The organism is Allobosea sp. P4_E12 (assembly GCF_056401655.1).
This window is the reverse complement of the sequence record NZ_JBFUIY010000029.1, coordinates 1-57054: the sequence shown is the minus strand read 5'-3', so window position 1 is coordinate 57054 and position 57054 is coordinate 1. Positions and strand designations below refer to the sequence as shown.

52 protein-coding genes and 2 pseudogenes are annotated in these 57054 nt (G+C 64.2%); 33 read left to right on the top strand and 21 right to left on the bottom strand.

Going from position 1 to position 57054, the window contains the following annotated elements; translation table 11 throughout:
- The first annotated feature begins 259 nt into the window (after positions 1 to 259).
- Entirely contained in the window at positions 260 to 646 is a 387-nt protein-coding gene (locus AC1DW9_RS27885; RefSeq protein WP_441507168.1) for a DUF6157 family protein, read from the top strand.
- 169 nt (positions 647 to 815) lie between these two features.
- Here AC1DW9_RS27885 and AC1DW9_RS27880 read toward each other — a convergent pair whose 3' ends face one another.
- The 3 genes from AC1DW9_RS27880 to AC1DW9_RS27870 all read right to left on the bottom strand — a co-directional run bounded on the left by AC1DW9_RS27880 (position 816) and on the right by AC1DW9_RS27870 (position 3029).
- Entirely contained in the window at positions 816 to 1475 is a 660-nt protein-coding gene (locus AC1DW9_RS27880) for a methyltransferase family protein (protein WP_476833035.1), read from the bottom strand.
- A gap of 919 nt (positions 1476 to 2394) precedes the next feature.
- The gene (locus AC1DW9_RS27875) at positions 2395 to 2640 is read right to left on the bottom strand and encodes a hypothetical protein (RefSeq protein WP_441507166.1); all 246 of its coding nucleotides are present in this window, start codon (positions 2638 to 2640) and stop codon (positions 2395 to 2397) included.
- A gap of 179 nt (positions 2641 to 2819) precedes the next feature.
- Positions 2820 to 3029 carry a cold-shock protein gene (locus tag AC1DW9_RS27870; RefSeq protein WP_441507165.1) on the bottom strand — a complete coding sequence of 70 codons (210 nt, stop codon included), beginning with the start codon at positions 3027 to 3029 and terminating at the stop codon, positions 2820 to 2822.
- A 1076-nt stretch (positions 3030 to 4105) separates the two neighbouring features.
- Here AC1DW9_RS27870 and AC1DW9_RS27865 point away from each other — a divergent pair.
- Entirely contained in the window at positions 4106 to 4486 is a 381-nt protein-coding gene (locus tag AC1DW9_RS27865; RefSeq protein WP_476776429.1) for a response regulator, read from the top strand.
- 72 nt (positions 4487 to 4558) lie between these two features.
- Here AC1DW9_RS27865 and trhA read toward each other — a convergent pair whose 3' ends face one another.
- The 3 genes from trhA to AC1DW9_RS27850 all read right to left on the bottom strand — a co-directional run bounded on the left by trhA (position 4559) and on the right by AC1DW9_RS27850 (position 7370).
- Positions 4559 to 5236, bottom strand: coding sequence for a PAQR family membrane homeostasis protein TrhA (gene trhA / locus AC1DW9_RS27860; protein ID WP_476776428.1), 678 nt, complete (start codon positions 5234 to 5236; stop codon positions 4559 to 4561).
- A 208-nt stretch (positions 5237 to 5444) separates the two neighbouring features.
- Positions 5445 to 5657, bottom strand: coding sequence for a hypothetical protein (locus AC1DW9_RS27855; protein WP_476776427.1), 213 nt, complete (start codon positions 5655 to 5657; stop codon positions 5445 to 5447).
- 468 nt (positions 5658 to 6125) lie between these two features.
- The gene (locus AC1DW9_RS27850) at positions 6126 to 7370 is read right to left on the bottom strand and encodes a hypothetical protein (protein ID WP_476855242.1); all 1245 of its coding nucleotides are present in this window, start codon (positions 7368 to 7370) and stop codon (positions 6126 to 6128) included.
- A gap of 353 nt (positions 7371 to 7723) precedes the next feature.
- Here AC1DW9_RS27850 and AC1DW9_RS27845 point away from each other — a divergent pair, with 353 nt between their 5' ends.
- Together AC1DW9_RS27845 and AC1DW9_RS27840 are read left to right on the top strand one after the other, a co-directional pair.
- Positions 7724 to 8362 carry a hypothetical protein gene (locus AC1DW9_RS27845; RefSeq protein WP_476776425.1) on the top strand — a complete coding sequence of 213 codons (639 nt, stop codon included), beginning with the start codon at positions 7724 to 7726 and terminating at the stop codon, positions 8360 to 8362.
- Between the two features lie 135 nt (positions 8363 to 8497).
- Positions 8498 to 9051, top strand: a pseudogene (locus AC1DW9_RS27840) (GNAT family N-acetyltransferase).
- A gap of 328 nt (positions 9052 to 9379) precedes the next feature.
- Here AC1DW9_RS27840 and AC1DW9_RS27835 read toward each other — a convergent pair.
- A complete protein-coding gene (locus tag AC1DW9_RS27835; protein WP_476776424.1) occupies positions 9380 to 10381 on the bottom strand; it encodes a zinc-dependent alcohol dehydrogenase family protein in 1002 nt (333 codons plus the stop codon).
- A gap of 87 nt (positions 10382 to 10468) precedes the next feature.
- Here AC1DW9_RS27835 and AC1DW9_RS27830 point away from each other — a divergent pair, with 87 nt between their 5' ends.
- On the top strand, positions 10469 to 10846 hold the full coding sequence (locus tag AC1DW9_RS27830; RefSeq protein ID WP_441507158.1) for a winged helix-turn-helix transcriptional regulator: 378 nt from the start codon (positions 10469 to 10471) through the stop codon (positions 10844 to 10846).
- A 149-nt stretch (positions 10847 to 10995) separates the two neighbouring features.
- Complete coding sequence (locus tag AC1DW9_RS27825) at positions 10996 to 11391, top strand: GFA family protein (RefSeq protein ID WP_476776423.1); 396 nt, start codon at positions 10996 to 10998, stop codon at positions 11389 to 11391.
- Between the two features lie 175 nt (positions 11392 to 11566).
- On the opposite strand, the gene AC1DW9_RS27820 is transcribed toward AC1DW9_RS27825, so the two are convergent.
- Together AC1DW9_RS27820 and AC1DW9_RS27815 are read right to left on the bottom strand one after the other, a co-directional pair.
- Entirely contained in the window at positions 11567 to 12553 is a 987-nt protein-coding gene (locus AC1DW9_RS27820) for a 3'-5' exonuclease (protein WP_476776463.1), read from the bottom strand.
- A 367-nt stretch (positions 12554 to 12920) separates the two neighbouring features.
- Positions 12921 to 13679, bottom strand: coding sequence for a GntR family transcriptional regulator (locus tag AC1DW9_RS27815; protein WP_476776422.1), 759 nt, complete (start codon positions 13677 to 13679; stop codon positions 12921 to 12923).
- 130 nt (positions 13680 to 13809) lie between these two features.
- Between AC1DW9_RS27815 and AC1DW9_RS27810 the strand changes: the two genes are divergently transcribed.
- The 9 genes from AC1DW9_RS27810 to AC1DW9_RS27770 are packed head-to-tail and all read left to right on the top strand — an operon-like array spanning position 13810 to position 23803.
- The gene (locus AC1DW9_RS27810) at positions 13810 to 15393 is read left to right on the top strand and encodes an ABC transporter substrate-binding protein (RefSeq protein ID WP_476776421.1); all 1584 of its coding nucleotides are present in this window, start codon (positions 13810 to 13812) and stop codon (positions 15391 to 15393) included.
- Between the two features lie 7 nt (positions 15394 to 15400).
- Positions 15401 to 16387: an ABC transporter permease gene (locus AC1DW9_RS27805; RefSeq protein ID WP_476855241.1), complete on the top strand. Its 987-nt coding sequence runs from the start codon at positions 15401 to 15403 to the stop codon at positions 16385 to 16387.
- A complete protein-coding gene (locus AC1DW9_RS27800; protein WP_476776419.1) occupies positions 16384 to 18300 on the top strand; it encodes a dipeptide/oligopeptide/nickel ABC transporter permease/ATP-binding protein in 1917 nt (638 codons plus the stop codon). The genes AC1DW9_RS27805 and AC1DW9_RS27800 overlap by 4 nt, the downstream gene beginning before the upstream one ends.
- Positions 18297 to 19085, top strand: coding sequence for an ATP-binding cassette domain-containing protein (locus AC1DW9_RS27795; protein ID WP_476776418.1), 789 nt, complete (start codon positions 18297 to 18299; stop codon positions 19083 to 19085). The genes AC1DW9_RS27800 and AC1DW9_RS27795 overlap by 4 nt, the downstream gene beginning before the upstream one ends.
- Before the next feature lie 46 nt (positions 19086 to 19131).
- A complete protein-coding gene (locus tag AC1DW9_RS27790) occupies positions 19132 to 20625 on the top strand; it encodes an AMP-binding protein (protein WP_476776417.1) in 1494 nt (497 codons plus the stop codon).
- A gap of 2 nt (positions 20626 to 20627) precedes the next feature.
- A complete protein-coding gene (locus AC1DW9_RS27785) occupies positions 20628 to 21779 on the top strand; it encodes an acetyl-CoA acetyltransferase (RefSeq protein WP_476776462.1) in 1152 nt (383 codons plus the stop codon).
- The gene (locus AC1DW9_RS27780; RefSeq protein ID WP_476776416.1) at positions 21772 to 22164 is read left to right on the top strand and encodes a Zn-ribbon domain-containing OB-fold protein; all 393 of its coding nucleotides are present in this window, start codon (positions 21772 to 21774) and stop codon (positions 22162 to 22164) included. Before AC1DW9_RS27785 ends, AC1DW9_RS27780 begins: the two co-directional genes overlap by 8 nt.
- Complete coding sequence (locus AC1DW9_RS27775) at positions 22161 to 23060, top strand: SDR family NAD(P)-dependent oxidoreductase (protein ID WP_476776415.1); 900 nt, start codon at positions 22161 to 22163, stop codon at positions 23058 to 23060. The genes AC1DW9_RS27780 and AC1DW9_RS27775 overlap by 4 nt, the downstream gene beginning before the upstream one ends.
- Positions 23057 to 23803: a 3-hydroxyacyl-CoA dehydrogenase family protein gene (locus AC1DW9_RS27770; protein WP_476776414.1), complete on the top strand. Its 747-nt coding sequence runs from the start codon at positions 23057 to 23059 to the stop codon at positions 23801 to 23803. The genes AC1DW9_RS27775 and AC1DW9_RS27770 overlap by 4 nt, the downstream gene beginning before the upstream one ends.
- Before the next feature lie 126 nt (positions 23804 to 23929).
- On the opposite strand, the gene AC1DW9_RS27765 is transcribed toward AC1DW9_RS27770, so the two are convergent.
- The 3 genes from AC1DW9_RS27765 to AC1DW9_RS27755 form a co-directional block, all read right to left on the bottom strand.
- Positions 23930 to 25573 (bottom strand): MFS transporter, encoded by a 1644-nt coding sequence (locus tag AC1DW9_RS27765; protein WP_476776413.1) that lies wholly within the window; start codon positions 25571 to 25573, stop codon positions 23930 to 23932.
- 212 nt (positions 25574 to 25785) lie between these two features.
- Positions 25786 to 26034: a hypothetical protein gene (locus AC1DW9_RS27760; protein WP_476776412.1), complete on the bottom strand. Its 249-nt coding sequence runs from the start codon at positions 26032 to 26034 to the stop codon at positions 25786 to 25788.
- Positions 26035 to 26197: 163 nt separating this feature from the next.
- A complete protein-coding gene (locus tag AC1DW9_RS27755; RefSeq protein WP_476776411.1) occupies positions 26198 to 26887 on the bottom strand; it encodes an AprI/Inh family metalloprotease inhibitor in 690 nt (229 codons plus the stop codon).
- 330 nt (positions 26888 to 27217) lie between these two features.
- Here AC1DW9_RS27755 and AC1DW9_RS27750 point away from each other — a divergent pair, with 330 nt between their 5' ends.
- A complete protein-coding gene (locus AC1DW9_RS27750; RefSeq protein WP_476776410.1) occupies positions 27218 to 27820 on the top strand; it encodes a hypothetical protein in 603 nt (200 codons plus the stop codon).
- A 331-nt stretch (positions 27821 to 28151) separates the two neighbouring features.
- Here the strand turns inward: AC1DW9_RS27750 and AC1DW9_RS27745 are convergent, their stop codons facing one another.
- Positions 28152 to 28319: a hypothetical protein gene (locus AC1DW9_RS27745; protein ID WP_476776468.1), complete on the bottom strand. Its 168-nt coding sequence runs from the start codon at positions 28317 to 28319 to the stop codon at positions 28152 to 28154.
- A gap of 104 nt (positions 28320 to 28423) precedes the next feature.
- Between AC1DW9_RS27745 and AC1DW9_RS27740 the strand changes: the two genes are divergently transcribed.
- Positions 28424 to 29458 carry an IS110 family RNA-guided transposase gene (locus AC1DW9_RS27740; RefSeq protein WP_476776409.1) on the top strand — a complete coding sequence of 345 codons (1035 nt, stop codon included), beginning with the start codon at positions 28424 to 28426 and terminating at the stop codon, positions 29456 to 29458.
- Positions 29459 to 29729: 271 nt separating this feature from the next.
- Here the strand turns inward: AC1DW9_RS27740 and AC1DW9_RS27735 are convergent.
- Both AC1DW9_RS27735 and AC1DW9_RS27730 read right to left on the bottom strand, forming a co-directional pair.
- Positions 29730 to 30011: pseudogene (locus AC1DW9_RS27735) on the bottom strand (transposase); the annotation flags it as partial.
- 91 nt (positions 30012 to 30102) lie between these two features.
- The gene (locus AC1DW9_RS27730; protein WP_476776408.1) at positions 30103 to 30861 is read right to left on the bottom strand and encodes an HXXEE domain-containing protein; all 759 of its coding nucleotides are present in this window, start codon (positions 30859 to 30861) and stop codon (positions 30103 to 30105) included.
- Between the two features lie 34 nt (positions 30862 to 30895).
- Between AC1DW9_RS27730 and AC1DW9_RS27725 the strand changes: the two genes are divergently transcribed.
- Entirely contained in the window at positions 30896 to 31618 is a 723-nt protein-coding gene (locus AC1DW9_RS27725; protein ID WP_476776407.1) for an HXXEE domain-containing protein, read from the top strand.
- A gap of 231 nt (positions 31619 to 31849) precedes the next feature.
- On the opposite strand, the gene AC1DW9_RS27720 is transcribed toward AC1DW9_RS27725, so the two are convergent.
- A complete protein-coding gene (locus AC1DW9_RS27720) occupies positions 31850 to 32497 on the bottom strand; it encodes a response regulator transcription factor (protein ID WP_476776406.1) in 648 nt (215 codons plus the stop codon).
- Positions 32498 to 32717: 220 nt separating this feature from the next.
- Here AC1DW9_RS27720 and AC1DW9_RS27715 point away from each other — a divergent pair, with 220 nt between their 5' ends.
- Complete coding sequence (locus AC1DW9_RS27715; protein WP_476776405.1) at positions 32718 to 35294, top strand: diguanylate cyclase; 2577 nt, start codon at positions 32718 to 32720, stop codon at positions 35292 to 35294.
- A 169-nt stretch (positions 35295 to 35463) separates the two neighbouring features.
- Here AC1DW9_RS27715 and AC1DW9_RS27710 read toward each other — a convergent pair whose 3' ends face one another.
- The gene (locus AC1DW9_RS27710; protein ID WP_476776404.1) at positions 35464 to 37836 is read right to left on the bottom strand and encodes a Tex family protein; all 2373 of its coding nucleotides are present in this window, start codon (positions 37834 to 37836) and stop codon (positions 35464 to 35466) included.
- A gap of 816 nt (positions 37837 to 38652) precedes the next feature.
- On the opposite strand from AC1DW9_RS27710, the gene AC1DW9_RS27705 reads away from it, so the two are divergent.
- The 10 genes from AC1DW9_RS27705 (at position 38653) to AC1DW9_RS27660 (ending at position 46998) form a co-directional block, all read left to right on the top strand.
- Positions 38653 to 38955: a tautomerase family protein gene (locus tag AC1DW9_RS27705; protein ID WP_476776403.1), complete on the top strand. Its 303-nt coding sequence runs from the start codon at positions 38653 to 38655 to the stop codon at positions 38953 to 38955.
- A 44-nt stretch (positions 38956 to 38999) separates the two neighbouring features.
- Complete coding sequence (locus tag AC1DW9_RS27700; protein WP_476776402.1) at positions 39000 to 39830, top strand: MBL fold metallo-hydrolase; 831 nt, start codon at positions 39000 to 39002, stop codon at positions 39828 to 39830.
- Between the two features lie 142 nt (positions 39831 to 39972).
- Positions 39973 to 40737, top strand: a complete 765-nt coding sequence (locus AC1DW9_RS27695; RefSeq protein WP_476776401.1) for an ABC transporter substrate-binding protein — start codon at positions 39973 to 39975, stop codon at positions 40735 to 40737.
- A 27-nt stretch (positions 40738 to 40764) separates the two neighbouring features.
- A complete protein-coding gene (locus AC1DW9_RS27690; protein ID WP_476776400.1) occupies positions 40765 to 41748 on the top strand; it encodes a Bug family tripartite tricarboxylate transporter substrate binding protein in 984 nt (327 codons plus the stop codon).
- 103 nt (positions 41749 to 41851) lie between these two features.
- Positions 41852 to 42049: a hypothetical protein gene (locus tag AC1DW9_RS27685; protein ID WP_476776399.1), complete on the top strand. Its 198-nt coding sequence runs from the start codon at positions 41852 to 41854 to the stop codon at positions 42047 to 42049.
- The gene (locus AC1DW9_RS27680; RefSeq protein WP_476776398.1) at positions 42049 to 43431 is read left to right on the top strand and encodes an amidase; all 1383 of its coding nucleotides are present in this window, start codon (positions 42049 to 42051) and stop codon (positions 43429 to 43431) included. Before AC1DW9_RS27685 ends, AC1DW9_RS27680 begins: the two co-directional genes overlap by 1 nt.
- Before the next feature lie 120 nt (positions 43432 to 43551).
- Positions 43552 to 44451: a LysR substrate-binding domain-containing protein gene (locus AC1DW9_RS27675; RefSeq protein ID WP_476776397.1), complete on the top strand. Its 900-nt coding sequence runs from the start codon at positions 43552 to 43554 to the stop codon at positions 44449 to 44451.
- A 205-nt stretch (positions 44452 to 44656) separates the two neighbouring features.
- Positions 44657 to 45274: a nitroreductase family protein gene (locus AC1DW9_RS27670; RefSeq protein WP_476776396.1), complete on the top strand. Its 618-nt coding sequence runs from the start codon at positions 44657 to 44659 to the stop codon at positions 45272 to 45274.
- On the top strand, positions 45271 to 46152 hold the full coding sequence (locus AC1DW9_RS27665; protein ID WP_476776395.1) for an EamA family transporter: 882 nt from the start codon (positions 45271 to 45273) through the stop codon (positions 46150 to 46152). The genes AC1DW9_RS27670 and AC1DW9_RS27665 overlap by 4 nt, the downstream gene beginning before the upstream one ends.
- 3 nt (positions 46153 to 46155) lie before the next feature.
- Positions 46156 to 46998 carry a dienelactone hydrolase family protein gene (locus AC1DW9_RS27660; RefSeq protein WP_476776394.1) on the top strand — a complete coding sequence of 281 codons (843 nt, stop codon included), beginning with the start codon at positions 46156 to 46158 and terminating at the stop codon, positions 46996 to 46998.
- Between the two features lie 177 nt (positions 46999 to 47175).
- Here AC1DW9_RS27660 and AC1DW9_RS27655 read toward each other — a convergent pair whose 3' ends face one another.
- The 3 genes from AC1DW9_RS27655 to AC1DW9_RS27645 form a co-directional block, all read right to left on the bottom strand.
- The gene (locus AC1DW9_RS27655) at positions 47176 to 48705 is read right to left on the bottom strand and encodes a M81 family metallopeptidase (RefSeq protein WP_476776461.1); all 1530 of its coding nucleotides are present in this window, start codon (positions 48703 to 48705) and stop codon (positions 47176 to 47178) included.
- 11 nt (positions 48706 to 48716) lie between these two features.
- Positions 48717 to 50297, bottom strand: coding sequence for an ABC transporter substrate-binding protein (locus AC1DW9_RS27650; protein WP_476776393.1), 1581 nt, complete (start codon positions 50295 to 50297; stop codon positions 48717 to 48719).
- A gap of 506 nt (positions 50298 to 50803) precedes the next feature.
- Entirely contained in the window at positions 50804 to 51115 is a 312-nt protein-coding gene (locus AC1DW9_RS27645) for a hypothetical protein (RefSeq protein ID WP_476770934.1), read from the bottom strand.
- Positions 51116 to 51354: 239 nt separating this feature from the next.
- On the opposite strand from AC1DW9_RS27645, the gene AC1DW9_RS27640 reads away from it, so the two are divergent.
- From AC1DW9_RS27640 to AC1DW9_RS27630, 3 genes are all read left to right on the top strand, one after another.
- On the top strand, positions 51355 to 51780 hold the full coding sequence (locus AC1DW9_RS27640; protein ID WP_476776392.1) for a DUF1236 domain-containing protein: 426 nt from the start codon (positions 51355 to 51357) through the stop codon (positions 51778 to 51780).
- 117 nt (positions 51781 to 51897) lie between these two features.
- Positions 51898 to 52131 carry a hypothetical protein gene (locus AC1DW9_RS27635; protein WP_476855240.1) on the top strand — a complete coding sequence of 78 codons (234 nt, stop codon included), beginning with the start codon at positions 51898 to 51900 and terminating at the stop codon, positions 52129 to 52131.
- A 688-nt stretch (positions 52132 to 52819) separates the two neighbouring features.
- A complete protein-coding gene (locus AC1DW9_RS27630; protein ID WP_476776390.1) occupies positions 52820 to 53221 on the top strand; it encodes a PRC-barrel domain-containing protein in 402 nt (133 codons plus the stop codon).
- A 252-nt stretch (positions 53222 to 53473) separates the two neighbouring features.
- Here AC1DW9_RS27630 and AC1DW9_RS27625 read toward each other — a convergent pair whose 3' ends face one another.
- Positions 53474 to 54472: a sensor histidine kinase gene (locus AC1DW9_RS27625; RefSeq protein ID WP_441507128.1), complete on the bottom strand. Its 999-nt coding sequence runs from the start codon at positions 54470 to 54472 to the stop codon at positions 53474 to 53476.
- Between the two features lie 397 nt (positions 54473 to 54869).
- On the opposite strand from AC1DW9_RS27625, the gene AC1DW9_RS27620 reads away from it, so the two are divergent.
- On the top strand, positions 54870 to 57054 hold a 2185-nt coding region (locus AC1DW9_RS27620), incomplete at its 3' end, for a beta strand repeat-containing protein (protein ID WP_476855239.1).

The following is a 57054-nucleotide window of genomic DNA, read 5'->3' as shown; positions in this document are numbered from 1 at the left end:
CTATGCGTGCCTGAGATGAATGATCGTAAGGGTCGGGTTGCTGAGCCGCCTCTCTGCGCATCCTCCTGAGAGGCTGGTGTGGTGGCAGGCTACCCATTAGCAGACGTTCCGAAGGTCGAGGGCGGATGGCCGAAAGGGGACTGAACGGCGACAGGCGGACCAAAGCAGCTACGACAGCGCTATGCCGATCTGCCCCATGACGGGAAAGCGTGACTGTGAAACAGTCTGCACAGACGTTGCGCCTGCCCAGAGAGCTTTGATGAGCCATTCCACCAACTACCGCACCACGCTGATCACCGTGGCGGCGGATTGCGCGGCCCTGCTGAGCGCGCCTCCGGCAAAGCCAGGCACAGTCGCTGGGATGCAGTACGAGATGCTGGCAGCGCGGCCCTATCAACTGACTTCAGACGAACTTCTGCGGGCGGTCGAGCAAGCGCGCAAAGGAGCGGATGCTGCGGCGCGGCTATTCGACAAGCCGCAAGCCTGTTTGCGCGCCTCGCCACTGGTGAAGCAATACGGTTTCGGTCTGCATCATGATGCCGAGGCGCGCGTGGCGCTCGTGCCGGTGGAAAGCGATGAATACGCACGCCTGTTGGCCGATCCTGAGGTTAAAAAGCGGCCGGGAATGCGGTCATCTCGCAATTAGCGGACCGTTCCCGCTGTTCCCGATCATCGCAATCCAAATACCGGACAATGTGCATGGCTATGCCGCTCATCATCGTCGGTTTCAGCTTCCCTGCCTGCGCCCGGGGCTGGGAAGAGGACGTGGCTCATCTCGGTTCCGATAGTGCTGAGCTGCCGGGTGAGGAGCACGCTCACCAAATGCCCGGAACGAGCCGCCATCGGACCCGCGCGGCGTAGTCCGAATAGCCTGCAAGCTCGGCCTGGAGAATGCGATCCTCCGTAATGGCGCGATAGAGCAGGAATGGCAGGCTGAAGATCACGATGAGCGCAGCCGCGAGCCACGATCCCAGTGCGGGTCCGCTTGCCACCATGATCAGAATCCCGGCGCTGTATCCGGGATGGCGGAGGAAGGCGTAGGGTCCCGTGGTGACGACGTGGTGACCACGCTCGGTCTGGATGCGAATGACCGAGGAGAAGAACCGGTTCACGCGCATGGCCCAGAGTGCCAGGGCGTAGCCGGCGCCGACCGTGAACAGGCACATGCCCTGCAGCCAGCCGGGCACGTTGTCGCTCCAATGGAAACGACCACGGTCGAGCCCGGCAACGATCCAATGCAGGAACAGGATGAGCGAGAACGCTCTCAACGCGGGCGGCGGCTTGTTGCCGCCCGGCCGCATGCGTTCGCGCAGCAGGTCCGGATCGAGCACTGCGAACGAAACGATCATGACGATGGCGAGGATTGCCAGATACGTCCAAAAGCCGGGGATGGCGACCGTGCCGGCGCTTGCGAACAACGCGGTGGCCGCAGCCACCACGAACAGGCCTGCCTGCAGGTAAGCCGAGATTGGCATCGGCCATTTTACCATTTCAGAGGGCGCGAAGTGAACGCATGGCCCGACAGCCACCAAGCCCCCTCCTCCCGCCGGACCGCCCCCGCCGTCCCGGTGCGTCTCTTCGTGCTGCGCAAAATACTCCTTCGCGCAGCGCACCGACGAGGTGTCGGCTTCGGGTCTCAGCCGACCTTCCGAGCCGGCGGAATGGCTCATGTCCCGTCAATCCCGCCGCTGGGCAAGATCGCCGGCGCCGAAACTCTGCCGTGTTCTGGGTTGGGTTCTGCCCGGCATTATTGTCTACGCGACCCTTTCGGGCATCGAGCACCGCCGGGCTCTCCCCGGGGCTGCTGTGTCTGCTTAAGCAATTGCTCGTTCGCGTCGCCGCGACGACCGCATAGAGAGACTGATGGTTTCGTCGATCTATTCGGCTCCCGGAGGGTGTAGGTGCTCGTCGCAGATCGCCTCGGTCTCCCGCTCGAACCGCGCTTTCCTCACCGGAACAGCCATCGCTTCCGCCGCCCATAGCGGTCGACATGGTCGGGCACTTCGTGGACAAGCGGTGACCCGCGGCCCGACGACGGGATCAGGATTATCGGCGGCCAGCGCTCGCGAACCGCGTGGATCAGCTTCAAGCTATCCATCGATCCGGGCATCTCTATATCGCAGAAGACGATGCGGATGTCGGGGCGGGCTTTGCCCGGCTCTGCGCGAGGATGGCGCAACCTCTGGCTAGATCGCGGAACATGCCTGTCTGCTCAACGTTCGCAGCGGCGCGGCTACAACAAGTCCGCCTGGCCGAGGGCTTTTCGGTGGCTGCTCGAAGGCATCGCCGACGGGTGAAACGCTTGAAGCTCTAAGGGCATAAAAGGAAGAAAAGCCGTCGGCCCAAAAGCTTCTCAGTGCGATTCCACCGTGCGACACGAGCCAACTTGCCGCGCTAGTGGACGGTGAGCGGTACGGCAACCAGATTTGCCAAACCGACGTGCTCCGCATGCTCGATGAATTCGGCCATGGCTTCGGTATCAGTCGCAAATGACCTCAACCAAATTGTGGAGGTGCCGCCTTCCAGCTCCAGCGTCCAACCGTCATTCTCGATCCTATAGATGGCGACCTCGACCGTAAGATCACCGACCTGGACGCTGCAAGAAAGGGGGGAGCGGGTAATCCTGCGGTGCTCGTTCATGGCCGTGATTGCTTCCTCTGGCGATAGCAAGCGGCGGGAGTTTCGGGGGCGACGTCGGCTCTCGAATATAATCTAAAGCTGGCAGAAATGAAAAAGGCCAAGCATGAGCTTGGCCTTCCTCGAAGGACTGCTGCGACAATGCCAGTACATCCGTGGTCATCGTCGACGAGGCAGTCTGATTAGGCGGCTTGGAGCTGCTCCGCAGCCATTTTGCCGGACTTGTTGTCCCGGGCGACTTCGAAGCCGAGCTTCTGGCCTTCCGCAAGGTCGCGCATTCCAGCGCGCTCGACGGCGGAGATATGGACGAAGACGTCCTGGCTGCCGTCGTCAGGCTGGATGAAGCCGAAACCCTTGGTGGAGTTGAACCATTTCACTGTGCCGGTGGTCATAAGAAACCCTCCTTTTGGCAAGACCTGTCGCTCGCCAAGCGAGTGCCCGGCGAGTTCAGAACGATTTCGAAAGGGGGAACTTACCAGAAACGCGCTGAGCGCGAAAATAACAACGACCGTCCAAGCAATATCGACAAAAATCAAATTATAGAAAACAACCGATAAGGTCAATCTTTTTGTTAAATTATTTCTCTAGACGCAACATGTGAACTCGGTAATTCGTTTCAAAATATATGCTTTATTTCACATATCGGGGCGAAATTACAAAAAATATCCTTGCGCTTGCCCCATTGCGAGGGGACGCGCGCCGTGGATCCGCCCTCTACCGCTTACGCAAATTCTTGGGATCCGTGACGCCCGCTCCTAACCTACAAGGCGGACGATCGTCTCCGCATTTATGGGCAGCACCATACAAAAGGTCTTCTATCCCGATTTTATGCGGGCTAGGCCCGACCGCATTGTGCTTTGCGACGTAGGTCCGCTTGCGGGCAAGAAGTCGGAGTCGGCTCTTGGCGCGCTCCGTCAGGATTATCGCGTCTTGAGGCTTGAAGGGTCGCCAGAGAGCCAAATGACGTCTTGGTCCGGAAAGAGTCATACCTCGCTGCGCGATGTGCCATGACAGGCCTTTTCGGCTGTCGACAGCTCTCGGAGCGAAAGCGGGTCCACGGATCTTTCCATGGCTATAGCAAAGCCCGACCGGGCTCACATGCTCCTCTTAAGTGACTGATAGCACGTGCCTCGACGTCATTGGAACTATTCGCCCCCCCAAGGGACCAAGCGGCCGGCTTAAGAACGGGCGTAGGCTGCCGGCAGCCTGCGACAGCCGGCTCGGGGCTGGCTTTGCCGAAGAGAAAGCCTTGATCTCGAACCAGGCTGCGGCCGCGGGCTGGCGGGAGGGGGCGCCAAGTCCGGCAAGCCGGCGTCAGTGGCGAAATGCCCTCGCGGCGAACCCTCATGAATGGATAAGGGTATGGCACCCTAACGAATTTCTAATTGTAACATGAACAATTCTTTTCAATTATACGCAACAACCATGGCTGGCGCCAGTTAAGTCGGTTCACAGCCGAAAGCTCTCCATGACAAAGACCGTCGTTCTTGTCGTAGACGAGCCCATTATCCGCATGAATGCGGTCGCACTGATCGAAGACGCGGGCTACGACGCCATCGAAGCGGCCAACGCTGACGATGCCATCCTTCTTCTGGAGACGCGGCCCGACATCCGTGTCGTGTTCTCCGATATAGAGATGCCCGGGTCGATGGACGGCCTGAAGCTGCTCCATGCTATCCGCGAGCGATGGCCTCCGGTCGTTCTCATCCTTGCATCGGGCCGCGTATCGCCCTTGGCCGACGAAATGCCCTCCGGCACCGTCTTCTTACGGAAGCCATATGCCGAGACCTCAGTCCTCGATGCCATTCAAAGGGCCGATACCCGGGCGAATCCGACGCAGACGTGTTGAACGGCCTTTGGACGTCGGTCGGCGATGCGATCGGTCTCCACACTGTCGTTTCGGAAGGAGCTGCAGGAAGCTTCAGGCCGATGGAGCCCAACCGTAGGTCGCAAGCACAGCCCCGTAGAAACAGCCGGACGCCGCGAGGACGAAGACGTGCCAGATGGCGTTCTGAAACGGAAGGCTCCGCCAGACGTGGAACAGGACGCCCACCGTGTAGAGAACGCCGCCCGCCAGCATGAGCCACAAGGTGACCGCCGGAAACTGCGCAACGCGCTCCCACACGATCACGCCGCTCCAACCGAGGCAGAGATAAAGAACGATCGAAACGCGATCGAACCGGCCCGGCAGCGCAAGCTTGAGCAGGATGCCGGCGAGCGACGCGATCCATACGGCAACCAATAGGGATTGCGCCACAACGGCTTGGCCGAGCTTCATCAGAAAGGGGGTGTAGGTACCGGCAATCAAGACGTAGATGGCTGAATGATCAAAGCGTCGCAGCAGCCATTTCATGGGCGACGCCGGCCACATGTTGTAGAGGGCGGAAACGCTGAGAACGGCAAGCAGCGCGACGCTGTAGATCCCGACAGGAACCAGATCGGACAGCGAAGCCGTCGCGAGCACTCTCGCGATCAGAATGGCGACCGCACCCATGCCCAAGGCAATGCCAAGCACATGGACGGCGCCGTCAGCCCAAAGCTCGGCGTGGGTGTAATCGAAGCGCCCATGCGTTGGTTGGCGCATGTCAAATTCCTTCAAGCCTTGTCAGGAAATCGGGAGAAATCGGCCTGCTCGCCCACGCCATCGAAGCGGGACATCTCCTATCGCCGGGACAAGCGCCTGACATTCAAGCGCACTTTCGATCGATACGCACGCAGGATTCCGATGGCAGACGCCCCTGCTGCGAGACTCGAAGTGCCGGCCGCGTATCCAAGGCGCGAGCCGCCTGGGAAGGCCTGCGGCTCGCTCAGCCCGTCCCGGCGTCAACATCCTTGCGCGGCTTGGTCGAGGGCAGTGCGCCGGCCCCTGGCGTCGCGTCATGGTTCGTCGAGCCTTCTTTCACATGGGGGCCTGCCGCGGGCATGGTCTTGTCGGGCTTCCCGGCGCCCTTCTTGTCCGTGCCTTCAATCCCTGCACGGGCGCGGTCGAATTCGCTGTCTGGTTTCTTGGCGGAGGTCATCGAACTGTCCTCTTTGATCGCAGACGGATTTCGGCCGGCATCGACCGGGGAAGCGGAGGTAAACGCCGTGCATGCGGCGTTATTCCCTGTGCGATCGTTCGATGTGTTGTCGCGCCGGCAGATCGATCGACACTGCCCTGTCCGGGCCTTGCCCGAGGCGGTGCCAGGCCGGGTTCATCGGGTGTTGCGAGCCGCATCTCATCTTAACCCGGCAGCGGCCCCGGATGTTCCGGGATTCCGTAATCGCAACGCAGCAAGCTGACGTAAGCCTGGGAAGCACGGGAAAGCTCGCTACGCATCGAGCTGGCCCAAGCCCCCTCCTCTGCCGGAGCCGCTGCGTCTCTCCGCGCTGCGCGAATGGACATGACAGCCCGGAGATGGAGACGCAGGCGCGCTGCGATGCCCCTATCCTTCTGTATTCTGGACGGTGCTCGCCTTTGGCCAAGGCGCGCCTTGTGCAGCCGCTCGCTATTTGACGCGCTCGACAGTCCAGCCCGCCTGGCTGATCTCGGCTTGCGCCATCGGCGTGAGCGTGCCGTTGGTCGCCAGCACCGGAGCCTTTCCATCGCCAGGGTTCACAGACGAGACCTTGCCGAACAGGCCGGCGACAGTCTCGGTCCAGGCGATCTCGTCGAGCGGGAACAGGGCCAGCAGACGGCCGTCCTTCAAGCGGTTCAGCGGGAAGCCGCCAACCCCGACGAACGGGCCGATGCCGAGGGCCTTGGCGTTGGACGCGAGCAGCAGGGCGCGGCTGCGCTGGAAATAGGCCTCTTCACGCGTCGTCGCCTCGGCGGCCTTCGCCACGAAGAGCGCGTTTCCGCCGACCTTGAGCGAGGCCAGCGCCTTTGTGATCAGCAGCAGGTCGGTCGGCGTATAGGATCGGTTCTGGACGAAGCGCTCCGCCAGTGCGCGAGAGACCTTCATGCGCGTCAGCATGCCGATCACCTGTTCCACGATCTGGGTCGAGGTGCGTTCCGCCAGAGTGGCCCGAACGCTATCGACGGTCGTCGTGGAACTGATGGCGACACCGGCGCCCCCCGGGATCGCCAGCATCATGCCCCTGACGGAAAGCCCGCCCATCGCGCTGGCTGTGGCAATGTCGTTCAGCTTGGCGGCCAGCGGCGGGAAATCGGTATAAGGATCGACGCCGAGTTGGACCGCCAAGGCCCGCCGGGCTGCATCGACGCCCAGAAGGCTGCCGGCAACGCTGTCGCGGCTGGCGCTGGTGTTGGCGATGCCGGTTCCAATCCGGCTGAACATGTTGGCGACACCTGAGGCGGATCGCTTCAGCGTCTCCGCCGGCGACGTGATGAGGTCGGCGCCGAAGCGCAGGGGAGCAGCGGCTTGCCGCTCGAGCGACTTCACGAAAACATCCGACGCGGACATCTCGTTCAGCTTGCGAARGGCCGACAATTCGCGGATGCGCTCGCGCATCAGTCCTTCGCCGGCTATGTCAAAAGTGCCGAATGCTGTTTTGAGCACGAAGAGTCGCAACAGGCCGTCGCTGTGCACCTCGGGGTCGACACGATAATTCGGACCGGAGGCCTGCGCGCCAAGCACTGAAGCGGCGCTGACCGTTGGCGGGGCTTCGAAGGCAACGGCGGTGCCTGGTCCGAAAATGGTCAGGACAAGCCCGAGGAGAGCGCCAAACGGCCTGGCGCCGCGCTGCAAAGCGGGCCCTTGGGCCAATCCAAAACCAATAGCCAGACGCATGAAAAGCCCCCCGGAGCGATTGCTCGACGGCGACATTACGCACGTCCTGCCCATGCCCGTCGAGACCGTCGGCACCAACGCCGTAGGTGTCGAGGATGGGCCTTGCGGCGGTGGTCCGCGGGCTGAGGGCCCGGCTTGCCGGGAGATTGCAGTCGCCGGGCCAGACCCGGCGCAAGTTCTGGCCAATGCTGGCGACAGCGAAGACGAATAGCGGAGGGGCAGCGGACATACCAAGGAGACGTTTGATCCGTCTGCTCGGCCCTCCTTACGACGCCGCATCAAGGAAAGGTAGATTTACCTCAGTGCGCAATCCGCTACGATCACACGCTAGGAAAATCGCCGGGATACTGGTCTTGCTCTTGCGCTCTGCCGTCGTTTTTCTGCTTTTGTTCCCGCAACCAATCCGGGCGGACGATGAAGCCGAGCAACGGTTGGAAAGGGCAATAGATCGGGCGAACCAAGAAGCGGCAACTCTGATCCAGAATGTCCTCCGCGACCATGTCCCGGATCAGCAGCCCTGTATCTTTGCGAAACAATGGTCCAGTCGCGCTGTCTATGTGACCTTGGCCCAACAGTATCTTGGCTTGAGCTTTTATGCAGACGTCAGCGCGCCTCACACCGGCACCGCGCCTTCTGACATTATCGACCCCGCCGGGCTGACACGGGGCCATTTCTGCTCCGAAGCCGAAGCCAATGAAATGTGGAGCCAACGACTGGATAACCTTAGAAGAGGAGCGCCTCCAGCCGACACTGAACAGCGCTATCAGCAGCCTGCGATCAGCATAAGGCGCGTTGATATCTCAATGCCTGTCTTCGATGCCGGTTACAGCACTGCCATTGTCGTCGTTTCGTCGATGGAGCGATCTGCCAGAGTGCAATTTGATAAAGTCAAGCAGTCAATCCCAGCGGGATTCGGACAATCGTTCGTCTATCGCAAGGAAAGCGGAGAGTGGGCCCTGATCCACTCCACGCTAGATTATACCGCTAACTGAGTCGGCCTTTATCTGTTTCGAACAGTCGCGGACGATCAAGGCGATGTACTAGATGGGTGGGGAGCGAACCTTGCAATTGACGCAGACTGGCCAACTTGGCCTTTGTTAGCTGATCGTTTCGAGAGGCTCGCTCCTATGGCTAAGCGCCCCATACCTCATCCCACGCTCTCAACCGCGCGCCTGCGCTTGCGCCAGTTTCGCGCCGATGATGCGGACGAGATGCACATGTGCTTCGCCGATCCCGAGGCGATGCGCTTCTGGAACCAGCCCGTTTACACAAAGCGGGTCGAAACCGAGCGCTCGGTGCGCAATTTCATCGATTGCACGCCATCCTACTATCGATTTTGGGCGGTGGCCGACGGAGCAAATGATCGATGCCTGGGGCTGGTCAATTACCACGATGGTCACATTCGGAGCAGGCGCGCCAGCATTGGCTATATGATCAACCCACTCGGCATCGGCAGGGTCTGGCCGCAGAGGCAGTTACGGCCATGCTTGACTTCTGTTTTGCCGAACTTGGCCTGCACCGCATTCAAGCCTTTATCCATCCGGACAACAGCGCCTCGATCGGGCTGGTTGAGAAACTGGGCTTCAGCCGCGAAGGGGTGCTGCGAGATAATCTGCGTGTGGGTGATGTTTGGCGCAACGATCTGCTCTACGCCCTCCTTTCTACCGAGTGGCGCAATTGATGACGTGCGTAGGGTGATGCCGAAGATCGGTTGATTGTTCTGGCCTGCTCCATGCTCGAAGTGAGGTCCGCAACGGGGCGCCAGCCGCCGCTGTACGCCCCGCCTGCGAGTGCCCGGTTCCGGGCACGGCGCCAACATCCGCTCCTGCCGCAAGGCCTCGAGGCGGTGGTCCGCTGGCTGAAGGCCCGGCTTGCCGCGAGATTGCAGTCGCCGGGCCAGACCTGGCGCAAAGTCTGGCCAATGCTGGCGACGGCGAAGACGAATAGCGGCGGGGTTGGCGTATCCGCTTCTGCTGTTTCAGAAGCGGATCGTAGCTCTGCGTGACAGTTCAGGCTGATATGGTGATGGCAACCTTTCCGCGATGCTGCCCGCTGCGCAGCCGGTCGAACGCTTCCTGCGCCGCCTCGAAGGCAAAAATCTCGTCGATGAGCGGCTTGACCCCAGTCGCCATCGCTGCTTTCAGATCGGCGACAGAGCCAACGTAAACTCCGCGGAGATCGATAGCCTTCATCAGGATTGCGCCCGTGTTGATCTCGCCCGCGACGCCGGTGAGAACGCCAACGAGCGCAATTTCGCCCCCGGGCCGCGCTGCCCGAAGCGCCTGGTTCAAGGTACCGGAGCCGCCAACCTCGACCACAAAGTCGACGCCCTCTCCGGCGGCCATGCCTGCGGCAACCTCCCCCCAATTCGCTGTGGTGCGGTAGTTGATCGTCGCTTCCGCGCCCAGCTTGCGGGCCCAGGCCAACTTCTCGTCGGAACTGGAGGTGACGATCACACGTGCCCCAGCGGCTCGGGCGAACTGCAGCGCGAAGGTCGACACGCCGCCGGTGCCTTCGATCAGAACGCTATCACCGGGGCGCAAGCCGCGGCCGCCGAACAGGCAGTTCCAGGCCGTAACGCCCGCACAGGGGTAGGCCGCAGCCTCTTCGAAGCTCCAGGCATCAGGGAATGGGACCGCAGCGGCAGCCGGCAGGACGATCTGCTCGGCGAGCACGCCATCAACGAATCCGCCGCCGAGCGCGGTCGCCTGCTTGCGGGCCGAGAACGAGCCGTCCAGCCAGCCAGGCATGAAGCCGAGCACGACGCGCTCGCCAATCCGATCGCGAGACACGCCATCTCCAACCTGGGTCACGATGCCGGCGCCGTCGGAAAGCGGGACGAGATCGTGCTTCTGGTCCCCAGGATAGCGTCCTTCCCTGACGATCAGATCCCGATAGTTGAGCGTGGCCGCCTTGAGGTCGACGAGCACCTCTCCTGGGCCTGGCGTCGGTGCGACGTCCTCGTGCAGCGTCAGCGGGGCGTTCGTTCCGTTCATTCGATAAGCGCGCAATGCCGTCTCCTTGGTCTGTGTTGGCGCGCTAGACCTAGGCAGGTAAGGACATATTCGTAAGTACGATCAAAAGGCACATGTACTATCATGAATGATACTGTCAGGCAGGCCCGCCGCAAGGCGACCCGGACGGGCTGCGCAGTCGAGGCGACCCTCAGCGTCATGGGTGGAATCTGGAAGCCCGTGCTGGTGTTCCACCTTCTCCAGGGACGATTGCGCTTCAATGCGCTGTGCCGCCTGACGCCGAACGCCACGCCCCGGATGGTGACGATCCAACTCCGCGAGCTCGAGGCCGATGGCGTCGTATGCCGCACCGTCTATCCGGAGGTGCCGCCGCGCGTTGAATACGAACTGAGCGAGTTTGGCCGCACGCTGGAACCCGTTCTGATCAGCTTGCGAAACTGGGGCGAAGCCTTGCAGGCCAGGGACCAAACCGAAGCGGCACGGAGCTGCCCTCCGCGGTGAGGGCGCATTCGGTCGAGGTGGCATCGAGCAAAAGTTGAGCGGGAGCTGACATCGCGAATGTCGGAGATGGCCCATAGCGGACGCTCTTGCGAACGTCGCAACCCCGATGCCATGCTTCCCGACCAGACGCCTGCGGGAGTGAACCGAGGATGCACAGCGGCTCATGCCTTTGTGGTGCGGTCACCTTGACAGTGGCTGGCAGCCTGCCAAATCCCAACTTCTGCCATTGTCGCATGTGCCGCAAGCACTCGGGCCACCACTTCGCGTCCACTGATGTGCCTAGGACTGCCTTGACGATTGTCGGCGAGGAGAAGCTGACGTGGTTTCAATCGTCCGAGAACGTCCGACGCGGCTTCTGCTCGGCATGCGGATCGTCTCTCTTCTGGGATCGGTCGGATCGGGGTTGGATCGCCGTGGCAATGGGTGCTTTCGACGGACCGACAGAGACCACTGCAAATCTGCATATCTACGTCACCGACAAGGGGGACTACTACGAGATCGCAGACGGCCTGCCGCAATACGACACCGTTCCACCGCGCGACTGAGGTGTTGAGAGCGAACGTCCGGTTGCTGGCCGATGCTGCCCAACCCGTCTGCGAATGTCCGGTTCCGCGCAAGGCGCCAGCAGCCACTCCTGGCGCGAGGCCGTCTGGAGGCGGCAGCCCTTGCGGGCAGAGATCAGTGGCAAGTCGGCATTGGCGATCGGCTCGAACTCGCCAATCACGCACGAAATCGATCATGCGCCGTCAGGCGCAAGGTCAGCGGCTCGGCGTCTGCCCAGCCATAGATGTCGGTGCGGAGATAACGGAGTTCCTCGTCATGGAGCTCTTCATCGATTTCGATCCACCAGGCTCTGGGCCGTCCATCGCTCCCATCCGACCATCGGTAGCCGCGCCCCTTGAGGTGATCCTTCATGTCGAAGGGAGCATTTTCCGCGTAGATGCGGATTCTGCTGCGCGCGCTCGAGCGCAACAGCTCGGCGAATGGTCGCGTTCCACTGGCTCCCACCGGTCTCGACAGGACCTCCAGGAGGGCGTTGCAGTCATCCGTTGCGCGGTGGCCCTCGTGGAACAGCCCGGACTGACCGACGAGATATCCGAGCTTGTTGCCTTCAAAGCCTAAGTCGGCCCAGCTAACTTCCCTGACGGAGCAGGCCCAGGCTTTTGAGGCGAAGACTGGCGACAGCCGCTCGCAGAACGGGCGATCGAACCCGGCATTATGGGCGATGACGAGATCGGCAGGTTCGATGAAGGCATCGAGCGTCGCGATATCGATGTCATGACCGGCGACCATCTCGTCGGTGATGCCGGTCAGCCGCGTAATCTCCGCGGGGATGGGCACCGATGGCTGGCGTAGGCCGCTATAGATGCCAACGACATCCCCGATCACACCCTCGTCGTCATAGGTGAAAGCAACTGCGCCGATTTCGATGATCTCGTCCCGGGCATGCTGCAGGCCCGTCGTTTCCGTATCGACCAGCACCGCGAGGTTCGGGAAGGCGCTCTGCGCGCGCGGGACGATGGGGCGAGGCACGAGCTTTCGCAGCACCTTGAATCGGCCGGTCTGCTCCAGCCTTCGGGCAGCCTCTTCATCATCGCCGCCGGGCGACAGCGGCACGGTCTCGAGCCTGCGCTTTCGCGGTGCCGGTCGTGGCGTCTGCCGGTATCCCGGCGCGTCATCGAACAGATCAAATTGGGAGGATGCCATCTTCATGCCGCGACTCTAGCCGTCTTCTTCGCCGCCGACTGCCCACCAGTCGTTCAGCAGGATATAAAACCTGGTGACAGCGAGCCATCGGGCCTCGCAAGACCCGGTGCACTGTCCACCGCATTCGCTGATCGAACTGCGGCACTCCATGCGTATCTGGTCCGGCCAATCAACCTCTGGCACCAACCTGACGCGGGGCTGCTCCCGCATCTCCTCTCGCCGCGACGAGAGTGAGGCGAAGGCGTCGATCGCATGCCCGCTGCGATGACCCAGCCTGAGAAGCACGGCGACGCTCGGCGTGCATCGAAACGGCCCAAGTCCCCTCCACTGCCGGGGTCTTCAGACTGCCCGCCCCCTGAACGCTCCGCTACTTCACGCTTCTCGGCCGTCCCGGGCGCTTCGGCCCCTCGCCTGGTAAGGCGCTCGCAATCGGCTTCACATGGGCCAGGTGGCGCGGCGAGTCGTTGCGGTAGTCCAGGATTTCGTCGAAACGGCTCATCAAGATTTCGGATGGCCGCAGGATCTGCTTGATCCGGATGTCACGCGCGGTCTCGGCATCGCGCCGGCGCAGCGCTTCGACAAAGGCGAGCGAGGTTTCCACAGTCGGCGGAAACCCCTCGAACAGCGAGTAGAGACGGACGATCGGTCCGATCTGACGCCAGAGGCTCTGGATGATCGGCAATGTCGCCGGCCGCTGCGCAGCCTCGTAGAGCGTGAAGAAGATCTGCTTGTTCAGCACGAGAAAACGCTCGCTGCGGAAGACCCCGAGCTCGTTCATCTCGTCGATCGCGCGCGCCACGTCCCGGATGTTCTTATCCGTCAGATGCGCAACCGCGGCAGCCGTCACATCCCCTTCGAGCAGCGTGCGGACATGGGTGATCTCTGCGAATTCCGACTTGGTCGGGCGCCAGACGCGGACGCCCTTCTGCGGCTCGACAAGAAGCGCGCGTTCGGCGGCCAGGCGGCGGACGGCGTCGCGCACCGGCATGATGCTGGTCCCGAACTGGGTTGCGAGATCGTTGATATTCAGCGCTTCGCCCGGCCAGAAGGCCCCCGTCATCAGCGCATCGCTCAGCTGGTCATAGACCAGATCCTGAAAGCTTGTCGCCGCCACCGGCTTGAACATGACCATCCCTTTCCGCGGGCCGATGCTGCCCGAGCGCTGCACGCATATCACGAACCGGGCCTGCGTCTTGACACCCCGCTTCGGCTCTAACTAATATCTTAGATATCAATATAACAAGAGGGGAAGGCGCATGAGTTCGTCATTGAGGCATTTCGCGGGGCCAGCCGCGATCGTCGCCGGCATTCTCGCTTCCATCTGCGTCGCACCGGCCAGCTTTGCCGCGGACAAGGCGACCATCCGCATCGGGGCCGACTATGACAGCCTGGACCCGGTCAAGACCGTGACGTCGGACGGCTATCAGCTCGTCAACGTGCTTTATGACCGCCTTGTCGCGCTCGACGACAAGGGTGCGCCCGTGCCGGCGCTCGCCGAATCGTGGAGCGGCGACGCGAGCCGCACCGTCTTCAAGCTGCGCAAGGGCGTCACCTGTTCCGATGGCACCCCGCTGACCGCGACCGCGGCCGCCGCCGCGCTGACCCGCCTCGGCGCGAAGGAAACCAATGCGCCGATGGCCTATCGCACCGTCGGCATCGCCGGCTATTCCGCCACCGGGGACGACGCCGCCGGCACGGTGACGCTGACCATGACCGCCCCCTTCAGCGACCTGCTGATCGGGCTGGCGATGCCCTGGGCCTCGATCGTCTGCCCCTCCGGTCTGCAGGATACCGAAGCGCTGGGTTCGACACCGAGCGGCACCGGGCCCTACACGCTCGACAAGGCGGCCTCGGTCCGCGGTTCGCACTATATGCTGAAGCTTCGCCCGGACCATGCCTGGGATTCAAGCGGAGCGACCGGAAAGGACCCGGGGCGCCCCGCGACGATCCAGGTGCGCGTGATCAACAACAACACGACGGCGGCGAACGAGCTGCAATCCGGCACGATCGACGTCAGCCTGGTCACGGGCCGCGACATCAACCGGCTGAAGGCCGCGAAAGCGCTCGATTTCCTCGATGCCAAGCCATTCGGCATGCAGTTCATGATGTTCCAGCATCGCGATGGCTATCCCACGGCCGACGTGCTGGTCCGCCGCGCCATCGCAACCGCCATCAACCGCGATCTTGCGACCCGCGCCGCGACCGCCGGCAACGGCCTGACGGCCACGAGCTATATCAGCCCCCTGGTCGCCTGCTACGAGCCCAAGACGGCGGATCTCCTGCCGAAGCCGGATGCCGTGGCGGCAAAGGCCCTGCTGACACAGGCAGGCTATGCGCCCGGATCCGACGGGATCTTCGCCAAAGACGGCAAGAAGCTCAGGCTGCGCCTGATCGGCCAACCCGGGCTGCAGGGCTCGGCCCCGGAATATATCCTTGAAGCGCTGCGCGCGATCGGCGTCGAGGTCGAGCTGCGCAACATCACGCTTCAGGAGACTGCCTCGGTAATGAGCGGGCCGGATTGGGAGATCGGCGTCTTCCCCTTCGGCCCGCCGATGCCGAGCGCCAACACCGTCGTTCCTTTCGTGAGCGGCAAGGGCTCGAACCACGGCACGATCGAGAATGCCCGCTTCGCGGCGGCGCAGGCTGCAGCGCTCGCCTCCTCCCCCGACAGCCCCGAACGCTGCGCCCGCTGGAGCGAGGCCCAGCTCTCGCTGCTCGAGAACATGAACATCCTGCCGCTGTTTGGCGGCGTGAACACCTTCTTCTCGCGCAAGGGCGTCCGCTTCACCATCGGCGGACCGTTCGTGATGGATATCCGCTCGATCCGCGTCGGCAAGTGAGCGCAGCATGATGACGCGCGGCCGACCACTCTCCAGGTTCCTGTTCGCCAGGTTACCGTTCGCCAGGTTCCTGCTCGGGAAGGCCGCGCAGATCGCCGCGATCCTCTTTGCCCTCGTGCTCCTGACCTTCCTGATGGTGAAGATGATCCCCGGCGCTGCGGCCAGCCGCATCGCCGGGCCGGACGCCGACGCCGCCTATCTCAGCCAGCTGCGCAGCGAACTCGGGCTGGACCAGCCCTTCGCCGTGCAGCTCTGGAAGTACGTAGCGGGGGTGGCGCGCGGTGATTTCGGGGTCTCGCTCGCCACCCGCCAGCCGGTGATCGAGCTCATCCGCGATCGCCTGCCCTATACCGCCGCGCTTGCCGGGCTCGCGCTCGCCTTCGTCGTGGTGGTCGGCTTCAGCTTCGGGCTGGCGGTCGCCATCGCGACCCGCGACGACCGCCTGCCCTGGCTGGACCACGGCTTCACCATCGTGACGGGTACGCTGGGCGCGATCCCGGAACTGCTGGCCGGCATCTTCCTCGGCTATGTCTTCGCCGTCTCGCTGGGCTGGCTTCCGATCTCGGGTGCCGCCGGCCCCGGCTCGGTCATCCTGCCCGCACTCGCGATCGGCCTGCGGCCGGCTCTGAATCTCGCCCGCGTCGTGCGGGTCGAGGCCCGCCGGACGCTGCGGGCCGATTTCATCCGCACCGCCCGCAGCAAGCGGCTGCCCGCCTGGCGCATCTATCTGCGCCATCTCGCGCCCAATGTGGTGACGGCGGCGCTGACCATTGCCGGCCTGGTCTTTCCGTTCCTGATCGGCGGCGCCGTGATCGTCGAGAACATCTTCGCCTGGCCGGGCCTGGGCACCGCCATCGTGCGGGCGGTCGTGACCGCCGATTACCCGGTCGTCCAGGCGATCGTCGTGCTGCTCGGCCTGCTCGTCCTCTTCACCAACATGATCGTCGACGTGCTTCTCGCCATCGCCGACCCGCGCAGCACGGTCCGCACATGACCGGACGGCTCAATCTCGCATCCCTGCTGGCCGGCATCGGGGCCATCCTCCTGCTCGGGACCGCGCTCGTCGCGCCGACGCTGTTTGCCGACGTCGTCAGCCGGATGGATGTCGCGGCCGCCGGAACGGGTCCTTCCGCGGAGCACTGGTTCGGCACCGACGATCTCGGGCGCGACGTTTTTGCCCGCACGCTCGCGGCAACGCAGCTCTCGCTCGGCCTGGCGCTGGCGGCCACGGCCATCCGCGTCGTGCTGGGCGTCGCGATCGGCATGTGGCTGTCGCTATCGGGCAGCCTCGCCCGGGCGATGGGCACGCGGATCATCGACACCGCCCTGTCCTTCCCTGCGATCCTGATTGCGATCGTGATCACCACGATCGTCGGCCCGAGCATCGAGGGCGCCGTGCTCGGGGTCGGCCTCGCCGGCGTGCCGACCTATGCGCGGCTCGGCTACACCATGTCCTCGGCCATCGTCGGGCGGGACTATGTCGCCGCCGCAAAACCACTCGGCCTCGGCCGTATCGCGATCCTCTGGCGCCATGTCCTGCCGAATATCGCAGACACGCTCGCCGTCAGCACCGCGACCTCGCTCGGGCTGGCGATCGTCGAGATCGCGTCGCTGAGCTTCCTCGGCCTCGGCGTCAACCCGCCGGCCTTCGACTGGGGCCGCATGCTGATCGAGGGCGCCGAAGCCATCTATGTCAACCCTGCCGCCGCGCTCGGACCGGCGGCGGCGATCGCCCTGTCCGGCCTGATCTTCAGCTTTCTCGGCGAGGCGATCGCGCTTTGGATCCAGCCCATGCGCAGCCGCTCCCTGGTGTCCGGTGGCGGCATCGACGGCGCGGCGAGCCCGATCGCACCGCTGCGGCTCGATGGCGGGGCGGATACTGTCCTGCTGGCCGAGAATCTGAGCGTCGCCTTTCCGACCGAGGATTCCCAGACGATCGCGGCGGTTCGGAACGTCGGGTTGAGCATCGGGCGTGGCGAGACGGTCGGGCTCGTCGGGGAATCCGGCAGCGGCAAGACGCTGACCGCCATGGCGCTCGCCGGGCTCACCGGCCATCCGGCCCGGGTCTCCTCCGACCGGATGCTCTTCACCGGCGAGGATCTGACGGCGATGAGCGGGGCTCTGCGCGAGCGTCTGCTCGGCACCGGGCTCGCCGTCGTCTTCCAGGATCCGAGCACCTCGCTGAACCCGGCTTTGCGCATTCGCGAGCAGATGACGGAAGCCGTGCGCCATCATCGCCGTCTGTCTGATGAGGAGGCCAGTGCGCTCGCGCTGGAACAGTTCGAACTCGTCGGCATCACCGAGCCCGGCCGGCGGCTCGACCAATATCCGCACGAATTCTCCGGCGGCATGCGCCAGCGGGCGATGATCGCCATGGGGCTGATGATGCGCCCGTCCCTGATCGTGGCGGACGAACCCACGACCGCGCTCGACGTCACGGTCCAGGCCCAGATCCTCGCGCTGCTGAGCGAGGCCAATGGCCGCGACGGCACGGCGATCCTGATGATCTCGCATGATCTGGCGGTGATCTCGCAGGTCTGCGACCGCGTGCTGGTGATGTATGGCGGCCGCATCGTCGAGAGCGGCCCGGTCGAGCAGGTCATCGGCGATCCCGCACACCCCTATACGCGGGCCCTGATCGGCGCGATTCCCGATCTCGACACGCCGCGCGGACAGCGCCTGGTCGAAATCCCCGGTCAGCCGCCGATGATCGGCGCCTTCCCGCGCGGCTGCTCCTTCCAGGAGCGCTGCCCCGCCCGCCACAGCGCCTGCGCCGGCTCGGAACCGCCCCAGACGGAGATCGGATCAGGCCGCATCGTCGCCTGCTGGCTGCATGCCGCGCCTGATGGCGAGCCCGATCTCGAGCCCAAGACCAAGTCCAATACCAAGTCGGAGGCTGCAGCATGACCGGCCTGTCCGCCACCGATATCCGCGTGCGCTTCGGTGCGATGCTGGCGCTCGACGGCGTCAGCATCGCGATCCCGCCCGGCGGCACGCTCGGGCTCGTCGGCGAGTCCGGCTCCGGCAAGTCGACGCTGGGGCGCGCGCTCCTGCGCCTCCACGACCTCACTGGGGGCCGGATCATGCTGGACGGCGAAGACGTGACGCGCGCGGCAGGGGCTCGCCTGAAGAATTACCGCCGTCAGGTCCAAATCGTCTTCCAGGACCCCTCCGCCTCGCTCGATCCGCGCATGACCGTCGCTCGCGCGGTCGAACAGGGCATGCGGCTGCGCGGCGAGCGCGACCCTGGCGCATTGGTGCGCCTGCTCGACACGGTCGGCCTCTCCCGCACCGTCGCCTCGCGCCTGCCCCATGAATTGTCCGGCGGCCAGCGCCAGCGCGTCGCGATCGCCCGGGCGCTTGCGGTCCGCCCATCGATCATCGTGCTCGACGAGGTCACCTCCGCGCTCGACGTCTCGGTCCAGGCGCTCGTGCTCAATCTGCTGCGCGATCTGCAGGCGGAACTGCGCCTGTCCTATCTGTTCATCTCGCACAACATGGCGGCCGTCAGGGCCATGAGCGACGAGGTCGCCGTGATGTATCGCGGCAAGCTCGTCGAGCAGGGCCATGCCGACAGCTTCTTCGCCGCGCCGTCGCACCCCTATTCGCGCAGCCTGCTCGAGGCCGTGCCCCGTCTGCGACACATGCGCGAGCCCTCCGCCTCCGCCCCCGGCCCTTTCGGCCCGGGCTGACCATTTTTGCGCGTCCGCGTCTCCAGGCTTCCCGAGGATACCGATCATGTCTGCCGAAATCAGCTTTCCCGCCCGCCTCGCAGAGCTTGCAGCCGAGGCACCGGACATCGTGGCGATCACCTTCGTCGATCGTGACGGGCAGGAGACGGACGTGACCCGGCGCGACCTGCATCTGCGCGCCGCGCGCCTCGCCCGCGTGCTGGCGCAGCGCGGGGTCGGCCCGGAAACCATGGTCGTGACCGGCATCCCCAACAGCATCGAGCACATCGCCATCGCGATCGCCGCCTGGCGCTGCGGCGCCTGCACGGTGGCCCAGAGCGCCCGTGCGCCCGAGCGCGAATTCGCCGAGACGCTGAAGCTTCTCGACGCAAGGTTCGTGATCGCCGACCGCGCCGGGGCCGATATGAGCCATGCCGAGATCCGCGCCGTCAGCCTGGACGACGGCCGCGACGCGGAGCCGGTGCCGGACCGGGTCGCTCATCCCGGCAAGGCGACCGCCTCGGGCGGTTCGACCGGCCGCCCAAAAATCATCGTCTATCCCCATCCTTGGGTCCGCGTGCCCGGCGAGATCGGCGATATCAGCCATATCGGCTTCCGCTCCGGGCAGATCCAGCTGGTCTGCGGCCCGCTCTACCACAACGCACCCTTCACCTGGGCCCATTTCGGCCTGTTCGAAGGCCATCGGCTGATCCTGATGGAGCGCTTCGATGCCGCGCGCGTGGTCGATCTGATCGAGCACCATCGCTGCAGCTTCATGTTCTTCGCGCCGACGATGATGCAGCGCATCATCCGGCTGCCGGAGATCCAGTCGCGCGATCTCTCCAGCATCGGCTCGATCTTCATCACCGCGGCCATCTGCCCGGTCTGGCTCAAGCAGGCCTGGGTCGACCTGATCGGCGCTGAGAAACTGCAGGAATCCTACGGCAGCAGCGAAGCCGTCGGTTACGCGCATATTTCCGGGCCGGAATGGCTTAGCCATCGCGGCAGCGTCGGGCGGGCCGGCGACGGCGACCTCAAGATCCTGGACGCCGAATTCAACGAGGTCCCGACCGGAGAGATCGGCGAGATCTTCTTCCGCCCGACCCATTATCCCCGGCCGACCTATGCCTATATCGGTTCGCCACCGGCCAAGACGACGCCGGACGGCTATACCAGCGTCGGCGACATGGGCCATGTCGACGCCGAGGGCTTCCTCTACATCGCCGACCGGCGCACCGACCTGATCATCAGCGGCGGCGTCAATGTCTATCCCGCCGAGGTCGAGGCCGTGCTGACCGAGCATGCCGCCGTCGGCGACGCCGCCGTGGTCGGCCTGCCCGATGCGGACTGGGGCCGGCGTGTCCACGCGATCGTGGAACCGGTCGACCCTTCCGGCACGATCGCGCTCGACGAACTCTACGCCTGGATGCGCGAGCGCCTCTCCGCCGCGAAGATTCCCAAGACGATCGAGATCACCTCCGCCCTGCCGCGCGACCAGTCCGGCAAGATCCGCCGCAGTGCCCTGATCGCGGCCCGTACCCCTGAAGGATTGAGCCAGTGACGATGCGTCCCGTCTACATCGCCGGCGCAGCGGAGACGCCGTTGGGCGAGGTCCACGACCATAACGAACTCTCGATGATCGCACTGGCCGCGGCCGAGGCCCTGGCAGAGGCCGGAATGTCGATCCGCGACGTCGACGGCCTCTTCGTCAACTATATGGGCGAGGAAGGCTCGGTCCAGGTCGGGGAATATCTCGGCATCCAGCCGCGCTACGCCGATTCCACCGATTTCGGCGGCGCGGCCTTCGAAGCCCACGTTCACAAGGCGATCGCGGCCATCAATGCCGGGTTCTGCGAGGTGGCCCTGATCACCTATGCCTCGCGCCAGCGCAGCCGGCGCGCCCGCCATCGCGAGCCGCCTTCCGGTGGCATGGGCGTGCCGATGCTGCAGCAGCTCGAGGTTCCGACCGGGCTGCCGGCACCGATCGGGCGCTACGCACTCTATGCGGCAAGGCACATGCACCTGTTCGGCACCACGCGCGAGCAGATGGCGGAAGTCGCCGTCGCCTCCCGGATGTGGGCGATGCGCAACCCCAAGGCCTGGAGCCGCAAGCCGCTGAGCATCGACCAGGTCCTGTCCTCGGCGCCGATCTGCGATCCGCTGACCCGGCTCGACTGCTGCCTCGTCACCGATGGCGGCGGGGCGATCGTGGTCACCACCGCCGAGCGCGCCCGCGACGCCGCCAAGAAGGCCGTGCGGGTCATCGGCGCAGCGCAGAGCCAGAACCACTGGCTGGTCTCCCAGATGCCGGAGCTCGACCGGGAAGGCATGCCGGGGCGGCGCTGCGGGCCGGAAGCCTTCGCCATGGCCGGCATCCGACCGGCCGATGTCGACGTCTTCCAACCCTATGATTCCTTCACGATCAGCGTGCTGATCGCGCTCGAGGACCTCGGCTTCTGCAAGCCTGGAGAAGGCGGCGCCTTCGCGCAATCGGGCGCATTGCGCCCCGGCGGCTCCCTGCCCTCGATGACCTCGGGCGGCGGGCTCTCCTACAATCATCCCGGTGCGCTCGGCCTGATGCTGCTGATCGAGGCGGTCCGCCAGCTGCGAGGCGAGGCCGGCGAACGCCAGGTGCCCGACGCGCGCATCGGCGTGGCGCACGGCACCGGCGGCTTCCTGTCAACTGCGAGCACGGTGGTTCTGGCCCATGACTGATCACGCCTTCAAGGTCGAGGACCCCTTTCTCTGGCCGTTCTGGGAGGCTGCTAGCGAGAGGCGCCTCGCGGTCCAGCGCTGCCGCGGCTGCAGCCAGCATCAGTTCTACCCGCGGCCGTTCTGCCTCTCCTGCGAGGGCCGCGAGCTCGACTGGGTCGATGTCACTGGCGCGGGAGAAGTCTATTCGATCACCACCGTGCGGATTCCGGTCTCCGATCTCCTGCCGCCGCCCTATCAGGTCGCGCTGGTGACGCTCGATGCAGGGCCGCGCCTGCTCGCGGGCATCGATGGCCCGGCCTGCAGCATCGGTGACCGGGTCAGGCTGGTCTGGCGCGAGCGCGAGGACGCGCCGCCCTTCCCCGCCTTCGAGAGGTTGACCTCGTGAGGCTGCGGGACCGCGTCGCGATCGTCACCGGGGCCGGGCGCGGACTTGGGCGGGCGCATGCGCTGGCGCTGGCCGCGCAGGGCGCCGCCGTGATCGTCAATGATCGTGGCGCCGCGCTCGACGGAGCAGGCCACGACGCCCGCCCGGCCGACGAGGTCGTCGCCACCATCCGCGCGCAGGGCGGGCAGGCCGTCGCCAGCGCACATGACGTTGCCGACTGGGACGAGGCGGCGGCACTGGTCGCATTCGCCGTGTCGCGCTTCGGCCGGCTCGACGTGCTCGTGAACAATGCCGGCATCCTGCGCGACCGCACGCTCGCCAACATGTCGGAGGCCGAGTGGGACGCCGTGATCCGCGTTCATCTCAAGGGCCACGCTGCGCCGGCGCGCCATGCGCTCGCTTATTGGCGCGAGCGGCACAAGCGCGGCGAGGCGGTCACTGCCAGCGTCATCCACACCAGCTCGGCCTCCGCCTTCGCCGGCAACATCGGGCAGGCGAACTATGCCAGCGCCAAGCTTGCCGTCGTCGCCCTGTCCTCGACCATTTCACTCGAGGGTGCCCGCTACGGCGTCCGCTCCAACGTCGTCTCGCCCTCGGCGCGCACGCGCATCAGCGAAGCCACGATCGAGGATGCACCCGCCGATGGCAGCTTCGACGTGATGGCGCCCGACAACGTCTCTCCCCTCATCGCCTGGCTGGCGGAAGCCGCCTGCCCCGCCAATGCGCAGGTCTTCCACCTGATCGGGCGGGAGGTCCTGCTGATGGACATCGCGGCGGTTACGCAACGCGTGCGCGCACCGCGCCGCTGGTCGCCGGAGACCCTCGACGCGGCGCTGCGCGGACGGCTGCTGCCGCCGCGCGACATCAACATCTTCCTGAAGGAGCACTTGCTGTGAACGAACCCGCAATATCCCCTCTCGTCGCCGTGATCGGGGCCGGCATCATGGGCACCGGCATCGCTCAGTCGCTCGCGCTCGCCGGGTGTCGCGTGCGCCTGAACGACATCGCAGAGCAGCGCCTGCAGGCCTCGCTCGACACGATCGAGAACGGTCGCTTCGGCCTGCGCCGCGGAGTCGAGCGCGGCAAGGTCACGGCGCAAGCGGCGAATGACGCGCTCGCACGCATCACCACGACGACCTCGCTGGAGGATGCCTGCGCCGGGATCGACCTCGCCATAGAGGCCGTGCCGGAAGACCTGACGCTGAAATGCGACGTCTTCCGCCGCCTCGACCAGGCCGCCCCGCCCGCCGCCATCCTGACCTCGAACGCGGCGGGACTGCCGATCACGGCCCTGGCCTGGGCGACAGGCCGGCCCGAGCGCGTGCTCGGCTGGCACTGGGCCCAGCCGGTTGCGGTGATCCGGCTCGCCGAGCTCGTTGCGCATCCGCGGACGGCGCAGGACGCGATCGACTATGTCAGCGCATTGGCACGTCGCTGCGGCAAGAACCCGATCGTCGTCAAGGACCAGCCCGATAGCTGGGGCTATGTCGCCAACCGCATCAACCGGGCCGTCCGCATCGAGGCGCGGCGCGTGGTCGAGGAAGGCGTCGCCTCGGAAGACCAGGTCGACGAAATCATGCGCGACTGCTTCCGTTGGCCGATGGGACCATTCGAGATGCAGAGGCCCGGCTCGATGTGAGCTCAGGCCGCTCCGGCGCCAGGTCTGGCCGCCTCCTTGCAGGCAGCCACGCGGCCCTCGCGACTGGCCGGAGCCCGCTCCCGGTGCCTGGCCGAGCGATCGGCCGGTTTCAAGGAATGGCGGCGTTCAGGTGTGGGGGGTGTCGGGCCGGAAGACATCGGCCTTGCGCGGCGTGGCGGTGGGCCGTTCGATCGCGAGGGTCACGTCCGGTGCCTCATGCCCCATATGCAGATCAACGAGGATGGCATTCAGGGCTCTGTCGGCTGCGGTCTGGCGGTAATTGAAACGCAGATAATCGTTCCAGGTGGGCGTGTGGAACGACTCGGTCCAGACGGCGGTATCGCGCAGATTGCGCGTCAAAATCCATCTGCGGGCGCCGTTGCGCCCTTGGGCGCGCCGGCGCTGCAGCATCAGGGCCAGAAAATTCTCAATCTGATCGGCGGCGATCCGATACTCGATCCTGACGGCAATCGGACCGCTTCGCGGCTTCAGATCGAGGTTGATCGCGGGCGCCTCGAAGGTCTCGTGCGTCGAAACATCAGAGTCCTTGCGCTGATGGATGGGCAGGAGAAGACCGAGAACGGCGACGCCAAGAGAGGCTGCGGCCGAGGCCTGCAAGGCAAGGCTCAAGGAATAGCTCTCGGTGACCATCCCCCAAAGCCAGCTCCCCGCGGCGAGCCCGCATGAGGTGAGAGCGTAATACATCGAAATCGTCCGGCCGACGACCCAACGGGGGCTCGCCCATTGCACGCTGATGCTCAGGCCCGACCAGCCCAAAACCCATCCGGCGCCGCCGAGCATGAGGGCAACCGCCGCGACAGCCGGGGTTTTCGTCAGCGAAAGACTGATCGTGCATGTCGCGCACGCGATGCAAGCCAGCTTCAGGAGCTGTTCGTCCGACAGTTTTCGCCTGAGCGCCGTCGAGGTCAGGCCCGCCAGCAGCGCTCCTGCGCCGAAGCCGGCCATCAGGGTGCCATAGGCGACAGCTCCCTGTTTCAGCTGATCGCGAACCACCAACGGCAGGAGCGCGAGGATGGCGATGCCCGCGAGCCCGAACAGGAAGCCGCGCGCGATCGCCGCCTTGATCTCCGAAGACAGCGACGTGAAGCGAATGCCGTCGGAGATCGCCGTCAGCATCGCTTCGGGTGGCAGCCTCGAGGCGGGGACTTTCCACCGGGAGCGCCAGACCACGATCAGCGGCGCGAGATGGCCAAGCGTGTACAGGCAAAACGCCGTCAGGGGGCCGAAGGACGCGAGAACGATGCCCCCGAGAGCCGGCCCCACGCTGCGCACCGTGTTGAACCCGACGGATGTCAGCGTCACGGCCGCGGCAAGATCCTTTCGATCGACGATATCGCCGACGGACGCTTGCCAGGCCGGGTCGTTGAAGGCGATGCCGCAGCCCGCGAGGAAGCTGAAGAACAGGATGATCCAGGGGTTGATCATGCCAAGTGCGACGAGGATCGTCAGCACGGCAGCGGTCACGGCCATCAAGGACCGCGCCGCCAGCATCACCTTGCGCCGATTGAAATTGTCGACGATGGCACCGGCGAAGATCGACAGAATGAAAGCCGGCAGGTTCGTCGCCGCCTGAACCAGGGCAACCATGACGCTGGACGGCGTGATGGTCGCCATCAGCCAGCTCATCGCGATGGTCTGGATGAGCCATCCCATCCCCGAGATCAGCCCGGCGAGCCAGATGGCCCGGAATGTCAGGTTGTTGAGAGGCGCAAACGGCCCAGTGCCTGCCGCGGGCTTCTTCACATCCATGACCCGGCTCGTTTCCGACGTCTGCTTCTGGGCGCCGGCGATGATTCCGAGCGTAACGCCTGACTCTTACGTCACGATTCCTGTTTGCAAAGCGCCAAGAACGCAGGTTGCACCATCGTCCAGCGACGGATGCCGGCTTTGCGGCGTCACCATCCCGGCCGTCGCAACGCTCGGGAAGCCGACGCTCGCCCATCGTTGCACCCGTTGGTGCTTCATCCGCCGGCGGCGCTGTCCCGGAAGGTCTGGACCGCCTCGGCGGCAAGGGTGTTGATGGATTTGGAGCCATCGCTCATCAGGCGAACGACGATGCCACCAAGTTTGGCTTTCGCAGCGTCGGCCTCGTCACCGATGAGGCGGTTGTCGCGGCTGACGGCATCCCAGGCACGCGCCTGGATCGACTCGGCAACCAGCATCTCCTTCGAATTAAGCACACCGGGGAAGCGGAAATTAACAGTCGACATCGGCAGGTCTCGATCGCTCCAAGAAGACGCCCGTACGGTCGGGGGCGCACGAGCAGATCGCTTCCGACGCGGACGAACTGCACGGGCGTACCAGCCTGGGCGGCAACCAAACGCTCAATCGGGCAAAGAGTTCCGGCGGCGCGATGGAAAAGCGTTCGCCGCTTCACCGCGTCATGCGAAGCGAGCCACCACCCGCTTCGACCGAGCCTGAAAGGCTCGCCTCCTGACCAGAAAGGCGGGCAACGACCCGCTCGCGCGAGTACAGCGTGACATTGCCTCCTGAGAAACTCCAGAGGTTGACGGTCTCAAGCGGAGATCCCGCGCAACCACTCACGGAGGCCTTGTAGAGGTCGATCGAGGACGTGGTGGAGAGTTGAATCCTGCAGGCCTTTCCGCTGGCATCCACAGCTCGCCAGGCACCGACGTAGGCTGATGGGCTGGATGCAGGTGGAATCGCCTGCGAGGCAGAGGGCTGGTTCGTCGCAAGCCTTCGAGCAGGCTGCGGTCGCTCTTCGATCACCTCTCCCTCCCGGGCAAGCTCGCCGTCCTCATAAGGCTCCGGAGCGTAATCAGGCCCCGGGGCAACAGGGTCCGGTGGTGGTCCGACCACGACGCGTCCGGCGGGAGGTGCGACATCGGTCCGGAAGGAATCCATGCCGCCGTTATCGAAATAGGGTTCCGTTTCGACACCGTCATATGGCGGCGCATCCCAGGGCGCGGGGTAACCAGGTGCCGGGCCATAGGCGCTGCGTGGCCCCCAGGGGCCGGTCGAGTAGCCGGTCGAGTAGCCAACCGAATTGCAGGCCGTCAGGAGGACTGAGGATGCGGCAATCATGATGCGTCGCAGCGTCATCGAATACCTCGCTGGAAATCCGGTCCCTGACGGCAGGGCAGCGCTTGTTGGGGCTTTGACTTGATTTGCGACGATGCTGAGCGGCGCACCGCCGCGTGAGGCGACGAAACAGGAGGGCGACCAAAGACTACCGCGGTTATGGCGATCACGCATCCCGGCTCGAAAGCGAGTGCCCTTGTCGCTACAGTTCGATCCATGGCGAAGCAGGCCGCGAGGGCAACAATGTCGCGCAGTGTCTCAAGGTCCCTGACCGGCCTTGCAGTCGCTGTCGTGGCCGCCATCTCATGTCCGGCCGCATCCCGGGGGCAGGAACCGTCTCTGGCCGGCCAGATGAAGAGCCTGATTGCCGTCCTGCGGGCCACCGCGTTCAGGCCCGAATGGAAGCTCCATCCTGATGAGTACGCGGCAAACGGCATCTCGCAGTTCTTCCCGACTGATCCGACTGCCGAATACATGTGCCTGGCAGGTGGATGCTACGCGTTCGGCTCGATCGAAACCCCTTTCAATATCTCGGTTACCCATGGGTCCGATGGATCGCTCTCCGCGAATTTTGTCCTGAAGGAAACCGATCCGGCGAAAATGAACAGGGCCGATCAGTTTCAGATCACACCGCTTACCTATCTTGGCACGGCGTGCTTCTCGGTCGCCGCAGCCAATTATCTTCACAGATCAAAGCTGGATCTGGAGCCCGACGCACTTTCGAAGGAGGTGGATGCGGTCTTTGCTGAAATGGAATCCAAGAATAATACTCAGGATTTCCAGCGCGGGATCATCGGCGGGTTAAAGTTATCGTTCCCCAAATATCGCGTCACGCTTGATCTTGCCAGTGAGATGCCAAATGTAAGTTGCGCGATCCTCTATGATGCCGAGGGTGGCATCAGCGAACTCGATTCAGTGGCAAACGAACTCGCGGGCCCCAACGCTGCACGGTGATGCCAGGGCGGAAACGCGCGACATGCGCGGCCAGATGCCACTTCGACCAAATCAGCGATCCCCCGAACGCAGCATAGGCAGAGATGACCGACAGGTGCCTGCGCAGCGCGACGAGCACGATGCCATCGCGTGGATGACGAAGGCTGATCGAACCGGCATTAGGTAGCAAAAACCACCAGATTTGATGCCGCTTTTTTGGTAGCTTCCGGCTCCTTTGACGGAGCGGGAGCAAGTGAGAGTTGACGAGTAACTGAAGCGGAAGCGCAAACGTCAGCTTTCGCGCCGAGATCCAAGGAGCAAAATAGACCCGTTGCGGTCGGCGACGCAGTTGTCAGTCGGTCTCTGGAAAGTGCTGATAATGCGCGCCGGTCACGCCGGCGGCATCCAACTCGGCTTTCAGGACTTCGCTGATGCCCGGGGTGGGCATCACGATGAACTTGATCGCTGTCGCGGAAGCGACCGTGCCGGTTCTTCGAGAAGGTGGAATGGTCGGGCACATCCCCCTCCAGGCCAAGCCGGCAGAGATGGAGTAGGCGGGCGGTCGCGCCAGGACGAGAGTGCGTCGCGCGGTTTGACCCACAACGCCCTGCCATGGAGACGGTGATGGACTATTTCGCTGGCCTGGATGTGTCCCTGGATACCGTGAACGTCTGCATCGTCAACGACGCGGGCGATGTCCTGCTCGAACGGAAGATCGACGCCGAGCCAGCGGTCATCGCTGATTTGCTGGCGGGGTTCGGTCATCCCTTCAAACGGGTCGGCCTGGAAGCGGGCCCGACATCATCATGGCTTCACAGCGCGCTGCGCGAGGCCGGGTATCCCGCGATCTGCCTCGAATGCCGCCATGTGAAGGCCGGCCTGAGTGCGATGAGGAACAAGACCGACCGCAACGACGCGCGCGGGATCGCCCATCTTCTCCGCCTTGGATGGTTCAGGCAGGTCCACATCAAAAGCGACGAGGCACAGCAAGTGCGCATGGCGCTCGTCAGTCGTCAGCAGCTTTTGAGTAAATCGCACGATATCGAGAACGCAATCCGCGGCTCGCTGAAGGTGTTCGGGCTTCGCATCGGGATCGTCACGCGGAGAGCCTTCGAGGAGCGCGTCTTGGAACTCGTCGCCGATCATCCAATCCTGCTCTCGATCACGGAGCCAATGCTGCGCGTCCGTCAAACGATGATCGAGGCTTTCGAGGAACTGGACCGCATGTGCCGGCAGTTTGCACGACGCGATCCGGTCTGCCGCCGGCTGATGACGATACCCGGTGTCGGGGTGGTCGTGGCGCTGACCTATCGCACCGGTGTCGACGCTCCCGAGCGGTTCTCGCGATCAAGAGACGTCGGCGCACATTTTGGCCTGACGCCGAGACGTTATAGCTCCGGACAAACCGACTTCGACGGTCGCATCAGCCGCTGCGGCGACGAGATGGTCCGCACCGCGTTGTACCAGGCAGCCCACGTCCTCTTCCATCACGGTCCCTGGTCGGCCCTGAGGTCGTGGGCGACGCGGCTGGCGAAGCGAGGCAGCGTGAAGGTCGCGAAGGTTGCTCTCGCACGCCGGCTTGCCGTCGTCATGCACCGCATGTGGACCGACGGCACCGAGTTCCGTTGGTCAGCGACGCCCGGTTCGGCCGCCGCGTAGTGGGGAGGTCCACGTAGCGATCGACCTTCATAGTTCCGTCGCCGCGGCGGAGAAGAGCGCCTGGGAGGGTGCGAGGGTCGGACGAGCACGCATCGCTGGTTGCGATGGCACGGCATTCGCCGGTCCGATCGCGAGGCAGAGCTAGGCCGTTCGATCCTTCTCAACCCATCCTGTCCGCCGACGCAGTCAGCGTCGAGCACGCAAAGAAGCCTGAACTCGTCCGGGCGCTCCTGATCCACCGCGACACAAAAACGGAGTTGACACATGCCCGCCTAAAGAACCAGCGATAGGCGAGGTTCAGATGCACTTCGTCGCAAAGCCTGCGCTCGGAGCGGATGCCGAAGCAGTAGCCGACGATCAGCATCCGGATCATCAGCTCGGGATCGATCGAAGGCCGGCCGGTGTCGCTGTAGWAGGGACGTAGATGCGCACGGATGCCGGACAGATCGACGAAGCGGTCGATCGAGCGCAGCAGGTGGTTGGCCGGGACATGCCGCTCAAGGCTGAACTCGTAGAACAGTGCCTCCTGCGCAACCGTCCGYTCGCCCATCATCGCGCCGCCCTCCGCCCAAGGACGACTGAATCAGAACCTCARGCTCGCAGCAACACCGACTTCTTCAACAAAATCGACCCATTGGAGACGTTCAGCTCCGCCTGTTAGGCGTCGTCTGCGCCAAAGGCAACGGGACGATACCAGCCCGGGTGAGACACGTTACCCGGTTCCACCTTGCCATCTCCTGCGGCTCAAACGGGTATTTCGTGTTTTTGTCGGCCATGAAGCCATACCCGACGCGAAGCATGATCAATCCAACGAAAAGGCCGAGTGACAGCAGGCCGAACAGCCAGTCCCAGCCGCTGACGACACGATGGCTGTAGACCTCGATCAGGTACCAGAGGCCAAGAGGGATATGACCAAACACCACCGCCGCGAGGCCGGGATTGTAGAAGGTCTTTAGCTTGCGGTTGATGATGATGCCGTGGACGACAAACTGGCCGACCATCCCGAACAATACTTGGGCAAGCCCGAGCCACACCGCGCCTGGGAAAAACGCCGGAACGATGTAGAACGCCCATCCCATGACGTTGATGAACGCGCAATTGGCCTGATTGAGAGGATAGCGATCCGCTGGGCCTCCCCTGGCATTAAACACCTCGTTTAGGACCCACGGCGAGCCGCCGGGCCAGCGCATCTCCTCGAACTGGTGGAGCAACAACACCGCGGAGTTTAACAGCAGTATACGCTGCACCGTTAGGAGGTCACCTGCCACCGCCAAGATTGCGAGGGGCACGACCATCACCAAGCCAATGTCGTACCAGCGCCGGATAAAGTAGTTAGCCGCTTCTACCAATGGCGCCTCCCGCGAACGGCTCAAGTTACAATGGTAATCCGGCTGGCTGGTCATTACGATCAGCCGCGGGTGTCGGGGAACGATGCGAATGTGGTTCTACACCGTATGGCCATTCATGGGATTGGGCGGGGCGATTGTGATGGTCGCCATCTTGCTGACCACCGACACGTTCCGCAGCAATCCCACAGTGTCCCGCTGGCGTGATCCAGCCTGGCTGGTGTGGCTCGCAGTGCCGCTATACTGGCTGCATCAGTTCGAGGAATACAGCCTGCCTGTGCTGGGCCTCGACTACTCAATTCAGGAAATGATCTGCCAAAAGATCGGCTTCCCACCGTATCCGGACTGCCCGATCCCCTTGGCTTTCTACCCTGTCGTAAACATCGCTTTGATGTGGTTTGGGGCGCCGCTAGCCGCCTACCTCTTCCGGCGCAACGTTCTCATCGGCCTCAGTTTCTGGGGGCTGCTCTTCGCCAACGGACTTGTGCACACCGCGGGCGGCATCATGGAGGGCGCTTACAATACCGGCCTCTGGACGGCGGCAGTCTTGTTTGTTCCGCTATCCGTCTGGGTCATTTACGCCTCCGCGATCCGCGGGCCGTACAGTGGCAAGGTCGTAGGCGTGGCTTACGCGGCTGGAGCCCTTACCCATGTCTTGCTTTTCGCCGGCTACGGGTTTTTCAAGGCCGGGGTAATCGGCAGTGTCGGCCTGCTGGTATTTGCCGCGGTGATCGGTTTCGCGCCGATAATCTTGGCGGCCATTGCGAGCCGTTTCTTCAAACCCGAGTTGCTACGACCAGTTCCGGAGCATTAGGCCGCGAGCACTGGCGTCCGCTTCCCACCCACCCGCGACTTTCAGAACGTCTGGTAATGGGCAATGTCCCGGGGACCTGGAGCCTGTGAGGACAGTACTGGGAGTTGCAGAGCGATGCCCAGCACGCGTCACCGAATTTTTCGGAAACATCGTGAAGCCTGGAACCCATTCAACTCAGATGTTTAGTAGGCCTCAGGTGGTCTTTCCTACCTAGTGCCGGATCGAACGCCGTCAGACAACGTCGATCTGCTTGACCAGTCTTACGCCGGCGCTGTGAACCACTTGCAGGGGGGATTCCATTCCTGCCCCTTTCAGCTTGGAACGCAGGCGCGCCAGGAACGCGTCGAAACGCCGGCTTTCGGGATCGATCCGGGCGTGGCCGAACAGGCCCATGATCAGGTCCCGCGAAACCGTTTCGTCCGGTCGCGCCGCCAGATGCTCGAGCAGGATCACCTCCCGAACCGAAAGCTTCACCGATCTGGTGTCCGGCGAGCGCAACGTTTGTGTCTGCCGATTGAGCCGCCAGGCGGCGCCTGCGGGCGCCTCGATCGCACCCGCCCCTCGACCGTTTTCGGCTTCGACCGGCCCGCGGCGCATGCGTCGACCGAGATTGAGGATCGCTAAGGCCAGCTCCTCGGTGTCGACCGGCTTGGTGAGATAGAGATCGGCTCCTTCGGCATAGCCGCGCACGCGATCATCGCGACCGGTGCGCGCCGTCAACAGAATGATCCCCATCTCCCGCCGCGCGGCAATGTTCCTGGCCAACTCGAATCCGCTGACGTCCGGCAGGTGGATCCTTTCGATCGACGATATCGCCCACCATGCGCCCGGCCGAAGGTCAACCGGAACCCCGTTATGGAGCAGGGGCGAGCCGATCATAGGCAGCATATCCGGCAGGCAGCCAAGCCTGCCGCGGGGCCTTGAGCTGTAAACTGAACCGGCCCGAACACTGCAGCAGCAGTGGAACGCACGGATTTGGCAACCAAGTCTCAATCGTCGTCAGGGATGGTGCAGCCAAATTGCTGCATCGCCGCATCCAGGCGGCCCCGACCGGGACTGATCACAAGCCATGGACCTCAGGAATCTGCTGAAGCCTCCGATGAGGCGGACAGTCGTCATTGCGGCTGCAGTGCTCGTCGCGGGGTTGGCGGCAACCTTCATGGCCCGGACAGCGGCAGAGCGCCTGATCGCCACCGAGATGCAGCGACGCTTCACGACCGACGCGGCCGAGACAACCAGCGCGATCGGCGAGCGCTTGCGCGCCCACGCCGAAGTGCTGGTCAGCATGCAGGGCCTCTATGCCTCGGTCGGACGCGTCGACCGCGCTCAGTTTCGCCGTTACGTCGATGTTCTTGATCTGAAGAGACGTTATCCGGGCTTCCAGGGACTGCAGGCGTTGCGCCATGTCACCCCGGCGGAACTGGACCTTTTCGTCGCCGAGGTGAGATCGGACACAAGCCTCGATCCGCGCGGGCAGCCGGACTTCGCCGTGCATCCCGAGGGCCATCGCCCGACATACAATGTGGTCGAAGCCGTCGAGCCTCCGCAAGGCAACGAGACCTCCCTCGGCTTCGACGCCGGCGCCAACCCTATACAACTCGATTCCCTGCGCCGCGCTGCCGAAAGCGGGCGTATCGTTGCAACGCCTCCCGTCGTGCTGGTTCAGGACACCTCCGGAGGACAGGGCTTCATCCTGCGCGCGCCGATCTACCGCATCGGCGAACCCGTGCAGACGGTCGCCCAGCGTCGTGCGGCGCTGCGCGGCTTCGCCGCCGCCGTCTATCGCGTGAACGATCTGATGCGTGGGGTGCTCGACCTGAGGAGCCTGCAGCAGATGCATATCCGTGTCGTCGACCGCGGCTATGCCAAGGCGACGCCCGACGGCGTCATCACCGACGAGCCGGAGGATCCGTCCAACGCCGCGACGCTGATGTATGACAGCCTGGAACCCAATCTCAGGCTGGTCACACCGGTCGCGACGACTGCTCCGGGGATTTCCGCGGAACGTTCGCTCGTGGTTGGCGAGAGGGTGTGGCTGGTGCAGTTCGCCGCCCGGCCGGGCTCGGGCTACGAGGCCGATCGGATCGTTCCCAATCTCGTGCTGGCGAGCGGATCGATTATCAGCCTGCTGGCCGCGCTGCTGGCCTTGATCGTGATGCGGTCGCGCCGCCTCTCGGGCAATCTCACCGAACTGGACGCCGAGCAGCGCGCCCTCGTCGAGAATCCGCTGGCCGGTATCCTGTTCACCGATGGTCGCAAGGTCCTGCGCGGCAATCGCCGGATCGCCGAACTCTGTGGGCTTGCGGCCGAGAATCTGAGCGGCCTCGACATCGGGGCCCTCGTTGCCGGATCGGACAGCGCGGCAGCGTTCGATGTGGCGCTCGCCAAGATCCGCAGTAACGGCGCAGCCGGTGTGGAATTGCACCTGCGTCGCGCCGACGGCACGACCTTCCTCGTCGATGCCTATGGCAGGCCCCTGATTGCCGGCGTGCGCAACAGCCCAAGCGGAATCCTATGGGTCATTCAGGACAAGACCGACGCCCTGCTCGTCGAAGAGGAACGCCGCAGCCACGCTCGCGAGCTGCAGATCGCCAATGAACGCCTGACCGCGTCGCTCCACGCCGCCGAAGCGCGCACCGAGGAAATCGAGCTGCTCACGGAGCTCAGCGGCATCCTGCAATCCTGCCAGAAGTCGGACGAGGTCTTCGCGGCGGTGAAGAGCTATGCCAGCCGCCTTTTCCCGGCCGAGGCCGGCGCGCTCTACGTGATCAACGAAACACGCGATCTGGTCACCCGCGGCGCACGTTGGGGCGATCTCAAGGCTGATGCAGCATCGTTCCATCCGGACGAGTGCTGGGCCCTGCGACGGGGACAGACCTTTCCGCTCTCGGAAGCAAGCCGCGGCCTGAGCTGCGGCCATGTCGCCGCCTGCTGCTCGGCACCGCCATCGAACGTCGTTTGCCAGCCGCTCATCGCCCAGAACAACCTGCTCGGTCTGCTCTATCGCGAGACCGGCCAGGCCGCCATCGACGGTTCGGCCCAGCAGCTCGCGACGATGCTCGCCGAACAGGTCTCGCTGGCCATCGCCAATATCGAGCTGCGCGAGCAGTTGCGCAGCCAGGCGCTGCGCGACCCGCTTACTGGCTTGCATAATCGACGTTTTCTCGAGGACGCTCTCTCACGGGAGATCGCCCGCAGCGCCCGCAGCGGCAAGCCGCTTTCCCTGGCCATCCTCGACCTCGACCATTTCAAGCGCATCAACGACACCTATAGCCACGAAGCCGGCGATGCCGTCCTGCGCGACATGGGCGAGATCCTGCGCAAGACGACCCGCAAGAGCGACATTGTCGGCCGCTTCGGCGGTGAGGAGTTTCTGCTCCTGCTCCCCGAGGCTGGGCTGGACATGGCCACCAAGCGCATGGGCGAAGTGCTCGACGCGGTTCGCGGCATGCGCGTGACCTGGTCCGGCGAGCCGTTGGCCGGCATCACCGCCTCGATCGGTCTCGCGGTACTGCCCGTGCACGACAGCCAGGGCGACGGCCTGATCGCCGCGGCCGACGCGGCGCTTTACCAGGCAAAGGGACAGGGGCGCGACCGCGTTGTCGTCAGCGACCGCATCGCGGCGCCGCTCGATGATGCCGGTCGGATCCCCCCAGAGCCGCTCCGCATGGCATGAGAGGGCCTTGCCGCCTGTCGTTCACGGCGCTGTCGCTTGCCGTTGGCCGCTTGGCCAAGGGTTGGCGGTTCGGCTTCAAAACCCTGCCGCCCCTGGCGAAAGCGGTCGTCGGCCCGGACCGGATACGATATCCGGTCCGATGATCCAGGCTTCGCGACGGCCGGTCCCCCTATCGCCGCTTGAGCGCGTCCATGAGGGCGGCCCCCAGAGAACCCTGGCTTTCCTTCTGCGGTGTCCGCGCCGGCCCTCCCCGCCCCGGATTACCCTTGCCGTCGCGCGCGTCCTTGCCTTCGCGAGCACCCTGGCCGCCGCGAGCATCCTGGCCGCCGCGCGCATCCTGGCGCGCGGTCTCACGCGGCCCCTTCGAGCTGTCGCCGCCTGCGTCGCTGCGCATGGACAGCGAGATGCGCTTGCGCTTGATGTCGATCTCCAAGACACGCACCTTCACGACGTCGCCGACCTTCACCACCTCATGCGCATCCTTCACGAAGCGCTCGGCAAGCTGCGAGACATGGACGAGCCCGTCCTGATGCACGCCGATGTCGACGAAGGCGCCGAAGGCGGCAACATTCGTCACCGTGCCCTCCAGCGTCATCCCGACTTCGAGGTCCTTCATGTCGTCGATGCCATCAGCGAAGGCCGCGGTCTTGAAGGCAGGACGTGGGTCGCGGCCCGGCTTGTCGAGCTCGGCGATGATGTCGCGCACGGTCGGCAAGCCGAAGCGATCGTCGACGAAGCTGCGAGGATCGAGCCCGGACAGCACAGCGCTGTCACCCATCAGGGAGCGCAGGTCGCGCCCGCAGGCGGCGACGATCTTGCGGGCGACGCCATAGGCTTCCGGATGCACCGATGAGGCGTCGAGCGGTTCAGATCCGTCCCGGATGCGCAGGAACCCGGCGCATTGCTCGAAGGTCCGAGGTCCGAGCCTGGCAACGGAGAGCAACTGGCGGCGCGTACCGAACGGTCCGTTGACATCGCGATGCGCGACGATCGCTTCGGCCAGCGCAGCGCCGAGCCCCGATACCCGCGCCAGCAGCGAGGCCGAGGCGGTGTTGAGGTCGACCCCGACCGCGTTCACGGCATCCTCGACCATGGCGTCGAGCGCGCGGGCGAGATGATACTGATCGACATCGTGCTGGTACTGGCCGACGCCGATCGATTTCGGATCGATCTTGACGAGCTCCGCCAACGGGTCCTGCAGGCGCCTTGCGATGGAAACCGCGCCGCGCAGCGTGACGTCGAGGCCCGGAAACTCGGCGGCGGCCTGTTCCGAGGCCGAATAGACCGAGGCGCCGGCCTCCGAGACGACCACCTTGATCGGCTTGGGCGGCGGCAGATCGCCGAGCAGCTCCGCGACCAGCTTCTCGGTCTCGCGACTGCCGGTCCCGTTGCCGATGGAGACGAGTTCCACGCCATGCCTGCGGATGAGGCTCGCAAGCTCGGCCTGCGTGCCGCGAACATCGTTCCTCGGGGAGAATGGGTAGACGGTCGTGGTGGCCAGGAGCTTGCCGGTGCCGTCGACCACCGCCACCTTCACGCCGGTCCGGATGCCGGGATCGAGACCCATCGTCGCCCGCGATCCGGCCGGTGCGGCCAGAAGCAGGTTCTTGAGGTTGCGGGCGAAGACATTGATCGCCTCGGCTTCGGCCTTCATCCGCAGATCGGTCATCAGGTCCACCGAGAGGTGAAGCGACAGCTTCGCCCGCCAGGTCCAGCCGACGACCTCCATCAGCCAGGCATCGCCCGGCAACCTGTCGCCGATCGCGTAGGTCTCGGCGATCATGCGCATCACCGGCTTGAGCGGGCGCGGATCATCCCTGTCCGCTTCGATATCGAGCGTCAGAATGTCCTCGTTACGGCCCCGCAGCATGGCCAGCGCACGATGGCTCGGCACGTTGGCCCAGCGCTCGACGTGATCGAAATAGTCGGAGAATTTGGCGCCCGCCTCCTCCTTCCCTGCGATCACGCGCGCACGCAACTCGGCCCTCTGATGGAGATAGCCGCGCAAACGACCGAGCAGCTCGGCATTCTGGGCGAACTGCTCCGAGAGAATGTCCCGGGCACCGTCGAGCGCGCTCTTGGTGTCAGCCACGTCGTCGGTGAGATAGGCCGCCGCCAGCTCGGCAGGGACAGCCCGGCGATTGGCCAGGATCGCCTCGGCGAGTGGCCCCAGGCCGCGCTCACGCGCAATCTCTGCCTTGTTGCGGCGCTTGGGCTTGAAGGGAAGATAGATGTCCTCCAGCTCGGCCTTGGTCGTGGCGGCAGAGATCGAGGCCTCGAGTTCAGGCGTGAGCTTCTCCTGCTGGCGAATGGCCCCGAGAATGGCGCCGCGTCGGCCTTCGAGTTCGCGCAGATAGATCAGCCGTTCTCCGAGCAGGCGCAGTTGGGTGTCGTCCAGCCCCCCGGTCGCCTCCTTGCGATAGCGCGCGATGAAGGGAATGGTCGCCCCCTCGTCGATCAGTGCAATGGCGGCGGCGGCCTGCGGCAGGCGCGCGCCGATCTCGGCGGCGATGCGGGATGCGATTGCGGCGTTGTCGGACATTCAGGACACTGGAACCGTTGCTGGAACAGAGATGATGGTTGGCGGTCATTCAGGTGATCGAATCTTGTAGTTTAGAGCATGCTTGGTGCGAAAAACCGTTGCCACTTTTTCGCAGCATGCTCTCGGCAATGCGGCTTTATTGCATCCGCACCGGGCGTGCCTCATTCATAGCACCGCTCTCGATCACCTCCACCCCGCAGCGACGGTCACACCGGAAATCGGCAACCTCCGCCGAAGGCCAGCCGGCGCTCTCTACCCCACAAAGACATTCCGGGAGCCGGGCTCGCCTCCAGAGCCGGGACGCGCAGAAGCCCGCATTCGCTTTAGGACGCTCCGCCCTCCTCCGGTCAGAACCAGTACATTGCCGTTGCCGAAGCTCACGCAGACGGTTTCGCGGCCCATGCCGCCTCGGTTCGTGGCCGCACGGATATCGCGGATCGTGCCGGTGATGCGCACGGCTTCTCCGACCGTTTTATCGAAGAGGCCCCGCCCCGAACCTGGATGTACGCAAACTCGGCGCAAGGCATCCCGGCGCCACAGACGTTTCAGATGCCCGCAGAAGGCCGCCAGGAGCTGACGTCGGCGCTCTGCCCGGAAACCGACATATGGCGCCTCAGGAGTGGCCCATCTATGAGCTGAAAGACCCCTCCGGCTTCCCTTGAGCTCTTTGATTATTCTCTCGCAGTGAAGAGTTTATCTCTGCGCTGCTTATTGCAGTTACTCAGCAGAAAAATTAGACAATTGCCACACAATACTAATTTATTCTTCTGAGGAAGATCTGTAATGCCAAGTATTCGAATCGAGGCAGGAGCTTGGTTGCGTGGCCGCGAGCGTGAGCTGATGCTCGCCGTGAATGACGCCACGTTTGAACCTTTAGGCGTTCAATCCGAACAGAACGATATCGTTATCAACTGCCGCGACGAGAACACGCGCTTGGTTGCGCCAGGTCGATCCGAACGATTCTGCCGCATCGAAATCAAGATGCTCGCAGGTCGTTCCGATGACCAGAAGCGGGATCTGCGTTCGAACATCTGTCGATCGCTTCAACCGTTCGGCATCACCGATACCGACGTGAAGCTGATCGTCACAGATGTTCCGCGGAGCAATCTCGGACGCTGACAACAATGTTCTTGCCCTGCTGCGGCACGCATTTGGAGCTCGATATGCCATCCTTTATCTGCACGGCTTGCGGAACATCGTACCCGCCGGGCGAAAAGCCGCCGGTCAATTGTCCGATTTGCGAAGAGGAGCGACAGCTCGTTCCAGAAGCCGGACAGAGCTGGACGACGCCACAAGGGCTCGCCGCTCGTCATTTGAATGCCTTCCGCGAGTATGAGCCCGGCATCATCGGCATCGGTTCACGGCCCCAGTTCGGCATCGGACAGCGCGCGCTCCTCGTCTGCACGCCTCAGGGGAACGTCTTATGGGACTGCATTTCTCTCTTGGATGCTGCGACGATCACGCTGATCAAGGGCCTCGGCGGCCTCAAGGCGATCGCGATTTCCCATCCGCATTTCTACAGCAGCATGGGCGACTGGAGCCGCGCATTCGGCGACATCCCGATCTATCTGCACGGCGCTGACCGCAAATGGATCATGCGGCAGGAGACGTCGATCAGCTTCTGGGAAGGCGATACGCAGGAACTGTTGCCCGGCGTGACGCTCGTGCGGACCGGCGGGCACTTTCCAGGCGCGTCCGTGCTGCACTGGGCGGGTGGCGCCAACGGTCGTGGTGCGCTGCTCACAGCCGACACGGCGACGATTACGCTGGATCGGAAGTATTTCTCGTTCATGCGCGGCTATCCCAACTTCATTCCGCTCTCGGCGCGTGAAGTCGAGGCGATTGGCGCAGCGCTCGCGCCTTATCCGTTCGATGCAGCCTACGGGCATTTCTTCGACCGGGTCATTCCGACCCAGGCGAAGCAGATCTTCGAGCTTTCCATCGAACGCTACCTTGCAGCCATCTCGGGAACGGCAAGGCCCGACGGCGAGTAAGACGTGGGGGGATGGGTCGGGCGCCCCGATCGCGCTTCTGCAAGACCGCGACGGATCTCATCGTTGGCCGCCCAAGGCGTCGGCCGCGGCAAGCGCTGCACGACCGCGGCACCAGTGTTGATAGCTCACAGGAGGGCCTGCCATGCGCCCAGTCTCGCTCGACGCCGTCAAGCAATTTGCTCCCACCGGCACGCTGCGCGCGGCCATCAACTTCGGCAACCCGGTGCTCGCACAGCGGCACGAGGCGACCGGAAAGCCGAGCGGCGTCGCCGTCGATCTTGCATACGAGCTGGGCGATCGCATCGGAAGGCCGGTCGAGCTCATCGCCTTCGAGGCGGCGGGCAGGGTTTTCGAGGCTGGCAGGACCGGCGCGTGGGATGTGGCCTTCTTCGGCGTCGAGCCCGAGCGCGCCGCAGAGGTTGATTTCACCGCGCCCTATCTGCTGATCGAAGGCACCTACATGGTGCCGGCCGCCTCGCCGCTGCGGGCGGTCGAGGATGTGGACCGGCCACAAGTGCGTATCGCAGTCGGACGAGGCTCAGCCTACGACCTCTTCCTGACGCGCGCCATCGCGCACGCCACCATCATGCGCGCCGCGACCGGCGGGGCGCGGGCCATGATCGATCTGTTCCTGCAGGATCGGCTGGAGGCGGTTGCCGGAGTTCGACAGGCGCTTGCGGCCTATGCGGAAAGCGATCCGACGATGCGGGTGATGGACGGCCGCTTCATGGAAATCCGGCAGGCCATGGGCATGCCGAAGGGGCGAGCCGAGGCGATGACTTATCTCGCCAGCTTCATCGAGGACATGAAGGCTTCGGGCTTCATCGCGAGGGCGCTCGCGGGCAGCAACCAGCGCGGCGTGCTCGTCGCGCCGCTGCGATCGGACATCGAAACGCAGGCGAGCTAATCGCCGCAACAAGAGGGGACAATGGCAATGGCGTACCGCATCCCGGCCAGACGGCTACTGGCGACCGTCGGCTTGGCGCTCATGATCAATGGGTCGGCCCTGGCCCAGTCGGATTATCCAACACGCAATCTGACCATCATCGTCGCTGTAGCGCCCGGCAGCCCCACCGATCTGTTCGCCCGGCTGATCGCCGCCGAACTCCAGACGAGATTGGGCAAGCCGGTCGTCGTCGAGAACCGGCCCGGCGGCGGCCAGGTCGTTGGCGCAGGAGCCGCAGCAAGGGCAGCGCCGGATGGCCACACCTTGTTCCACGGCAATGTCAGCGGGCTGATCATCTCGCCGCAGCTGCGCCAGCCGCCGACCTATACGACGCCGAAGGATTTCAAGGCGATCACGACAACCTTTTCCGGCCCGCAGGCTCTCATCGTCGATCCGGCCCTTCCGATCAAGGATGCCAAGGACCTGATCGCCTACGCCAAGGCCAATCCCGGAAAGTTCAATTACGGCTCATATGGTATCGGTTCGCTCAATCATGTGACCACCGAGCTCTTCAAGGGCATTGCCGGGATCGACATCGTCCACGTCCCCTATAGCGGCGGGAGCACGCTCACGACGGCCCTGCTGGGGGGCGACGTCCAGGTGATGATCCTGGACCTGGGAAATGCAGTGCCCCTTGTCGAAGCCGGCAAGGCCCGCATCATCGCGCAGGTTGGAGACCGGCGCTCTCCGCTGTTTCCCGATGTCGCGCTCCTGTCGGAAACCGTCGATCCGGCGCTCGCCGCGGATCTTTGGCTCGGAATGGTGGCGCCCGCAGGCACCCCTCCGGCGATTATCGCGCGGCTGAACAAGGAGATTACCGGGATTCTGGGACAGCCACTCGCCAAGTTCCGTGGTGAAGGGATGTCTCTGCCGCCGATCCCGAGCAGTGCGCAAGATTTCGACGCCAAACTGGCGACGGAGTGGGACCGGTGGGGAAAGGTGCTCCGTGAGCACGACATCAGATTGAAATGAAGCGCGACCGCTCGATTGGAACTCCGCAGGTTCCGACAAGGCGCGAGCTGTCGGCATCGGCCAGAACCAAGGGGTCGAGGCAGCCAACTGAGAGGAGCAAGCCGTGACACAGGATGCGACCGCGCACATCTCCAGCAGCCCGGACGAGCAGGCCGAAGCCGCCCTGGCGAAGCTGCGGCGAGACCGCCCACAGAGCTGGCAGGCGATTGTCGAACGGGTCTCGGCGCAGCGCCGATCGAGGCCCGATGATGTCGCGGTTGAGGAGGAGCCGGCGATTACGTTCGTTCCCGGCGGTCCATAGTGAGCGGCGATCTCGCCTATTTCTCCATTGCCGAGGCCGGCCGCGCGCTACGCCAGCGGCATGTCTCGGCGGTGGAACTGGCAACAGTGCATCTGGAGCGCATCACGCAGTTCAATCCCGCGATCGATGCCTTCCTCGAAGTCCCAGCCGACAAGGCACTCCAGGCAGCCCGCAAAGCTGATGCCGCGCTCGCTCGTGGCGAGGATCAGAACCCGCTGCTCGGAATCCCCTACGCAGTCAAAGACAATGTCGATGTCGAGGCGATGGTGACGACCTGCCATTCCAGCTTGACCGGTCGCGAGCCCGCTTCCACGGACGCGGTCGTTGTCGCGCGGATGTCGGAGGCCGGAGCAGTCTTCCTCGGCAAGAATGCGCTGCACGAATTTGCGGTTGGCGGCCCCGCATTCGACCTGCCCTTTCCACCCGCGCGAAATCCGTGGGATCGGGACCGCCACCCAGGGGGGTCCACCAGCGGCGGCGGAGCCGCTGTTGCTGCCGGCCTTGCGATGGCGGCGATCGGCACGGACACGGTCGGCTCCATTCGCAATCCAGCGACCTGCTGTGGCGTCGTCGGCTTGAAGCCGACATATGACCTCGTTCCGCGCGAAGGCGTCTTCCCGCTTGCGTTCTCGCTCGATCATGTCGGCCCGATCACCCGCTCGGTGGAGGATTGTGCCCTCGTCCTCGACGTCATCGCAGGAGTGTCCGGGCTTCAAAGCTATGCTTCCAAATTGGAAGACGGGGTCGCCGGGCTCAGGATCGGTGTCCTCGACAGCTTTCACCAGGGCCAGGCGGTTGACGCCGATGTCCTCGACGGCTTTGCGCGAGCGCTTGACGTTCTGGCAGACCTCAACGCGGAGCTCGTTACCGTCACACCTCCGTCCCTTGCCGAGTTCCAGACCTGCTGTCGGGTGATTCAGCAGGGCGAATTCTACACCGTGCATCGCCGCTGGTTGGCGGAACGGCCTGCCGAATATTGCGAGATCAGCCGGCGAAAGCTTGCTGCCGGGGCATTTCTGAGCGCATCGGACTATATCGCCGCCCAGCAAGTGCGGCGTGCCCTGATCAGGCGTTATCGCGAGGCGACAAGGGGCGTCGACGCCGTCATTTCGCTCTCGTCGTTCACGCTGCCCTGTCGGCTCGATGATCCCGCCGCCATTGCCGCCACCTACGAGCGGCATGCGCGGGCGCCGTCCAACGTCACCGGCGATCCGGCTCTGTCTCTGCCCGTCGGCCTGTCCTCAGGCGGGTTGCCTCTGGGAGTGCAGATCGCAGCGGCACCTTATCGTGAGCGCACCCTTTTGCGCGTTGCGCGTGCCATCGAGACTGCACTGGGTCCGATCGTGCCGATCAAGACATTCTCAACATCAAACGCGACTTGAGCAGCCAGGGAAGCCGGTCTGGGGCAATGCCCTAGATTGACGGCGGGTTGACGTGGCGCGTGACCACCGTCGAGCCTATCAACTGCAGGGGATTGTCGGACCGCCTGCGGAGGGCTTGCCATGGATCGTTTTACAGCCCTGCAGGTTTTCCGCCAGGTCGCACAGTTGAACAGCTTCGCAGAAGCCGGGCGCCGGCTCGCCCTGTCGCCAGCTGCCGTGAGCAAGGATATCGCCGAGCTGGAAACGCATCTCGGCGTTCGCCTGATCAATCGCACCACGCGGCGCATGGCGCTGACCGAAGAGGGGCGCATCTATCTAGAACATATCATGCGCGGCTTGGATGCGCTGTCGGACGCTGACCAGGCTCTCGGCTCGATCAAGGCCGAGCCAAGCGGAATCCTGAAGGTCAGCGCGCCGATGACGGTCACGCTCATCCAGCTTTCCTCGGCACTCCCCCGCTTCCTCGCGCGCCACCCCAAACTGGCACTCGACGTTCATCTCGACGACCGACGGGTCAATGTCATCGAGGAAGGCTTCGACCTCGTCATACGTGCCAGCGACAATCTCGGAGACACCAGCCTCATCGCGAAGAAGCTTGCGGTCATGCCGCACGTGATCTGCGCAGCGCCGTCCTATTATGAGGCGTTCGGCAAGCCGACGACGCCCACCGACCTGGCACGACACAGCTGCATCCGCTTCAGTCTCTCGGGGCATGCGGACTTCTGGGAGTTCAGGAAAGCGGGAATTACAGAGCGGATTGCCATCCACGCCAGATATTCGATTTCATCGAGCCTTGCGGTTCGTGATGCGGTGCTTGGCGGCTTCGGGCTTAGCTTGATACCCTACCCCTATGTCGAGAAGGACCTGCGGGAGGGGCGCCTGCAGCGTGCGCTGGAAGACTGGGACACCGTCGTGACCACGCTCTACGCCATCTATCCCTCGCGTCAGCATCTTGTGCCAAAGATCCGGGTCTTTTTGGATTTCCTCTCGGACGAATTTCGAGGTTGGTCGGCAATATAAATGAAGCAAATTGAATTAACCTGAGACATTAGAGCGCTCATTCGCAGCAAACTCACCTCATAATACGCTGCGCTGAGGATGCTGCTCGAAAAGGGTCGATGCAGCCCATAATGCACTGCGAGTGAACAGTCTCTGCTGGATTTCGCTTATTATCTACGCTGGATCCGCTCCCTACCTCCCTCGCTATAGCATGGAGGCGGGCTGAATGATGAACAGCAGCGTAGTGGAACTGATTGAGCAGCGCTTTTCGGCAAGTCTGTTCGATGCCTCATATCGGTTGGCCGATACAGATATCGAGGAGCTGACGCGCCTCGCGACGCGGGCACCGACAGCCTATAACCTTCAGAACTGGCGCTTCATCGCGGCACGGTCGCCAGAGGCGAAGGCCCGGTTGCGTGACGTAGCGTATGCTCAGGCCAAGGTCTCGGAGGCCGCCGTCACTTTCATCGTCTGCGGCGTGCTGCCGGATCACGATGCGCTCCCTGACAGGCTGAGCCCGAGCGTCGCGGCGGGATACATGTCGGCCGCTTTGGCGGCGGGCTGGCAGGAGAGCGTCCGGACGAAATACGCCCATCCACAGACAGCACGGGACGAGGCCCTTCGATCGGCGACCCTCGGAGCCGCAACCCTGATGTTTGCGGCGGAAGCAATGGGCTTGGTGTCGGGTCCGATGATCGGCTTCGATGGCGAGGGGGTGGCGCGCGAATTCGGTCTCGCATCGAACGAGATTCCGGTGATGCTCGTCGCAATCGGCCGCGCCGCGCCCGGGAACTGGCCACAGAAGCCACGCCGTCCGCTCGCCGAGGTCCTGCAGATCTCATGAGCCAGCGTCTTTTCGACCTCCTGCTGACGGCGGTCGCGCCCACGATCTGGGGCACGACCTACATCGTCACCACCGAATTCCTGCCCAACTTCTCCCCCGTCACGGTCGCGATGCTGCGTGCGTTGCCGGCAGGCTTGCTGCTGCTCCTGATCGTACGGGAGTTCCCCACTGGCGTATGGTGGGGCCGGGCTCTGGTGCTCGGAGCGCTGAACTTCTCAGTCTTCCTGAGCCTGCTGCTTGTTTCGGCCTACCGGCTCCCGGGTGGAGTTGCCGGTACCGTGACCTCGATCCAGCCGCTCTTCGTGATCGTGCTGGCCAATCTTGTGCTTGCGCTCCCGATCCGGCGTCTATCCGTAGTCGCCGCTCTMGTCGGGATCGCCGGCGTTGCCCTGCTGGTTCTGTCGCCCAGCGCGGCGCTCGATCCAGTCGGCATCCTAGCAGGACTGACCGCGGCTGGTTCCATGGCGTGCGGAACGGTCCTGGTTCGCAAATGGCCGCCGCCCGTGTCTCTCGCGACCTTCACGGCGTGGCAGATGACGGCCGGGGGGCTGCTGCTGGTCCCGGTCTGCCTCATCTTCGAGCCGGCTATCCCATTGCCGAGTCTCTCCAACGTCCTCGCCCTCATTTGGCTGGGTCTGATCGGAATGGCCATGACGTTCATGCTTTGGCTGCGTGGGATCGCACGCCTCGGTTCGCCCGTCGCATCCTCCTTGCTCTTGCTGAGCCCCGTTACGGCCGTTGTTCTTGGCTGGCTTTATCTGGGGCAGTCACTGACGACACTTCAGATCGTTGGAGGTCTGTTCGTGATCGGCAGCATTTGGCTTGGCCAGCATGCCTATCGGAGTTCCGCCACACCGTCTCAACAGACGAAAGGATAGGCCATGCGACTAGTTTACTCTGTACTGGCTTTGCTCGCCTTTCTTGTCGCCTCGCCGGCATCCGCCAGGATGGTCGCCAAACCTCTCGTATGGGCGCTGGATGGCATCACCTTCAGGAGCATGCTGGTCTATGACGATGCTTCCGACGCCAGGCGACCGGGTCTCATCATGGTTCCGAACTGGTACGGGATCAGGGACATCGCCATCGAAAAAGCCAAGACGATCGCCGGCAAGGACTACGTCATCCTGCTCACTGACATGTATGGTGAGTTCACGCGGCCCCAAAACGAGGCTGAGGCGAGGGCTGCCACTGCGCCCCTCTATAGCGACCGCAACCTGTTGCGCAGGCGCGTCGGAAAGGCTTTCGCCGAACTCGAGGGCGCTACCTCAGCCGCTCCTGTCGAACAGGCACGCCTCGCCGCCATCGGCTTTTGCTACGGGGGGAGCGCCGTGCTTGATCTGGCGCGCAGCGGTTCAGAGGCCAATGCCGTGATAGCCTTTCACGGTGGACTCAAGACCGACGCCCCTGGCCTTGCCAAGACCATCAAGGCGCGTGTGCTCGCGATCAATGGGGCCGATGATATCGGGACGCTGCCCGATGTGCCGGGCTTCAAGGAGGAGATGCGAGCCAGCAGTCCCGACTGGCAATTCGTCGAGATGGGCGGAACCGTGCACTGCTTCACCGAAACCGAGGCGACCGCGACAACAGGCAATTGCCGGTACGATGATCGTGCCACAGCCCGGGCGTACGCCATGATGCGGGCTTGGCTCGAGGACAGCTTCGTCGAGAAGCGACGTTCCAGAGGATCGGCAGCAGTCCGGCCACGATCGCGATCACCGTCATGATCTTGGGTCGAACGCAGTCGACCCTCGCAGCTTGTGGCACTGCCCAGAAGCTGACGTTCCCAGCGTCAGGAATGGACGACCAGGAACGGAAGTCGGCGCGACCATGGGCCATGTCTGCTTGCCGGCGAATGGCCAGCCCCTGGCGCGGAGCGGCCAGGGCGGCCGTACCGCCTGCGGTCAGGTGGATGACCGAGATGACGCCTGGGGATTCCCGCCCTGCTCCGGCTGAAAGCGCGGGCTGCCATAGGGATAGTAGTCCTTCAGCGTCAGGTTCTCGTAGGGCAGAGCTTCGAGATGCACCGTGCCCATGAACGGCTCCGGCGGCTCGACCAGGAGAATCGTCGGCGCGAAACCGCTATCGTCGAAGCCCCGGCGGAAATGAACGCGGGACTTGATCGCGATGATATCGAATTCCTCGGGCTTGAGACCGAGTTCCCAGAGTTCCGATGGCTCGATGATCTGGACCAGATAGGGGCTCAAGACCAGCACATTGCCGTTGCCGAAGCTGACGCAGACGGACTCGTTGCCCATGCCGCGTCGGTTCGTGGCCGTCCGGATATCGCGGATGGTGCCGGTGAGGCGCACGGGCTCTCCGGCCGATTCATCGAAGAGGCCGCCGATCTCCGCGTCGAACGCATCCCCGGGCCGGGCTCCGGCCGCGAGCACGGCACGAATGGCCTCGGGCGAGGCGATGGTGGCGATCAGCGTGCGCTCGCAACTCTGCGCGACGATCTCCTGCAGCAGCCAGGTGGCATAGCCCGAGCGATCGCTGTAATCGGCGAGCACGACCGGCGCCCTGCCCGCCGTCACGGCCTCGCGGGCGAGAGCGACGCCCTGCTCCATCCTGTGGATCTTCACGGTCTGGAGCAACGCCTCGCGCCGCCGCCAGGTCCAGTCGGCCATATCGCGGAGCACGCGCTCGGCGAGATCCGGGTCGTCATGGGTCAGGACCTGAAGGCCCATCCCGGCATCGGGAACGTCCGACCAGGGAAATCCGAAGAAGACATTGACGAAGACATCCGGCTCGCGCGCCTCCCAGATCAGCGCCCGCTGGATCAGGTCGGACCAGGGCGAGGCGCCGGTCCACATCACGACCGTGGGTGCGAGGATCGGGATCCGCAGCGACCGGTGCACCGGCTTGAAGCTGCCGCGGATCGCCCTGACCAGCATGCGCGCCGCGCGCTCGCCCTGCAGGTGCATGTCGTAATGGGGGAAGTATTTGACGCAGAAGGCCATGTCGGCCTGCTCTAGAAAAGCCTCGTCCTCATTGCCATGGGGATCGAATGTCGCGGAGATGAAGGCCTTCGGGCCCACGACCTCGCGGACGCGCCTTGCGATATCGGCCTCGGGACGCGGCACGCCGCGCACGGCCAGCGCGCCGTGAAGCGCGAGATAGACGCCGTCCAGCTTCGGTTGCGCCCGCAATTCCGCGATCATGATGCCGAGGAAATGCTCGTAGGCATCCTGCGTGACCCAGCCCGAGCCCGTGCCGGTGCGTGGCCAGAGCGGCGAGGTGATACCGATCAGCTCGACATCGTCATATTCGCGCGCCACCTGGACGAAGCCGCCCATATAGCCTTTCGGGTCGGTCGTAAGCAGCGCCTCGCCGCCGGCCGGCGAGCCGGGATAGATGAAATCCTCGCGGGTGGTGTCGTTGGGGAGGAAGGTGACCGTCTCATGGGCGAACTGGAGAACGGCGATACGGATCGGCTTGGACATCATGCTCGTTTCACGTCGTAGAATTGCGCGAAGCCAATACGCATCCCGGCCAATCCGCGATAGGCCGTTTTCTCGTAATAGGCGCCGAGCGGGATATAGGGCACCTCGGTGAAGAACTGCTTCTGGATTTCGGCGCAGATCGACTTTTGAGCTGCGATATCCCTGGCCCCGAACCAATCGAGGCGCAGCTCTTCCAGGCGCGGCGATTTCGGCCAGCCGAACCAGGCCTGATCGCCATTGCCGCGGATGCCGAGCTGGCTGGCGGGGGCGAAATTATTGGTGCCGTTCAGATAGGTGAAGAAGATGTTCCAGCCGCCCTTATCGATGGGCTGCTTGCTCGCGCGGCGCTGAACGACGGTGCCCCAGTCGGTCGAGACCAGGTCCACGTTCATCCCGCATTTCTGCAGCGCGTCCGCAGCCACCATCGCCAGCGCATGGGTCGAGGGGTAATCGGTCGGATCCAGCAGCACGATGCGCTCGCCCTTGTAGCCGGCTGCCGCAAGCTCGCGCCTGACCGCCGCGAAATCCCGTTTGCCGACCAGAACCTCCGTTCCGGCCGTCGTCGCCAGCGGCGTGTCCGGGCTGAACACGCCGACATGGTCCTTCCACATCGAGCGTTCGTCGCCGGCGACCGCGGTCATGAACTCGCTCTGGTCGATGGCGCCGAGCAGAGCGCGCCGGATCGCGGGGTTGTCGAACGGAGGGTGGAGACTGTTGAAGCGCAGGCAGCCGATGCCGCCGGCCGGATCGAGACCTTCGATCTTCACACCGGCCTTGGCTCTCAGCGTCCCCAGCAGATCCGGCGTCGGGTTCTGCCACCAGTCGATCTCGCCGGTGCTGAGCGCGTTGGCCGCCGTCGAAGGGTCGGGCATGATGCGCCACTCGACCCGGTCGAAGAACACGGTCTTGGGGCCGGCGGTGAAGCTGGCGGAGCCATCGGGCCGCGGCACATAGCCTGCAAATTTCTCATAGACAGCCAATGCGCCCGGCACCCGCTCGTCGGCCTTGAAGCGGTAGGGACCGCTGCCGACCATCTCGGTCACCTGTTTGTTGGGGTCGGTCAGCGCCAGCCGTTCCGGCATGATGCAGGGCATCGACGTCCCGGTCTTGCCAAGCGCCGCCGGAAGCAGCGGGAACGGCCGCTTCAGGCGAAATTTCACGATGCGGTCGGATTCCGCCGAGAGCTCGTCCGTCGCATCCATCAAGGCCCGGCCGAAGGCATCGCGCGCCGAATAGCGACGGATGCTCGGCACCACGTCCTGCGCCCGCACCGGCTCGCCATCATGAAAGCGCAGGCCCTCGCGCAATGTCAGTCGCCAGGTCTTGCCATCATCCTCGATCGTATGGCCCGCCACCATCTGGGGCTCGAAACCATAATCGGCGTTCTGCCCATAGAGCGTATCGAAGACGAGATAGCCGTGATTGCGCGTCACCGTCGCCGTCGTCCAGACCGGATCGATGATGGCGACATCCGCCTCGGGAACGAATCTCAGAACCTTTGCCGGCTGCGCGAGGCTGGGCCTTGCGAGGGCCGAGACGGCGGCGCCAGCGGCAGCGCCCAGAAATGTCCGACGCTTCATGCTTGAGACCTTCCGTGCGAGCAGATGGAACGGTCGCGGGTGCCCCCGGAGCCTGCCGGCGTCGCCGCTATGTCAGCAGGCCGATCCTAGGGCGGCGGAAAGAACGCGCGCAAGGCGCGCGGCGCAAAGCCGCCCCCGTGAATCCGCCATAGTTTGTGCAACTGCTCGTTCCTTAGCGACAAGGCGAGCTCTGATCCGCGCCGCCCCGGCGATCGGAGCCGATCTTTCGATAGCGTTCGGCAGAAGGACGCTCTGAGGTGATCGCAGCCGGACGTATCCAAGGACAGCAATCACCCGGGCTCTCCGGTCCCTTGAGGCTGGTGAAACACAAACGCATGACCGCAGCTCAGGCGTCCTTCGATGGATTTTTCCCTTGCGGCCGGGGGAGCGCCATCGCGGGCATCTTTGTGGTCATGATCGGCGATCGACAGGCCCGTCACGGACTTCGGCGCCTGGAACCTGATGACCAGTCGATGACCATCGAGCGGGGTCGCGCCATCCAGCCGCTAGAGGCTTGCCTTGCAAACCGTCGTCTCGACGGTTTCTCCGCGCTTGTTCAACAGCTTCCAACGCTTCAATTCGGCCTGGAAATAATAAGTCGGCAGTCGGTCATCGTCCGGCACCAGCTTCTGCAGGTCGAAGACGTATCGCCGTGCCTCGCCGTGGATTTGAACCATGACCCCGCCCGCAGCGTCCGGTCGGTCGATGACGATCACACCTTCCTCGAAGCTGCAGGTATAGGTCACGCCCCTGTCGGTGTCCGCGTGGGAGACCAGGAGAAGCGCGCTCGGAAGAAGTGCCGCCAAATAGGGGATCATGAACGGGCTCCGGAATCGCTCTCTCCACTCGATACGCGCCCATCGAATGAAAGTTCCCCGCCTGCCCGGGCCACGAGCAGACATGCCCATCGCGGGCGTGATCGCGCTTCCGAATAGATAAATAATAAGGCGCTGCTGAACATGTCATCATGAACAGTTATTCATGGAACATCTTGCCTTACCCGCACGCTTACCTTTTCAGATGGGCCAAAACCGAGCCCCATGAAAAGGGAAGAACCATGATCAAGAATCTTGTTCTTATCGCCGCTCTCGCCGTCGTTCCGGTGACCGCATTTGCGCAGTCGAACTCTGGTGCGGCAGCGGGCGCCGCCACGGGCGCTGGCGCTGGCGCAGTGGGAGGCGCAATTGTCGGGGGACCTGCCGGTGCAGCCGTTGGCGCGGTCGGCGGCGCCGCGGCTGGCGCGATCGTAGGAGGTATCGCTGCGGACCAGAGAACCGAGTTCCGGACCTATGTGACGCACCAGAAGGTCCCTTCGGTGGCTTATCGCGAAAAGGTCGTCGTCGGCGCGACATTGCCCGACACCGTGACCTATCGCGAAGTTCCCGCTCGCTACGGCAAAACCGAATATCGCTACACGGTGATCAACGATCAGACCGTCCTCGTCGAGCCGAAAACCCGCAAGATCGTGCAGATCATCGAATGATCGAGAAGGAGCCCACCCTTCCTGGGTGGGCTCCTGTCTTTGCATTTCCCGGACAAGCCCAAGTCTAACGTCATCACAATATTCTGGGGGAGATACGCTTTGATACGGACACTGTTAATGGCTGCCGGCATTGCCGCGACCGCGATGCTCGGCGCGCCAGCCCAGTCTCAGGTACGGCTCGATATGGGAATTGACCGGCCCGGCTATGACGCCCCCCGATATCGCGAGCGCCGAGCGTATGGCGAGCGTCGGGTCATCCGCGAGCGCTACGCGGATTGTCGGTTGGTGGAAAAGCGTCGCGTCAACCGCTTTGGCGAGATCGTTGTGCGGCGCTCGCGCATCTGCGGCTGAGTATGACCGGCGCTCCGCCGTGGATGATCCTCGGCTTGTCCACGCACCTGCTTCCTTTCCCTTCCRCACTTCAGCAATTTCCTGGGAGACACCGATGCGAAAGTTCATCCTTGTTGCGGCTGCCGCGCTGGGCTTCGGCTCAATTTCGCCGTCCATGGCGCTGGCCACTCCGGTCGCGGGTTTGACGGCGATCGAGGGCCAAAATCACATCGAGCAGATCAAGCATGGCGGCCACGGGTATAAGGGCCATAAGGGCTGGCACGGGTCTCCCCACTGGAAGCGTGGACGGGGCTACGGTCGACACTACGGCGCCCCCCCTCCACACGCGCGCGCCTATGGGCGCCGGGCACACGACTCCGGATATTACCGCTACAGGTAAGGCTGTGCGGCGAAGCGCCGGCGTCGCGCGTTGCCGCTGCCACATCAGCATATCGCCGCCTGACGCGCATATCGACAGGCGGCGGCGACTGCGGCCGGAAGTGGGGTCAACCGAATCAGTTCCTGCACTTTCACCGTCGTGATTGCACCGTCGTGATTGGCTCCCTCCCCCAACCGCTCTCACAGCCCGTGGACACCGTCTCTTCCCGCGGAGTTTGCGCCCTGAGGAACAGATTGGGGTGCTCGGAATTCCCATTCCATCCTGCCGCAGCAGTTCAGGCTGCGAACCAAAGAGAAGGACCTTCCGAACATGCGCGCCATCGCCTTTACTTTCGCTGCCACCCTGCTTACCGGCACCGCCATCGCCCAGACGGCGCCCGTCCCTGCACCGGCGGAGCCAAAGGTATTCGTTTCTGTCGAGGAGTCTTCGGCGCTCGTCAGCAGTCTCAAGGGTCTCGACGTCAGGAACTCTGGTGACGAAAGCGTTGGCGAGATCGAGGATTTCGTCATCGCCGGCAACGGCTTTGATTCCTACATCCTGTCGGTCGGCGGCTTGCTCGGCATGGGCAAGCACTATGTTGCGGTCAGTCCCAGCGCCCTTGCCGTCACCTGGGATGCGTCGGACAAGAAATGGAACGCCCGGATCAACGCCACCAAGGAACAGCTGAAGGCGGCCCCGCCGTTCAAGTATGAAGGCCGCTTCGCGAAGTGAGCGAGCTGAAGTCAGCCCGCGGTCGCCTCGCTGCCGTTCCGGCGCAATGTCCGCTTCTTGGAAATCCCTCACCGTTCAGCAGCGCGCACGGCGCGCCAGTGACCCGAAGCTGAACCTGATTTCTGCAGGGGCGGCACACGTCATCGATATCTCGCGGTCGGGCGATCGCCCGGCACGCGAGAACGCACCTGCCGTAAAAGACACGGACGGCCTACCTGCGGCGCGAGTCATCGCAGCCGTGCGTCGCAACACCTAGTCAGCGAGCTTCGCCGCCTTGATCCGCAGCGTGACAATGACCCCCTCGAGGGACCAATTGTAGTCGATCGAGCCCCCCAATTGCCCTGAGATGCTGCGAACCACGAGGCGRCTACCATAACCACCGGCGCCGTTCGGAGGTTCGACGGCAGGGCCTCCCCGCTCCGTCCAGATGATCTTGATCTCTTCGTCGTCAGAGCAACCCGAAACGTCCAGGGTGCCGGTCTCGGCCGACAGCGCGCCATATTTCAACGAGTTGGTCGCGAGCTCATGGATGATAAGGGCCAGCGTGGTCGCCGCACTCTCACCAACGCCCATGCGCGGCACCGCGACGCGGATGCGCCCGCTGAAGGCGCCCAGGTCCTCATAAGGAGACAGCAGGATCGACAACAGGTCGCCGAGCAGAGCCGCATGGCCYTGGTGGCCCGGGAGCGGYCTCACCAAATCGTGGGCTCGGCCAAGTGCCGCCAGGCGCCCGGTCAATTCGGTGGCCATCTCTTTGGCGGTCGTCGTGGACCGCGACGAGATCAGGGTCAGCCCCGAGGCAATGGACAGCAGATTCTTGACGCGATGGCTCATCTCCCCGGCGAGAAGCTCATGGCCTTCCTCCGCCTGCTTGCGCCCCGTCACATCAAGAAAGATGCCGTAGGCAATGCCATTGTGCAGATGCGAATCGTCGCCAATGCCCCGAGCGGAGATCCATCGGATTTCCTCATCGATAATAATGCGGAAATCTATTTCATAGGAGCCGACGATCGCCCGCGTCGCCGTGAACGCGCTCCGTACCCGATCCCGGTCGGCGGGGTGAATTCGGGCTGAGAGATCCTCGAACTTTACCGGGATGCTGTCGTCCTGAACTGCCCATAAGGCATATCCCCGTTCGTCCATGGCGAACCGGTCGGTCTCCACGTTCCACGACCAAAGGGCCACCCCGGCCGCGCCGATAGCGCGACGGAGGCTCTCAGCGCTCCACGACAGAGGGTTGCTGGTGGGCATAATGACACTCGGTGAGCGGACGCGGGTGGGCATCGTAGCAGCGGAGGCCGGAGTTCTCTAAGCCTTAAGGGCAGACGGCGACCATTGTTCAGGGGAATATCACCTCCCCAACAACCTGGCAGTTGCGCTCTGACGACCGCCAGCGGAGGTTCGCATGCCCTGGGACGGCGCCGGCGGCGCAGCACACTGACTCTCGCCCAGCCGACCGCGTTCTGCTCCAGCGCCCACACGGCAGGACGCTGCGTCATTTAACATCTGAGTTATACAACTTTTCCGCGGCATCTACGGCGAATGCCGTATTGTCGCGAGAGTGCCGCTACCCTAACTCTCACGGTCGGGCTTGCATTGCGGGTGCGTCTCGATCTTGTCCGCGGCGCCGGGGGGCTGGATGAGGCGAGTGCATAGGGCGGCCGGCGTGAGGCGCGGAGCGCGAGCGCCGCTCGCCATCCTGCGACTGATCGAAGATGCGGCTCGTGGCCGGCAACAAGCCGGCCTGCAGGCGCGCGGACACACGCGGCCGGGCCGCCGCGCTGCGTCCTTCCCGGCGACCACGGCGCTGTCTCTCGTCACCTGGCTCGCCGGCCTGCCGCTGGGAGCTGCCGCGCAAACGCCGTCCGTGACGGTGACGGGCGATGTTTCGCCTGTTCCATCGCCCAATCCGCTGCCGCATTGGACGCCGGGCGGCTTCCTCAACATTGGTCAAACAGGCACTGGCGCGCTGACCATTGCGGGCGGCGGTACCGTCAGCGTGGGCTCCGAAATTGTCCGCATCGGCGTAGCCGTCGGCGGTAACGGCTCAGTCAGCGTGACGGGGACTGGATCATCCCTCAGCGGCAGTGGACAACTCGATGTTGGACACTCTGGCACTGGCTCGCTGCTCATAGAAGCAGGAGGGACTGTCTCGTTTGATTCCGTTGTCATAGGCAACGCCGCCGGCCCCTCCCATCGTGCCGCGGGCTCGGTGACGGTCACAGGGGCCGGATCGTCCCTGAGCATCTCGTCCATGTATGTCGGCGGTTTCGGCGACGGGACGCTCACCATTCAGGCCGGAGGCACCGTTTCCGTTGAAAGTGGCGGGGGCATCCTTGGAGTCGCCTCCAATGGCACTTATGGCGGTACAGGCACATTGAACATTGGTGCCGCGTCCGGCCAACCGGCGGCGGCGGTCGGGAGCCTTCTCGCGGCCGAAGTCGCATTCGGCGCAGCCACGGGACGCATTGTCTTCAACCATACCTCTACGGCCTACACGTTCGCGCCCAAGATCACAGGCGCCGGCGCGCTTCTTATCGAGGCCGGGGTCACCATCCTGACAGGGACGAATACCTATAGCGGCGGGACGAACATCAACGGAGGCGTTCTGTCCATAAGCCGCGACGCCAATCTCGGTGCGGTCTCAGGGGGGCTGACCCTCAACGGTGGCACACTCAAAACCACCGGCAGCTTCACCTCGGCACGGGATGTGACGTTGGGCGCAGCCGGCGGCACGATCGACGCCAGCGGCGTGTTGACCCTTTCGGGTCAGATTTCCGGCCCGGGCTCTCTCTTTGTGAACGGCCCCGGCACCCTGTCGCTGACCGGAGCGCACAATGTCATCGGGGGCGCGCTCACCCTCGGCGGCAGCGCGAGCCCGACGCTCGAGATCAAGGGCGGTTCGCTCACGGTCGGCGATCCGGCCGGCTGGGCAATGGGCTGGAACGAAGTGTCGAGCGGCCTGCTCCGGGTCAGCAATGGCGGAACGCTGAAGCTGGTGGACCCGATGGGGTATCTGGCGATCAAATCCGCCATGGAGATTTCGGGGGCAAATTCCAGCGTCACCAATGAGGGCTACACGGATGTCGGCGGTCCTGCTGCCGCGACCCTGACCATCAGCGGCGGCGGCGTGATGAACAGCAAGGCGGGCGCGCTCATCGAGGGGCATGGGACCTCGGCGACCGTCAGCGTGACCGGCGCCGGCTCGGTCTGGAATGTCGAGCAGCACATGTTCATCGGCTCCAAATGGTCCAATGGAACCGGCGCGCTTGTCGTTTCCGACGGTGGCATCGTCAATCTGAACGGCAACCTCTATTACGATTCCGATGCCGGGCTGGGCCTCGCCAGCGCCACTGTGACGGTCACGGGCGCAGGCTCCCAGCTCAACGTGGTCGACGGCCTCTTCGTCGGTTATGGCTGCGGCTGCGGTGCCACCACCGCCATGCTCACCGCTGCCGATGGCGGCACGGTCAAAGCCGGCTGGGTGGAGATCAGCGATACCTCCGTGCTCAATCTCGGCACCGGCGGGCGCGCGGGCGCGATCGACACGCCCGAGATCCTGAATGATGGCGCCATCGTCGCGGATTTTGTCGATACCGCCACGCTCACCGCGAACATCTCGGGCACGGGGACGCTGACCAAGCAGGGTTCCGGCCGGCTCATTCTGACGGGGAACAGCAGCTATACCGGGGCGACCTCGGTGCTGTCGGGTCTGCTCACGGTCAACGGCTCGCTGACGGGCTCCGCGATTACCCTGGCCGGCGGTGCGCTCGGCGGTTCCGGCACGGTCGGGAGCGTCATTGTCGGCCATGCCGGCACGGTCGCGCTCGCGC

Coding starts and splice junctions, on each gene's coding strand:
- AC1DW9_RS27885 (WP_441507168.1), top strand. CDS start 260: ATGAGCCATTCCACCAACTACCGCACCACGCTGATCACCGTGGCGGCG.
- AC1DW9_RS27880 (WP_476833035.1), bottom strand. CDS start 1,475: ATGCCAATCTCGGCTTACCTGCAGGCAGGCCTGTTCGTGGTGGCTGCG.
- AC1DW9_RS27875 (WP_441507166.1), bottom strand. CDS start 2,640: ATGAACGAGCACCGCAGGATTACCCGCTCCCCCCTTTCTTGCAGCGTC.
- AC1DW9_RS27870 (WP_441507165.1), bottom strand. CDS start 3,029: ATGACCACCGGCACAGTGAAATGGTTCAACTCCACCAAGGGTTTCGGC.
- AC1DW9_RS27865 (WP_476776429.1), top strand. CDS start 4,106: ATGACAAAGACCGTCGTTCTTGTCGTAGACGAGCCCATTATCCGCATG.
- AC1DW9_RS27855 (WP_476776427.1), bottom strand. CDS start 5,657: ATGACCTCCGCCAAGAAACCAGACAGCGAATTCGACCGCGCCCGTGCA.
- AC1DW9_RS27830 (WP_441507158.1), top strand. CDS start 10,469: ATGAATGATACTGTCAGGCAGGCCCGCCGCAAGGCGACCCGGACGGGC.
- AC1DW9_RS27825 (WP_476776423.1), top strand. CDS start 10,996: ATGCACAGCGGCTCATGCCTTTGTGGTGCGGTCACCTTGACAGTGGCT.
- AC1DW9_RS27820 (WP_476776463.1), bottom strand. CDS start 12,553: ATGGCATCCTCCCAATTTGATCTGTTCGATGACGCGCCGGGATACCGG.
- AC1DW9_RS27815 (WP_476776422.1), bottom strand. CDS start 13,679: ATGTTCAAGCCGGTGGCGGCGACAAGCTTTCAGGATCTGGTCTATGAC.
- AC1DW9_RS27810 (WP_476776421.1), top strand. CDS start 13,810: ATGAGTTCGTCATTGAGGCATTTCGCGGGGCCAGCCGCGATCGTCGCC.
- AC1DW9_RS27805 (WP_476855241.1), top strand. CDS start 15,401: ATGATGACGCGCGGCCGACCACTCTCCAGGTTCCTGTTCGCCAGGTTA.
- AC1DW9_RS27800 (WP_476776419.1), top strand. CDS start 16,384: ATGACCGGACGGCTCAATCTCGCATCCCTGCTGGCCGGCATCGGGGCC.
- AC1DW9_RS27795 (WP_476776418.1), top strand. CDS start 18,297: ATGACCGGCCTGTCCGCCACCGATATCCGCGTGCGCTTCGGTGCGATG.
- AC1DW9_RS27790 (WP_476776417.1), top strand. CDS start 19,132: ATGTCTGCCGAAATCAGCTTTCCCGCCCGCCTCGCAGAGCTTGCAGCC.
- AC1DW9_RS27785 (WP_476776462.1), top strand. CDS start 20,628: ATGCGTCCCGTCTACATCGCCGGCGCAGCGGAGACGCCGTTGGGCGAG.
- AC1DW9_RS27780 (WP_476776416.1), top strand. CDS start 21,772: ATGACTGATCACGCCTTCAAGGTCGAGGACCCCTTTCTCTGGCCGTTC.
- AC1DW9_RS27765 (WP_476776413.1), bottom strand. CDS start 25,573: ATGGATGTGAAGAAGCCCGCGGCAGGCACTGGGCCGTTTGCGCCTCTC.
- AC1DW9_RS27760 (WP_476776412.1), bottom strand. CDS start 26,034: ATGTCGACTGTTAATTTCCGCTTCCCCGGTGTGCTTAATTCGAAGGAG.
- AC1DW9_RS27755 (WP_476776411.1), bottom strand. CDS start 26,887: ATGACGCTGCGACGCATCATGATTGCCGCATCCTCAGTCCTCCTGACG.
- AC1DW9_RS27750 (WP_476776410.1), top strand. CDS start 27,218: ATGAAGAGCCTGATTGCCGTCCTGCGGGCCACCGCGTTCAGGCCCGAA.
- AC1DW9_RS27745 (WP_476776468.1), bottom strand. CDS start 28,319: ATGTGCCCGACCATTCCACCTTCTCGAAGAACCGGCACGGTCGCTTCC.
- AC1DW9_RS27740 (WP_476776409.1), top strand. CDS start 28,424: ATGGACTATTTCGCTGGCCTGGATGTGTCCCTGGATACCGTGAACGTC.
- AC1DW9_RS27730 (WP_476776408.1), bottom strand. CDS start 30,861: ATGACCAGCCAGCCGGATTACCATTGTAACTTGAGCCGTTCGCGGGAG.
- AC1DW9_RS27725 (WP_476776407.1), top strand. CDS start 30,896: ATGTGGTTCTACACCGTATGGCCATTCATGGGATTGGGCGGGGCGATT.
- AC1DW9_RS27720 (WP_476776406.1), bottom strand. CDS start 32,497: ATGATCGGCTCGCCCCTGCTCCATAACGGGGTTCCGGTTGACCTTCGG.
- AC1DW9_RS27715 (WP_476776405.1), top strand. CDS start 32,718: ATGAGGCGGACAGTCGTCATTGCGGCTGCAGTGCTCGTCGCGGGGTTG.
- AC1DW9_RS27710 (WP_476776404.1), bottom strand. CDS start 37,836: ATGTCCGACAACGCCGCAATCGCATCCCGCATCGCCGCCGAGATCGGC.
- AC1DW9_RS27700 (WP_476776402.1), top strand. CDS start 39,000: ATGCCATCCTTTATCTGCACGGCTTGCGGAACATCGTACCCGCCGGGC.
- AC1DW9_RS27695 (WP_476776401.1), top strand. CDS start 39,973: ATGCGCCCAGTCTCGCTCGACGCCGTCAAGCAATTTGCTCCCACCGGC.
- AC1DW9_RS27690 (WP_476776400.1), top strand. CDS start 40,765: ATGGCGTACCGCATCCCGGCCAGACGGCTACTGGCGACCGTCGGCTTG.
- AC1DW9_RS27675 (WP_476776397.1), top strand. CDS start 43,552: ATGGATCGTTTTACAGCCCTGCAGGTTTTCCGCCAGGTCGCACAGTTG.
- AC1DW9_RS27670 (WP_476776396.1), top strand. CDS start 44,657: ATGATGAACAGCAGCGTAGTGGAACTGATTGAGCAGCGCTTTTCGGCA.
- AC1DW9_RS27660 (WP_476776394.1), top strand. CDS start 46,156: ATGCGACTAGTTTACTCTGTACTGGCTTTGCTCGCCTTTCTTGTCGCC.
- AC1DW9_RS27650 (WP_476776393.1), bottom strand. CDS start 50,297: ATGAAGCGTCGGACATTTCTGGGCGCTGCCGCTGGCGCCGCCGTCTCG.
- AC1DW9_RS27645 (WP_476770934.1), bottom strand. CDS start 51,115: ATGATCCCCTATTTGGCGGCACTTCTTCCGAGCGCGCTTCTCCTGGTC.
- AC1DW9_RS27640 (WP_476776392.1), top strand. CDS start 51,355: ATGATCAAGAATCTTGTTCTTATCGCCGCTCTCGCCGTCGTTCCGGTG.
- AC1DW9_RS27635 (WP_476855240.1), top strand. CDS start 51,898: ATGGCTGCCGGCATTGCCGCGACCGCGATGCTCGGCGCGCCAGCCCAG.
- AC1DW9_RS27630 (WP_476776390.1), top strand. CDS start 52,820: ATGCGCGCCATCGCCTTTACTTTCGCTGCCACCCTGCTTACCGGCACC.